Origin of the sequence: Polynucleobacter sp. Nonnen-W13, from assembly GCF_018881735.1 — a bacterium.
GTDB lineage: Bacteria > Pseudomonadota > Gammaproteobacteria > Burkholderiales > Burkholderiaceae > Polynucleobacter.
The window spans coordinates 57,672-112,988 of the sequence record NZ_JACVPU010000001.1; the positions used below are offsets into that span (position 1 = coordinate 57,672).

Genomic DNA, 55,317 nt, shown 5'->3' on the forward strand with positions numbered 1-55,317 from the left:
ACAGTCGGCTGTACTCAGCAGACTTTAGGGCGGCTGAAAGATTATTTGCGCAGCTAGTACAGGTGGCAGGGCGAGCAGGAAGGTCGGGTACAAAAGGTGAGGCTGGGGGTGATATTTATATCGAGACACAATACCCAGAGTCACCGGTATTTCAGTATTTGTTAAGACACGATGTCGATGGATTTTTAGCATTTACGGCTAAAGAACGAGAAGAGGCAAAATTACCACCCTACTCATATCAGGCGCTTATTCATGCTGAAGGCAAAAGTTTGGATCAGGCGATTTGGTTTTTGAATGAACTAAAGACGCGTATAAAAATTAAAGGCCTGATTGGAAAAGAACTCAAGATATACGATCCAGTTCCTAAGCCAGTTATGCGGGTAGCGGGTGCAGAGCGCGCCCAATTATTAATTGAGTCAAGCAATCGCAAGGTGTTACAAGAAACGCTTGAAATAATAGATCAAGAATTACGCCAAGATTCCACGGGAAGAATTAGTAAAGCATCACGTATTCGATGGTTGGTAGAGCGCGATCCGATTGCTATCTAAGCGCCTACTTTAGACTCGTATTGTGTGAGTGACATCAAGTTGTTTAGATTGGTGCTCAGCATCTCTGCTGATATTGGTTTAATTTTAAATAACCAAATTGCATACGGCCGAGTATTTATAGCCTCAGGGCTGGAGTCTATTTCTTCATTGAGCGCAATAATCTCACCGCTAATGGGAGCATGAATATCGCTTGCTGCTTTAACTGACTCTATTGCAGCAACGGTTTCACCCTGCTCCACTTGTTGGCCAATTTTTGGCGCTTGGAAAAACATCACATCGCCTAAAGCTTCTTGTGCATGATTACTAATACCCACCCATACTAGTCCATCATCTTCGATGCTAGCCCACTCATGTGTTTCTGCGAATTTAAATGTATCTTGAGTTTTCATTATGTATCCTGTGGGCGGTAATTAGCTTTATTGCCACACATAGGTGACCGAGCCATTTACACACTTTTTTATTTATCTCGACTAAATTAGAAAATATTCTAACTACTCTATTCGATTAGGTGAGACCATTTGCGAGCCCGCAAATTGATGAGGAGTTTTGCTTAGATCAATTACCTGAACAAACTAGGCATTTTGGATTTGGTCATGCAAAAGCGTTTGTCTCAAGGCGCCAATTGGAGGCTTAGGTTTTTGCTGAGCCGGTACGGTGTGTGCGGTTGTATAAACAGCTTGCACAAATCCAGCGCTGCTTGCGATTGCTAGTCGGAATCCAAGTGCCACCTTCCAGACGCTTTTCGCGACTGCATGAGGAGCAAAACTTAAGGCTCTGTGAGGTTTCTTGGGTAGCAGCTGGAGTCGAGGTAGTCATGGGCAATCCGGGTAATCCAAATCTTGTACAGAGGCTCTATTTTACCCGTTTTGTCCCGCTGGGGCTGGGCTTAGGACGACTCTGACGGAATCAGCCGTTTTATTGCCATCAAAATCAAGCCAAGCCTTGTTTTCAAAGTCATAAAGCTTGCACTTGCGAGCGGTATCAAAATACCAGGCCCAAGAGAACTTTTGGACAAAAATACGCTCAGGAAGGATGGTTTCCAGGGTATTTTGAGCCTCTTGGAGGCGATATAGCGGGACGCTCATATCCACGTGGTGGGCGGTATGCTCCATGATATGGTGCATTAAAGAGCCCCAAATCCAATTAAAGGTCAAATGTACCGTGGTGGATACAAAAGGCTGGGCGCGCAACCACTCAGATTTCTTGTCATACCAAGAGACTGAAGTGTGGGTATGGTGTACGTAGACTACAAACCCAATCATTCCATTCCAGAAGAGGAAGGGAACGGCAAAACCAGTGATGAGGCCAAGCCAAACAGATTGGCCAGTGGCAAGGGCACCAGCAATAAGACAAGCAATCCAGATAATGGCAAAACCAGTTACCAATAAATTATCTTTTAAGAAAATTGGACGATCGCCAGGTTTATTTTTGGCATTCGGGAAGTACTCACGTCTCCACCAGATCTCAATCAGATAGTAGAAAACAGGGCCCCAACCGCTACGGTAGAGACGCTCTAAGGCCTTACGCCATGCTGGAAGGGCATCAAACTCGGCTTTTGATAATGGGGCCCAGACAAAGTCAAAACCCTTGAGGTTGGTCTGACCATGGTGAACTACATTGTGGCCCACATCCCATAAGCTATATGGGGTTAGAGACGGCAAGAACGCAATGCGACCCAATACTTTATTCAGTTCACGGTGGGGTGTGTAGCTTTGGTGGCAGGCATCATGACCCAAGATGAAGATGCGACCAGTAACAAAACCTGCAACTAGGCCCAAGATGATTTTGATCAGCACGCTTTCAAAAAAAATAGTGCCAGCGATACAAGCAAGCCATAAAACTGCGTCCAGAGCTAGCAAGGCAATTGCTTTTGCTGTTTCTCCTTGAGCCATAGGGATCAGCCAGCTGCGAATAACTTTTCGGTGTGGCAACGGAAGATCTGGGGCCAAGGGATTGGCCATGGATGGTTCGGATAATGCAGAATTTAGATGATTTGACATGATAAGAATCAATAAGTTAGGGAGAAATGATAGCCTTTTTCACGAATTTACGCATGATGTAGGTCAAAAACCCCTCTGTTTTGGTGCGCCCGGCAGGAATCGAACCTGCGACCCTTGGCTTCGGAGGCCAATACTCTATCCACTGAGCTACGGGCGCCTGTAGGAAATTCGCTAACTCCAGTATTGTAAGTGCCTATATCCCATACAGTCTCGTTATAATTAGTTCAAATTCAACCTTACAACCCGTCTAACGATAAAAGTCCTATGAGCGAAGCACACGGCAGTCTAATTAAGTCACCCAAACAATTGATCATCATGGTCTTTGCTAGCTTTTTTGTACCACTCATCATTATTCTTTTATTGATGGTGTTCGTAAACAATGGCAAGCGAGCAGATTCGGAAGCATCTGCTGAGCAGCTCATTAAGCCTGTGGCGCAATTGAATTTTAAAGACGCCAGCCCATCCGCAGAACCCAAGGATGCGACTTCCGCTGCTAAATAATTTTTTGGCGCCTACAAAAAGCTGGCATCTAGCCAGCTTTTTTATTGCTTGCCATTTTGATCTTTGGCATCCAAGGCTACCTGGTAAGCCTCTTTTTTGCTGAGCCCAAGTACTTGGGCAAGAACGGCGGCAATTTCTTTGCTACCTAAGTAAGGGCTTAAGGCATTGGCCCATAGTAAGAGCTCCGAATGTTCGGGAGCCTCGTCTGTATTGGCTTGGCGGCCAGCAACTAAGACAATGAACTCGCCCCTGAGACTTTCTGCTTTCTCAAGCCACTCCGGAATATTTGCGGCAGTGAGTGTGACCAGCTGCTCAAATTTTTTGGTGAGTTCCCTGCCTATGAGCACCTGCCGCTCAGGATCCAGTTCTTTGCTTAGAGTTGTCAGGGTGTCGCATATTTGATGGGGCGATTCAAAAAAGATGCTTGTTTTTAAATTGTTACGAATATCTTGAATGAGTGTGCCACGCTCTTTGGCTTTATTTGGCCAAAAGCCAAGAAACTGAAAGCGCCCTTCCGATGGCAGCATGACTGAGCCACTAGCAGAAATGGCGGACGACACTGCACTAGCTCCGGGAATGGGAATAATTCGAAAGCCTGCTTTCTGAACTGCGTTTACTAATCTTGCGCCTGGATCAGAAACACCCGGAGTGCCCGCATCCGAGATGTAGGCCCAGCGTTCATTTTGAGCTAGGCGCTCAATAATGGTTTGCGCGCCAGTCATTTCATTGTGCTCATGTAAGGCGACACATTTCTTATAAATGCCAAAGTGTTGTAGCAGGGGCGCGCTATGCCTGGTGTCTTCACAGGCAATGCCATCCACTGAATTCAGCACATGCAATGCGCGCAAAGTGATATCCCCCATATTGCCAATCGGAGTAGCAACCATATATAAGGACCCGGCTGGCAGATCCTGCTGTTTTAAAAAATCAAAGGAGCTTAATTCCATGGGGCAATCTTTTGCTAATGAGATTTCAATAGGTAAGAGAATACGTCCCTTTTGATTTCAGGGGCAGTGCAGGCATATTGCCTCTAGTTTGGCGCATAATAATGCGATGGATAAAGATACCCTCGAACGTTTGCGCGCTCGCGCATCCCAACATTTTTTAGATAGCATTGCTGTAAAGCAAGCGGCTGAAAAAATACTTCCTGAGCAGGTTGCTCGCGGCATAGTCGCCATGACAGACTGTTTGCGTGCTGGCGGAAAAATAATGGCTTGCGGTAATGGCGGATCTGCTGCCGATGCCCAGCATTTCGCTGCCGAGCTAATTGGTCGCTTTGAGAGAGAGCGACAAGAGTTGGCTGCGATTGCATTGACGACCGATACTTCAATCTTGACTGCAGTAGGAAACGACTATAGCTATGACGAGATCTTTGTTAAGCAAGTGCGCGGCCTTGGAAAAAAAGGCGATATCTTAATTGGTATTTCTACTTCAGGAAATTCAAAAAATATAGTGAAGGCAATCGAGGCTGCAAAAAAGATGGGTATAAAAATTATTGCCCTGACTGGTAATGGCGGCGGAAAAATTGCAAGTCTATTGGATGCAGATGATATTCACCTCTGTGCACCCTCTACTCGTACCGCACGTATTCAAGAAACACATTTAGTTTTGCTCCACGCTCTGTGTGATGGCGTAGATCATTTATTGCTCGATTAATAGCATCACTAATCAGAAAGTTCGTATATGAGAAATACACTCACCATCAAATTACTTGCAGCGATTTTGATTTCCACATTCTTATCGGGTTGCGGAGTCCTAGCCGTGGGTGGTGTTGTTGCGGGTGCAAGTGTTTTAGCAGATCGCCGTTCGCCTGCTGTACAGGCAATCGATAAAGGTATTGAGTTGGAAGCCGGCAATGCTTTAGCCAAACGTTATGGTGATGATGCGCATATCAACGTGACATCATTCAATCAAAAGGTATTGTTGACTGGTGAGGTGAAAGATGCCGATATTAAGAATCAAGCTGCCGCCTTTGTAAAGGCAATGAAAAACGCCCGCTCTGTTTTTAATGAATTGGCTATAGGGCCAAACAGCACCTTTACAGCTCGTGCCAATGATTCTTACCTTGAATCAAAAATTAAAACTCAAATGATTTTCACGGACAAACTCCCATCGAATTCAATGGCGATTGTTGCTGAAGGTAGCAGTGTTTATTTGCTGGGCATTCTGACGCAAAATGAGGCGGCGATTGCCAAAAAAGTCACTAGCAATATTGATGGTGTTAAAGATGTATACGTCTACTTCGATATTATTTCTGAGGCAGAAAAGACGCGCTTAGAAAAACAAGGCAAGGCAGATGAAGCGCAGCCAAACTCCATGCCAAAACAGTAGGGTGCTTTGATGGAGGGTGAGCAATGAATTTATCCATGCAACATCTGAAATCTTTTTTACTCACCACACTCTTCTTGCTATGCTCGCTAAACGCGAAGGCATCTAATGACGACACTAAAGCGGCTGTACTTGCAAAGCAAAATGCTTGCTTGGGATGTCATGCAGTTGATAAAAAAATTGTGGGCCCTAGCTTTCAATCCGTTGCAAAAAAATATGCAACCGATTCTGGCTCAACAGAATTTCTGAAAAATAAAATTCGCAAGGGCGGTTCCGGCTCTTGGGGTGTTGTACCGATGCCGGCAAATGCGAAATTAAGCGATGCGGATGTATCTATATTGACGAGTTGGATTTTGCGCGGAGCACCTAGCGCAAATTAAGTTGGGCGCGCGACTGGTTTTCCAAGAAGCCAAGACCAGGCATCGTTTGAGTGCTTCAAGTTTTCTTTAAGTGCGTAGTCAAAGTCAGCCCATTGCTCATTGGCTGCCTCTTCAACAATCGTGCCTGAATTTGCAGGCGGTAATTTCAGGTAAGCATCCGCATCACCATAGGCATACTCAACGAGCATCCCCGCCTTTTGTGCCAAATGCATCATCGCCCGGTTATTTGCCAGGCAATGTACGAATAAGATTTCAATACGAGTATTGCGTGAGTGCACTGAAGCGCGCGCTAATAAAGCTGTACCTATGCCCTGCCCCCTGCCATTAGGCAGCACTGATACGCCAAACTCGGCAGCTAGTGGCTGGCCTGCAGTTTTAGGTAAATATGCCAAATGAGCCATGCCAATCAGGTTAAGCTGGGAGTCAAAGCTACCAAACATCGTATCTCTATTGAAATTAAGGTTTTCTACATAGCGATGAATCACCTCATCAGGAGTTTGTGTGCCGAAGCGAAGATGACGATCCTCCTCATTCAGCAGCAAAAGATGCTGAAGAATGCGCTCTCTATGGCCAGCATGTAATTCGCGAACTGGCACGACTAAGCCTGCCGCATAGGGCTTGCTGGGTAAGTGACTATTTGCTAATTTATTGTGCATAGCAATATATTAGCAGAAATGAGAGCTAATTACAGGGTTTTCCCTAATCATCGCAAATGTAGATAAGGAAAGGCAATTAATAAAGTAAAAAGCTGAACAATTGCCCAGAATTTGCTACCCTATCCATAAAAACCCGTATATTTTTAAAAAAATTGAAAATATTTTCTATCTCCATCCCCTTGTTTTTAATGGGTTTATTTTAAAAGTAGGAAAAAACATCGCTATTTGATAGAAAAAGACTACGAAAGGTGTTGACTGACCCTGAAAAAGGGTATAAAGTCTCATCTCTCTGCTGCAACGTTTTATGGAATACAAAAAACGCGCAGCCCTCTTTAAAAATTAGTCAACCGATAATTGTGGGTACTAAGTGAAAGCATCAAGTCCTTCGGGACAGATGTAAATAAATAGTACTCATAGACAGTAAAAAGATTTGGTTTTATTACCAAGTCAATTTCTTGAATGAGTGCGACGATCCGCAAGGATCACAGGAATTAAACTGAAGAGTTTGATCCTGGCTCAGATTGAACGCTGGCGGCATGCCTTACACATGCAAGTCGAACGGCAGCACGGGTACTTGTACCTGGTGGCGAGTGGCGAACGGGTGAGTAATACATCGGAACGTACCTTATCGTGGGGGATAACGCAGCGAAAGCTGTGCTAATACCGCATACGCCCTGAGGGGGAAAGCGGGGGATCGAAAGACCTCGCGCGATTAGAGCGGCCGATGCCTGATTAGCTTGTTGGTGGGGTAAAAGCCCACCAAGGCGACGATCAGTAGCTGGTCTGAGAGGACGATCAGCCACACTGGGACTGAGACACGGCCCAGACTCCTACGGGAGGCAGCAGTGGGGAATTTTGGACAATGGGGGAAACCCTGATCCAGCAATGCCGCGTGAGTGAAGAAGGCCTTCGGGTTGTAAAGCTCTTTTGTCAGGGAAGAAACACCGGCTCTAACACAGTCCGGGAATGACGGTACCTGAAGAATAAGCACCGGCTAACTACGTGCCAGCAGCCGCGGTAATACGTAGGGTGCAAGCGTTAATCGGAATTACTGGGCGTAAAGCGTGCGCAGGCGGTTATACAAGACAGGCGTGAAATCCCCGGGCTTAACCTGGGAATGGCGCCTGTGACTGTATAGCTAGAGTGTGTCAGAGGGGGGTAGAATTCCACGTGTAGCAGTGAAATGCGTAGATATGTGGAGGAATACCAATGGCGAAGGCAGCCCCCTGGGATAACACTGACGCTCATGCACGAAAGCGTGGGGAGCAAACAGGATTAGATACCCTGGTAGTCCACGCCCTAAACGATGCTGACTAGTTGTTCGGGATTTACATCCTGAGTAACGTAGCTAACGCGTGAAGTCAGCCGCCTGGGGAGTACGGTCGCAAGATTAAAACTCAAAGGAATTGACGGGGACCCGCACAAGCGGTGGATGATGTGGATTAATTCGATGCAACGCGAAAAACCTTACCTACCCTTGACATGTCACTAACGAAGTAGAGATACATTAGGTGCCCGTAAGGGAAAGTGAACACAGGTGCTGCATGGCTGTCGTCAGCTCGTGTCGTGAGATGTTGGGTTAAGTCCCGCAACGAGCGCAACCCTTGTCTTTAGTTGCTACGCAAGAGCACTCTAAAGAGACTGCCGGTGACAAACCGGAGGAAGGTGGGGATGACGTCAAGTCCTCATGGCCCTTATGGGTAGGGCTTCACACGTCATACAATGGTGCATACAGAGGGTTGCCAACCCGCGAGGGGGAGCTAATCTCAGAAAATGCATCGTAGTCCGGATCGTAGTCTGCAACTCGACTACGTGAAGCTGGAATCGCTAGTAATCGCGGATCAGAATGTCGCGGTGAATACGTTCCCGGGTCTTGTACACACCGCCCGTCATACCATGGGAGTGGGTTTTGCCAGAAGCCGTTAGCCTAACCGCAAGGAGGGCGACTGCCACGGCAGGGTTCATGACTGGGGTAAAGTCGTAACAAGGTAGCCGTATCGGAAGGTGCGGCTGGATCACCTCCTTTCTAGAGAAAGATGCTGGAGCTCTAGTGCCCACACTTATCGGTTGACAATAAAAGCCACGGGTCTGTAGCTCAGCTGGTTAGAGCACTGTGTTGATAACGCAGGGGTCGTAGGTTCAAGTCCTACCAGACCCACCACCAGCCAGAAACAAGATTTAGTGGGACGTTGGGGGATTAGCTCAGCTGGGAGAGCACCTGCTTTGCAAGCAGGGGGTCGTCGGTTCGATCCCGTCATCCTCCACCATCATCTAAATGTCAAAACTAAGCGAATATTTAATCGTTTAGTTTTGCCATTTATGGCTGTTCTTTAAAAATTTGAGTAAGCAAAGTGTCAAATGTTTCTTTGAGAGGACATTTGACAATGTAATAAGGGTAAAGATTGAATCATCAATCAGTAATACAAACGAGTTTTACCAAGTTCTTTAACAAGTACTTACAGTTTGGATTACGGCAAACATGTCAGAAGTAGAAGTAAACCTGTAACAGGTACTAGCAATGGTGCTCGTTATAGGATCAAGTGAATAAGTGCACATGATGGATGCCTTGGCGATTACAGGCGACGAAAGACGTTATAACCTGCGATAAGCCCCGGGGAGCTGGTAAATAAGCTTTGATCCGGGGATTTCTGAATGGGGAAACCCACCACTTTTGTGGTATCCATACCTGAATACATAGGGTATGAGAAGCGAACCTTGTGAACTGAAACATCTAAGTAGCAAGAGGAAAAGACATCAACCGAGATTCCCAGAGTAGTGGCGAGCGAAATGGGAACAGCCTTCTAGTGATAGCTCAGTAATTAACAGAACGGAATGGAAAGTCCGACAATAAAGGGTGATAGTCCCGTATGTGAAAATTATTGGGTGGTACTAGGCTAGAGACAAGTAGGGCGGGACACGTGAAATCCTGTCTGAATATGGGGGGACCATCCTCCAAGGCTAAATACTCGTAATCGACCGATAGTGAACAAGTACCGTGAGGGAAAGGCGAAAAGAACCCCGGGAGGGGAGTGAAATAGATCCTGAAATTGTGTGCATACAAACAGTAGGAGCCTCGTAAGGGGTGACTGCGTACCTTTTGTATAATGGGTCAGCGACTTACATTCAGTAGCAAGCTTAACCGAATAGGGAAGGCGTAGCGAAAGCGAGTCCGAATAGGGCGCTAGTTGCTGGGTGTAGACCCGAAACCAGTTGATCTATCCATGGCCAGGTTGAAGGTGCGGTAACACGTACTGGAGGACCGAACCCACTAACGTTGAAAAGTTAGGGGATGAGCTGTGGATAGGGGTGAAAGGCTAAACAAAACTGGAAATAGCTGGTTCTCTCCGAAAACTATTTAGGTAGTGCCTCGTGTATCACTGTAGGGGGTAGAGCACTGTCATGGTAGTGGGGTCCATTGCGGATTACTGCGCCATAGCAAACTCCGAATACCTACAAGTGCAAGCACGGGAGACAGACATCGGGTGCTAACGTCCGGTGTCAAGAGGGAAACAACCCAGACCGCCAGCTAAGGTCCCTAATATATGCTAAGTGGGAAACGAAGTGGGAAGGCTAAAACAGTCAGGAGGTTGGCTTAGAAGCAGCCATCCTTTAAAGAAAGCGTAATAGCTCACTGATCGAGTCGTCCTGCGCGGAAGATGTAACGGGGCTAAGCATATAACCGAAGCTGCGGATCACAGTAATGTGATGGTAGGAGAGCGTTCTGTAAGCCTGTGAAGGTGTCTTGTAAAGGATGCTGGAGGTATCAGAAGTGCGAATGCTGACATGAGTAGCGATAAAGGGGGTGAAAAGCCCCCTCGCCGTAAGCCCAAGGTTTCCTGTTCAACGTTCATCGGAACAGGGTGAGTCGGCCCCTAAGGCGAGGCAGAGATGCGTAGCTGATGGGAACAAGGTTAATATTCCTTGACCATTGTTAGATGCGATGGGGGGACGGATCGCGGAAAGTTGTCCGGGTGTTGGAAGTCCCGGTTCTTGCGTTGGAGATGGCTATTAGGTAAATCCGGTAGCGTAATTCAAGGGCGTGAGACGAGCGAATTTATTCGCGAAGCAATTGGAAGTGGTTCCAAGAAAAGCCTCTAAGCTTCAGTCTAACAAGACCGTACCGCAAACCGACACAGGTGGGCGAGATGAGTATTCTAAGGCGCTTGAGAGAACTCAGGAGAAGGAACTCGGCAAATTTGCACCGTAACTTCGGGATAAGGTGCGCCCTGGTAGTTTGACCCTGTACAAGGGGAGGACGAAAGGGTTGCAATAAAAAGGTGGCTGCGACTGTTTAATAAAAACACAGCACTCTGCAAACACGAAAGTGGACGTATAGGGTGTGACGCCTGCCCGGTGCTGGAAGATTAAATGATGGGGTGCAAGCTCTTGATTGAAGTCCCAGTAAACGGCGGCCGTAACTATAACGGTCCTAAGGTAGCGAAATTCCTTGTCGGGTAAGTTCCGACCTGCACGAATGGCGTAACGATGGCCACACTGTCTCCTCCTGAGACTCAGCGAAGTTGAAATGTTTGTGATGATGCAATCTACCCGTGGCTAGACGGAAAGACCCCATGAACCTTTACTGTAGCTTTGCATTGGACTTTGAACCGGTCTGTGTAGGATAGGTGGGAGGCGTTGAAAGCGGGATGCTAGTTCCGCTGGAGCCAACCTTGAAATACCACCCTGGTTTGTTTGAGGTTCTAACCTTGGCCCATTATCTGGGTCGGGAACAGTGCATGGTAGGCAGTTTGACTGGGGCGGTCTCCTCCCAAAGTGTAACGGAGGAGTACGAAGGTACGCTTGGTACGGTCGGACATCGTACCTAAAGTGCAATGGCAAAAGCGTGCTTAACTGCGAGACCGACAAGTCGAGCAGGTGCGAAAGCAGGTCATAGTGATCCGGTGGTTCTGTATGGAAGGGCCATCGCTCAACGGATAAAAGGTACTCTGGGGATAACAGGCTGATACCGCCCAAGAGTTCATATCGACGGCGGTGTTTGGCACCTCGATGTCGGCTCATCTCATCCTGGGGCTGTAGCCGGTCCCAAGGGTATGGCTGTTCGCCATTTAAAGAGGTACGTGAGCTGGGTTTAAAACGTCGTGAGACAGTTTGGTCCCTATCTGCCATGGGCGTTGGAGATTTGACGGGGGCTGCTCCTAGTACGAGAGGACCGGAGTGGACGTACCGCTGGTGTACCTGTTGTTTCGCCAGAAGCATCGCAGGGTAGCTATGTACGGAAGAGATAACCGCTGAAAGCATCTAAGCGGGAAACTTGCCTGAAGATGAGATCTCCCGTAGGTTTAACCTACATAAAGGGTCGTTGAAGACCACAACGTTGATAGGTCAGGTGTGGAAGCGCAGTAATGCGTTAAGCTAACTGATACTAATTGCCCGTTAGGCTTGATCCTATAACCAGCACTATTGTGTTGGATGTTTGCCAGATTTAATCTGCATCCTTAATTACATGCTTACTCAAATAGAGTTGTTGATGATTTATCAGCAACTCGACCCTCTACGCCCGGTGACCATAGCAAGTTGGAACCACTCCTTCCCATCCCGAACAGGACAGTGAAACGACTTTACGCCGATGATAGTGCGGATTACCCGTGTGAAAGTAGGTAACTGCCGGGCACCAATGCGACGCCCAGACCCTCTTAGGTCTGGGCGTTTTTACTTGTGCAAAGCGTTTTGAGGTTTAAGAGATTGACAATAACTCCATTTGGAGTCAAAATATTGGGTTCGCGGAGGGGTGTCCGAGCGGCTAAAGGAGGCAGACTGTAAATCTGTTGGCTATGCCTACGTAGGTTCGAATCCTACCCCCTCCACCAGAGATGTGCGGGATTAGTTTAATGGTAAAACAGCAGATTTCCAATCTTCGGTCAAGAGTTCGATTCTCTTATCCCGCTCCAGTTTTAGCAGTATTTGTATTTGCCCATGTGGCTCAGTGGTAGAGCACTCCCTTGGTAAGGGAGAGGTCGGCAGTTCGATCCTGCCCATGGGCACCATGGCTTTAGCAGTAAATATTTTAATTTCGTGTGTTGGTTTAAGAGTTAACTAAAGGCAGACAAAAAAATGGCAAAAGAAAAGTTTGAGCGGACAAAACCGCACGTAAACGTTGGCACCATTGGTCACGTTGACCACGGTAAAACCACATTGACAGCAGCGATCGCAACTGTGCTTTCTAAGGCATTCGGTGGCGAAGCAAAAGCATACGATCAGATCGATGCTGCTCCAGAAGAAAAAGCACGCGGTATTACGATTAATACAGCACACGTTGAGTACGAGACAGCCAATCGTCACTACGCACACGTGGATTGCCCAGGACATGCTGACTACGTTAAGAACATGATTACTGGTGCTGCTCAGATGGACGGCGCTATTTTGGTTTGCTCTGCAGCTGACGGCCCAATGCCACAAACTCGTGAGCACATCCTCTTGGCACGCCAAGTGGGTGTTCCCTACATCATCGTATTTTTGAACAAGTGCGATATGGTGGATGACGCTGAATTGTTAGAGTTAGTTGAAATGGAAGTTCGTGAGCTTTTATCTAAGTACGACTTCCCAGGTGATGACACACCAATCGTTCAAGGTTCTGCTAAGTTAGCACTTGAAGGCGACGAAGGCCCATTGGGTAAAGAAGCCATCATGAAATTGGCTGAAGCATTAGATACCTACATCCCAACTCCAGAGCGTGCTGTTGACGGTGCGTTCTTGATGCCAGTAGAGGACGTGTTCTCTATCTCCGGTCGCGGTACTGTTGTTACAGGTCGTATCGAGCGCGGTATCGTGAAGGTTGGTGAAGAGATTGAAATTATCGGCATCAAGCCAACACTCAAGACAACTTGTACTGGTGTTGAAATGTTCCGCAAATTGCTCGACCAAGGTCAAGCAGGCGATAACGTGGGTATCTTGTTACGCGGTACAAAACGTGAAGAAGTTGAGCGCGGCCAAGTATTGGCTAAGCCAGGTTCAATCACCCCACATACTCACTTTACAGCCGAGGTGTACATCTTGGGTAAAGACGAAGGTGGCCGTCATACACCATTCTTTAACAACTATCGTCCACAGTTTTACTTCCGTACTACGGACGTAACGGGTTCAATCGAGTTGCCAAAAGACAAAGAAATGGTGATGCCTGGTGATAACGTCACAATTACCGTCAAACTCATCGCACCAATCGCGATGGAAGAAGGTTTACGTTTTGCGATCCGTGAAGGTGGCCGTACTGTTGGCGCCGGCGTGGTTGCGAAGATTTTGGCTTAATAGATTTAATAAAGGGGTGTAGCTCAATTGGCAGAGCGTTGGTCTCCAAAACCAAAGGTTGGGGGTTCGATGCCCTCCGCCCCTGCCACGATTTAAACTGAAAGTTATATGTCTCAACAAACAGCAAGTCACTCTGAAGAAAAGAGCAGCTGGGTCTCCGGACTCGCTGCTTTAATCGTCGTTGCAGCGTTAGTTCTTTACTACACGTTGGCAGACCAATCTTTACTGATTCGTTTGGCTGTTTTGTTTGGCGGTATAGCAACTGCAGTTTTGATTGTGGCCCTGTCAGCAGATGGCCGTCGTTTTATCGCCTATGCTAAGGATTCTTGGTATGAAGTAAAAAAGGTTGTTTGGCCGACCCGCAAAGAGACGACCCAAATGACTCTAGTCGTATTTGGCTTTGTCGTGATCATGTCCTTATTTTTGTGGCTTGCGGACAAATTAATTGAATGGCTAGTTTTTTCAGTCTTTTTGGGCTGGAAGTGAGTAAAAAATGATTGATGCTGAATTGGTCTCAAATCCACAAGCTACTGGCAATATGCGCTGGTATGTAATTCATGCTTATTCAGGTATGGAAAAAAGCGTTAAAAGAGGCTTAGAAGAGCGTATTGCTCGTTCTGGTATGCCAGAAAAATTTGGCCGTATCTTGGTTCCATCCGAAGAGGTTGTAGAAATCAAGTCAGGCGCAAAATCTGTATCTGAGCGACGTTTCTTTCCAGGATATGTCTTGATTGAGATGGAAATGACGGACGAAAGCTGGCATTTGGTGAAAAACACGCCAAAAGTAACTGGTTTCGTTGGCGGTGTTCGTAATCGCCCAAGCCCGATTTCAACGGCAGAAGTATCCAAAATCATGGATCAAATGCAGGCTGGGGTAGATAAGCCTAAGCCCAAGACCTTATTTGAGGTCGGCGAGATCGTGCGAGTTAAAGAAGGTCCATTTGTTGACTTCAACGGCAATATTGAAGAAGTGAACTATGAGAAGTCAAGATTGCGCGTTTCTGTTACAATTTTTGGCCGCGGTACCCCAGTTGAGCTGGAGTTCGGACAAGTAGAAAAGATGTAAAAAATACCCAATTTAAGGGTGTTTTGTATCAAAAAGTAGTGGCATTAAGTGGTTAGTAATAACCGAGGAGCGGATCTAGAAAGCCAAAAACTAGTGAAGCGTTTACTCAACAGCGGTCTTACCTAATGAGGTTAGGCGCGCTTTTAGGAGCAATCAATGGCAAAGAAGATCATTGGCTTTATCAAACTGCAGATCCCTGCAGGTAAAGCAAATCCATCACCTCCCGTAGGTCCAGCATTGGGTCAACGCGGCCTCAATATTATGGAGTTTTGTAAGGCGTTTAATGCTCAAACTCAGAGCATGGAACCTGGCCTGCCAATTCCAGTCGTGATTACAGCGTTTGCTGACAAGAGCTTCACTTTCATCATGAAGACTCCTCCAGCAACCATCATGATTAAGAAGGCTGCAAAGATCGAAAAAGGATCACCACGTCCGCATACTGATAAGGTAGGAAAAATTACACGTGCTCAAGCAGAAGAAATTGCTAAAGCAAAAATGCCAGATTTGACAGCTGCCGATATGGACGCTGCTGTACGAACAATCGCTGGTAGCGCCCGCTCAATGGGCATCACAGTGGAAGGTCTCTAATCATGACTAAGTTATCTAAGCGTTTAAAAGCAATCGAATCTAAAGTTGATCGCAATAAGTTTTATGCATTAGAAGATGCATTAAACCTCGTTAAAGAGTGTGCAACTGCTAAGTTCGATGAGTCTATCGACGTTGCAGTTCAGTTGGGTATTGATGCCAAGAAATCTGACCAAGTTGTGCGAGGCGCAGTTGTACTCCCAGCCGGTACAGGTAAGCATGTTCGTGTAGCGGTATTTGCACAAGGCGAAAAAGCTGAACAAGCTAAAGCCGCTGGTGCTGAGATCGTTGGCATGGAAGACCTCGCTGATCAAATCAAAGGCGGAAAAATTGACTTTGATATTTTGATTGCATCCCCAGACACAATGAAGATTGTTGGTACTTTAGGTCAAGTATTGGGCCCACGTGGTTTGATGCCGAATCCAAAAGTCGGAACGGTTACTCCTGACGTTGCTACTGCAGTTAAGAATGCAAAAGCAGGCCAAGTGCAATTCCGTGTGGACAAAGCCGGTATCGTGCACGCAAGCATTGGCCGCCGTTCATTCGAGCCAGCTGCATTGAAATCAAACTTGCTCGCATTGCTTGAGGCTTTGAACAAGGCTAAGCCACCTGCATCTAAGGGTATTTATTTAAAGAAGGTTGCCGTAAGCAGCACCATGGGTGCAGGCGTACGTGTAGACCAAGCATCGATACAGGCGGCGCAGTAATCCGTTTGTAGCAAAAAGAACTTTGGGTCGACTCCTGCTCTTTGAGTGAGAGTCGAACATCAAAGACCGTTGGTGAATTATTTGCTTACTCAGAAGTAATTCTTAATCGTTACGAAAGTAATAGCCAGCGCAGATGGCGACCCTGAAAAGATTTCACAAGATTCACTTGTGATAAATGATCAGACGCTGGTGTGTAACCCCAACTGGAAACAGTTGGTTTTTTAGGAGTTAAACCGTGCCTTTGAATGTACAAGACAAAAAAGCGATTGTTGCTGATGTCGGCGCTCAATTGGCTGGAGCTCAAACAGTCGTGCTCGCTGAATACCGTGGTATTCCAGTAGAGCAGTTGACAAAGCTACGTGCTAGCGCACGTGACCAGGGTGTATATCTTCGCGTTTTGAAGAACACATTGGCACGCCGTGCTGCACAAGGCACACAGTTTGAGCCTCTTGCTGATTCGATGGTTGGCCCCTTGATCTATGGCATTTCTGCTGATCCGATTGCTTCGGCAAAAGTACTGCAGAACTTTGCTAAGACTCAAGACAAGCTAGTCATTACTGCTGGCTTATATAACGGCAAGTTGTTGGACGTAGCGGGCGTTAAATCCCTCGCGTCTATTCCAAGCCGCGACGAGTTGTTATCTCAGTTGTTGGGCGTGATGTTGGCCCCAGTATCTGCAATGGCTCGCGTATTGGGCGCAGTAGCAGCGCAAAAATCAGCCGGAGCACCTGCTCCAGTTGCAGCACCTGCAGTTGAAGCAGCAGCCCCAGCAGAAGTAGTTGCTGAAGCCGCCGCTCCAGAGGCAGCTGCTGAGCCTGCAGCCGCAGCCCCAGAAGCTGGAACAGAAACACCGCAAACCCCTGCCGCTGAATAAGCGCAGATTAACTATTAAGTATTAGGAGCTAAAAATGGCGATTACCAAAGAAGAAATCATTGATGCAGTAGGTAGCATGTCCGTAATGGATTTGAACGACTTGGTTAAGGCGTTCGAAGAGAAGTTTGGCGTTTCAGCTGCAGCGATGGCTGTTGCTGGTCCTGCTGGTGCTGCTGGTGGCGCTGCTGCTGAAGAGCAAACAGAATTTACTGTTAATTTGCTCGAAGCTGGCGCAAACAAAGTTTCAGTAATTAAGGCTGTTCGCGAAATCACTGGCCTTGGCTTGAAAGAAGCTAAAGACTTAGTTGATGGTGCTCCAAAGCCAATCAAAGAAGCTGTTGATAAGAAGACAGCTGAAGAAGCTAAGAAGAAGCTTGAAGAAGCTGGCGCTAAAGCAGAACTCAAGTAATACAAACTCAGTTAGTGCCCCTCAAAAAGGGGTGCTAGCCCTGTTGGGTTTGACCATTAGTGGTCAAACCCGATTTCATTTCTGATTGAAATCGGGTTTGCCTTCTGATACGACTGCAGAATGCAAGTTTGGTCGGACACTGGATCTAAGCGATTTAGTGTTGTCCGCCAGTGATTGGTAGTGGCCAATCGCCAAATCTTTGTACAGTCGCTGAATTCGGAGATGAAATGAACTACAGCTTCACCGAACGCAAGCGAGTCCGTAAAAGCTTTGCTAAGCGAGTAAATAATCATCAGGTTCCATACCTGATCGCAACGCAGCTGGAATCCTACGCTAAATTTTTACAGGCTGAAAAGCCAGCAATGTCTCGTCTTACAGAGGGACTTCAGGCTGCCTTTACATCAGCATTCCCAATTGTGTCTAACAATGGCTATGCACGTATGGAATACGTGTCATACCAGTTGTCACAGCCACCGTTTGACGTTAAAGAATGTCAACAACGTGGTTACACGTACCATTCAGCCTTACGTGCAAAAGTTCGCTTGATTATTTATGATCGCGAAGCGCCTACTAAGGTTAAAGAGGTAAAAGAGAGCGAAGTCTACATGGGTGAAATTCCACTCATGACAGATAACGGCTCTTTTGTGATCAACGGCACTGAGCGCGTCATCGTTTCTCAGTTGCACCGTTCCCCAGGCGTGTTCTTCGAACACGATAAGGGCAAGACACATAGCTCAGGAAAGTTGCTATTCTCCGCGCGTATTATTCCTTACCGTGGTTCATGGCTCGATTTTGAGTTTGATCCAAAAGATATTTTGTATTTCCGCGTCGACCGTCGCCGTAAGATGCCTGTCACCATTTTGCTTAAAGCAATTGGTTTAAACAACGAACAGATTCTTGCAAACTTCTTTAACTTTGATCATTTTGCATTGAGCGCAAACGGCGCATCAATGGAATTTGTACCAGAGCGTTTGCGTGGCCAAATGGCTAACTTTGATGTGCTCGATAAGAATGGCGTAGTTGTCATTCAAAAAGACAAGCGTATCAATGCAAAGCATATTCGTGAACTCGAAGCCGCTAAGACTAAAAACATCGTAGTTCCAGATGACTACTTAGTTGGTCGCGTAGTTGCACGTAACATCATTGATCCAGACTCCGGTGAAATCTTGGCTTATGCTAATGATGAAATTACTGAGGAGTTGTTGGCTACATTGCGCGATGCAGGCATTAAGCAATTGGAAACCATCTACACCAATGATTTGGATTCTGGTGCGTATATTTCACAGACATTACGTACTGACGAAACTGCAGATCAAATGGCTGCTCGTATTGCCATCTATCGCATGATGCGTCCTGGCGAGCCTCCAACAGAAGATGCTGTTGAAGCCTTATTCCAGCGCTTGTTCTACAACGAAGACAGTTACGATTTATCACGCGTTGGTCGTATGAAAGTAAACAGCCGTCTCGGTCGTTCTGAGATGGAAGGCAAAATGGTTTTGTCGGATGAAGATATCCTCGATACCATTAAGTCTTTAGTTGACTTGCGTAACGGCAAAGGCGAAGTCGATGACATCGATCACTTAGGTAATCGTCGCGTACGTTGCGTAGGTGAGTTGGCGGAGAATCAATTCCGTGCAGGTTTGTCACGTGTTGAGCGTGCGGTTAAAGAACGTCTCGGTCAAGCCGAAACAGAAAATCTCATGCCGCATGATTTGATTAACAGTAAGCCAATCTCTTCAGCGATTCGTGAGTTCTTCGGTTCTTCCCAGTTGTCCCAGTTTATGGACCAAACAAACCCATTGTCAGAGATCACGCACAAGCGTCGTATTTCTGCATTGGGACCTGGTGGTTTGACACGCGAGCGCGCAGGTTTCGAAGTGCGCGATGTGCATCCTACCCACTATGGACGTGTTTGCCCAATTGAAACTCCAGAAGGACCAAACATTGGTCTGATCAACTCACTTGCGTTGTTTGCGCGTTTGAATGAGCATGGTTTCTTGGAAACACCATATCGTAAAGTTGCTAATAGCAAGGTAAGCGATGAAGTAATGTATCTCTCCGCTATTGAAGAGGCGAAATACGTTATTGCTCAGGCAAATGCAACGATCGACAAAAACGGTAAGTTAGCCGATGAATTGGTTTCAGCGCGTCAAGCTGGTGAAACTATGATGGTTGGCCCAGAGCGCATTGATTTCATTGACGTTGCTCCTAGCCAGATCGTTTCTGCCGCTGCTTCACTGGTTCCATTCTTGGAGCACGATGATGCGAACCGTGCGTTGATGGGTGCGAATATGCAACGTCAAGCGGTTCCTTGCTTGCGCCCAGATAAGCCATTGGTTGGTACCGGCTTAGAGCGCATTGTTGCGGTTGACTCAGGCACTGTTATTTTGGCTTCCCGCGGCGGTATCGTTGACTATGTTGACGCAAACCGTGTCGTGATTCGTGTAAACGATGACGAGACAGCGGCGGGTGAAGTTGGTGTGGATATCTACAACCTCATCAAGTACACCCGTTCAAACCAAAATACCAACATCAACCAACGTCCAATCGTTCAGGCTGGTGATCGTGTAGCTCGTGGCGACGTAGTTGCTGATGGCGCATCTACCGACTTAGGTGAATTGGCTTTGGGTCAAAACATGACTGTGGCATTTATGCCCTGGAACGGTTACAACTTCGAAGACTCAATCTTGATTTCTGAAAAAGTTGTAGCTGACGATCGTTACACTTCGATTCACATTGAAGAGTTGTCGGTTGTTGCTCGCGACACAAAGCTTGGTTCAGAAGAAATTACACGCGATATCTCCAACTTGGCTGAGTCACAACTCTCCCGTTTGGACGAGAGCGGTATTGTTTACATCGGTGCTGAAGTTGAAGCTGGTGACGTATTGGTTGGTAAGGTTACTCCAAAGGGTGAGACAACTCTCACTCCGGAAGAGAAGTTACTGCGTGCGATCTTCGGTGAAAAAGCATCTGACGTTAAAGATACTTCTTTGCGCGTTCCATCTGGAATGATCGGTACTGTTATTGATGTTCAAGTCTTCACCCGTGAAGGTATTGAGCGCGATGCACGTGCACAGTCAATCATTCAAGAAGAATTACAACGCTATCGTTTGGACTTAAACGACCAGTTGCGTATTGTTGAAGGTGATGCCTTCATGCGTTTAGAGAAGTTGTTGATTGGCAAAGTTGCCAACGGCGGCCCTAAGAAATTAGCTAAAGGCACCAAGATCGACAAGGAATACCTTGCCGATTTAGACAAGTACCATTGGTTTGATGTTCGTCCAGCGGATGATGAAGTTGCTTCACAAGTTGAAGCAATCAAATCTTCTATTGAAGCTAAGCGTAAGCAGTTTGATGAGGCTTTCGAAGAGAAGCGCACCAAGCTTACCCAGGGCGATGATTTGCAGCCTGGCGTAACCAAGATGGTTAAGGTGTACCTGGCAGTGAAGCGTCGCTTACAGCCTGGTGACAAGATGGCCGGTCGTCACGGTAACAAAGGTGTAGTTTCTAAAATTGCCCCAGCAGAAGACATGCCATTTATGGCTGACGGACGCCCTGTTGACATCGTCTTGAACCCATTAGGAGTTCCTTCCCGTATGAACGTAGGTCAGATCTTGGAAACCCACTTAGGTTGGGCAGCTCAAGGTATTGGTAAGCGTATTGATGAGATGGTTCGTCAACAGGCTAAACAAGCTGAACTACGTAAGTTCATGAAGCAGCTTTACAACGAAACCGGTCGTATCGAAGATATCGATAACTTCACTGATGAGCAGATTAACGTTTTGGCTGAGAATTTACGCCAAGGCTTGCCATTCGCAACCCCAGTGTTTGATGGTGCAACTGAAGCTGAAATCGGACGCATGCTCGAGTTGGCCTATCCAGAAGAAGTAGCTACTTCTTTGAAGATGACGCCTTCACGTCAGCAGATGATTTTGTGCGACGGCCGTACTGGCGATCAGTTTGAGCGTCCAGTTACTGTTGGTGTAATGCATGTCTTGAAGCTCCACCATTTGGTCGATGACAAGATGCACGCACGTTCAACCGGACCTTACTCCTTAGTGACGCAACAGCCACTGGGCGGTAAAGCTCAGTTTGGTGGTCAGCGCTTTGGTGAGATGGAAGTTTGGGCCCTCGAAGCATACGGTGCTTCATATGTCTTGCAGGAAATGCTGACAGTGAAGTCCGATGACGTCGCAGGCCGTACCAAGGTTTACGAAAACATCGTCAAGGGCGAGCACACAATTGATGCTGGCATGCCCGAATCCTTCAACGTGTTGGTAAAAGAAATCCGCTCGTTGGGTATTGACATTGACATGGAGCGCAACTGATATGAAAGCATTGCTCGATTTATTTAAGCAAACGCAGGGTGATGAGCAGTTTGATGTCATCAAGATTGGTCTTGCATCCCCTGAGAAAATTCGCTCATGGTCTTTTGGTGAAGTACGCAAACCAGAAACCATCAACTACCGGACTTTTAAGCCCGAGCGTGATGGTTTGTTTTGCGCCAAGATTTTTGGACCAACTAAAGACTACGAGTGCTTATGTGGTAAGTACAAGCGTTTAAAGTTCCGTGGCGTTATCTGCGAGAAATGTGGCGTTGAAGTTACGCTCGCTAAGGTACGTCGTGAGCGCATGGGCCACATTGAGTTAGCGGCTCCTGTAGCGCACATTTGGTTCTTGAAGTCATTGCCGTCCCGTTTAGGCATGGTTCTCGATATGACATTGCGTGATATCGAGCGCGTTCTTTACTTTGAAGCATATGTAATCGTTGATCCTGGCATGACTCCTGAAGGCGCAATGAAGCGCGGTCAGATCATGTCTGAGGACGAGTACATTGCCAAGACTGAAGAGTATGGTGACGGTGCCTTTACCGCCATCATGGGCGCAGAAGGTATTCGTGATCTCTTGCGTTCGATTGATATCGATCGTGAAGTTGAGACCATTCGTGCTGATTTAAAAGCCACTGGTAGCGATGCCAAGATCAAGAAATACGCTAAGCGCTTAAAAGTGCTCGAGGCGTTCCAGACTTCAGGTATTAAGCCTGACTGGATGATCATGGAAGTATTGCCAGTATTGCCACCAGAATTGCGCCCATTGGTGCCATTGGATGGCGGCCGCTTTGCTACCTCTGATTTGAACGACCTTTATCGTCGTGTGATTAACCGTAACAACCGTTTAAAGCGTTTGTTAGAGTTGCGCGCACCAGAGATCATTGTTCGTAACGAAAAACGTATGTTGCAAGAAGCGGTTGACTCATTGCTCGACAACGGTCGTCGCGGTAAGGCTATGACTGGCGCTAACAAGCGTCCTCTCAAGTCTTTGGCTGAGATGATTAAAGGTAAGAGCGGTCGTTTCCGTCAAAACTTGTTGGGTAAACGTGTTGACTACTCAGGTCGTTCAGTCATCGTGGTTGGCCCGACATTGAAATTGCATCAGTGCGGTTTACCAAAATTAATGGCCTTGGAATTGTTCAAGCCATTTATTTTCAACAAGCTCGAGACTTTGGGAATTGCAACCACGATTAAGGCTGCGAAGAAAGAAGTTGAAAGCCAGACTCCAATCGTATGGGATATTCTCGAAGAAGTGATTCGTGAACATCCAATCATGTTGAACCGTGCGCCTACATTGCACCGTCTTGGTATTCAGGCTTTCGAGCCAATGCTAATTGAAGGTAAGGCAATCCAATTGCACCCATTAGTCTGCGCAGCATTTAACGCTGACTTTGACGGTGACCAAATGGCTGTTCACGTTCCTTTGTCGCTCGAAGCACAAATGGAAGCACGTACATTGATGTTGGCTTCGAACAACGTATTGTTCCCAGCTAACGGCGAACCATCCATCGTTCCGTCTCAGGACGTGGTCTTGGGTCTGTACTACGCTACTCGTGACAAGATCAATGGTAAAGGCGAGGGCATGGTCTTCGCTAATATCACTGAAGTCATTCGTGCATACGAAGCTGGCCAGGTTGAATTGGCCTCACGCGTTGCGGTGCGTATTACTGAGTTTGAGATTGTGGACAAGAAGGCAGAGGGCGATGCCCGTTTTGCTGAAAAGACCAAGATCTATCAAACCTCAGTTGGCCGCGCAATCTTGTCAGAAATTTTGCCTAAGGGCATGTCTTTCGAGGAAATTAATAAGCCTCTGAAGAAAAAAGAAATCTCACGTTTGATCAACACTTCATTCCGTAAGTGCGGTCTTCGTGAAACAGTTATTTTTGCCGACCGCCTCTTGCAGTCTGGTTTCCGCTTGGCGACTAACGCCGGTATCTCGGTTGCGATCGACGATATGCTGATTCCAAGCTCTAAAGAACGCATCATCACAGAAGCTTCTACCAAGGTTAAGGAATATGACAAGCAGTTCATGTCGGGTCTCGTAACCAATCAAGAACGTTATAACAACGTCGTTGATATTTGGGGTGCTGCTGGTGACCAAGTTGGTAAGGCGATGATGGATGAGTTGTCACACGTTGACGTACTCGACCGTAACGGCAAAACTGTGCGTCAAGAATCATTTAACTCTATCTACATGATGGCGGATTCTGGTGCGCGTGGATCTGCAGCGCAGATTCGTCAGTTGGCTGGTATGCGTGGTTTGATGGCGAAGCCAGATGGCTCCATTATTGAAACCCCAATTACTGCGAACTTCCGTGAAGGTTTGAACGTGTTGCAGTACTTCATTTCAACCCACGGCGCACGTAAAGGTTTGGCTGATACTGCCTTAAAGACAGCGAACTCAGGTTACTTGACACGTCGTTTGTGCGACGTAACTCAAGACCTCGTTGTTATTGAAGATGATTGCGGAGCAACTTCTGGCGTAACAATGAAGGCGCTTGTTGAGGGCGGCGAAATTATCGAGGCATTACGTGACCGTATTTTGGGTCGTGTATGTATCGATGACGTCATTCATCCTGATACACAAGAAGTCATCGTCCCACATGACACCTTACTCGACGAAGATCACGTTGATCAAATTGTTGCTTTGGGTATTGACGAAGTTAAAGTTCGGACAGTGTTGTCATGCTTAACTCGCTTTGGCTTGTGCGCGAAGTGCTACGGACGTGATTTAGGTCGTGGTGGTTTGGTAAACGTTGGTGAGGCGGTTGGTGTTATCGCTGCTCAGTCTATCGGTGAGCCAGGCACTCAGTTGACTATGCGTACCTTCCACATTGGTGGCGCAGCTTCACGTGCATTGGTTGCAAGCAATATTGAAGCGAAGTCTAACGGAGCCTTGAAGTTCTCTGGCACGATGCGTGTTGTGAAGAACGCCAAGGGCGAGCAGATCGTGATTTCACGTTCTGGCGAAGCAGTCATCATTGACGATAACGGTCGTGAGCGTGAGCGTCATAAAGTGCCTTACGGCGCAACGCTCTTGTTTAAAGAAGATGCAGCAGTGAAGGCTGGCGCAAGCTTGGCAACATGGGATCCGTTAACACGTCCAATTATTTCTGAGTACGCTGGTATTGCTCGCTTTGACAACGTTGAAGAGGGTGTTACTGTAGCCAAGCAGGTTGACGAAGTAACCGGCCTCTCCACTTTGGTGGTGATTGACGGTAAGCGTCGTAGTGCTGCTAGCAAAGGCGTTCGTCCAATGATCAACTTAGTTGATGCTAAAGGCGGCGAAGTGATGATTGCGGGTACAGATCACCCAGTAAACATCGGTTTGCAAGTTGGCGCTTTGATCACTGTTAAAGATGGTCAAAAAGTTGAAGTTGGTGAAGTATTGGCGCGTATTCCAATCGAATCACAGAAGACTCGCGACATTACTGGTGGTTTGCCACGCGTTGCTGAATTATTCGAAGCGCGTTCACCAAAAGATGCCGCTGTATTGGCTAAAGTCACTGGAACTGTTTCCTTCGGTAAAGAAACCAAAGGTAAGCAACGTTTAGTGATTACTGATATGGATGGCGAAGCTAATGAATTCTTGATTCCTAAAGAGAAGCAAGTTCTCGTTCATGACGGTCAAGTTGTGAACAAGGGCGAGATGATTGTGGAAGGCCCAGCCGATCCACACGATATCTTGACACTCAGAGGTATTGAAGAGTTGGCAATCTACATCGTTGATGAAGTGCAAGACGTTTACCGTTTGCAAGGCGTGAAGATTAATGACAAGCACATTGAAGTGATCGTGCGTCAAATGTTGCGTCGTGTGCAAATCACTGATGGTGGCGATACTGCCTACATCACTGGTGAGCAAGTTGAGCGCTCCAAGCTGTATGACGCAAACGATGCTGTGATTGCGCAAGGTAAGCGCCCAGCTCAGTTCGAGAATGTGTTGCTCGGTATTACTAAGGCTTCCTTGTCGACCGACAGCTTCATTTCAGCGGCTTCTTTCCAAGAAACCACCCGTGTATTGACCGAAGCCGCGATTATGGGCAAGACCGATACACTCCGTGGCCTCAAGGAAAACGTCATTATTGGTCGCCTGATCCCTGCTGGTACCGGCTTATCTTACCGCCGTGCACGCAAGGTCAGAGAGCAATTCGAGCGTGATCGCGCTCAAATGATTGCCGCTGAAGAGGAAGCAATGGCTGATATGCCTGTAGAAATAGAGGCTGAAGTGATTGCTCCTGCTGGGGAGGCTGATCCGAGCTAATTTGGTAATTCTGGCCAGAAATGGCCAGTTTTTTCCCCATTTGGTTGACGGAAAAGGCTGGCCAAGCTAGAATGCTGAGTTCTACTGATTCAGAAGAGGGTCTTTTTGGCCTAGAATTTATCTAAGTCATTGATTTTCTTGAAGAAAGCAACAAAGAAGTACTAACCGAGCTATTTTATGCCAACAATTAATCAATTATTACGTAAGCCAAGAACGCGGCTGACCGTTAAAAGCAAGAGCCCTGCGCTGCAAAACAGCCCGCAGCGCCGTGGTGTATGTACACGTGTGTACACAACCACTCCTAAGAAGCCTAACTCTGCGCTACGTAAGGTAGCTAAAGTTCGCCTAACCAATGGTTTTGAAGTCATTTCATACATTGGTGGTGAAGGTCATAACCTCCAGGAACACTCAGTCGTGTTGATCCGCGGTGGTCGTGTTAAGGATTTGCCAGGTGTTCGTTACCACATCGTTCGTGGCTCACTTGACTTGCAAGGTGTAAAAGACCGTAAGCAATCACGTTCCAAGTACGGTGCCAAGCGCGCTAAGAAAGCTGCTTAATAGCAAAAAAGTATTTGTAGTAAGTCTTCGTTTGTCAGACTTTAAAGACAAGTAAGTGGCCGTTCCGTCTAGAGACTAATTTATTTCAGTTGCTAGATAGTAGGACGGCCGAAGTGGGTGATCCATATAGGCCACCCCTAACTGAACTGAAGGAGTAGTTATGCCACGTCGTCGTGAAGTTCCCAAACGGGAAATCTTGCCTGATCCAAAATTCGGCAATGTAGAGGTAGCAAAATTCATGAACGTCCTGATGTTGGACGGCAAGAAATCGGTTGCAGAGCGTATCGTTTACGGTGCCTTTGATCACATCGAGAAAAAAGCAAACAAAGAACCACTCGAAGTTTTCTCAACAGCTATGGGCAACGTTAAGCCAATGGTTGAGGTGAAAAGTCGTCGTGTTGGTGGCGCTAACTACCAGGTTCCTGTTGAAGTTCGCCCATCACGCCGTTCAGCTTTGGCAATGCGCTGGGTGCGCGAAGCCGCTAAAAAGCGCGGTGAAAAATCCATGGCTCAACGTTTGGCCAATGAATTATTAGAAGCTGCAGAAGGTCGCGGCGGAGCAATGAAGAAGCGCGAAGAAGTTCACCGTATGGCAGAAGCTAACAAAGCTTTCTCACATTTCCGCTTCTAATCGCACAGCAAAGAAAAGGTACCAACAGTGGCACGTAAAACCCCTATCGACAGATACCGCAATATCGGTATCTCTGCGCATATTGACGCAGGTAAGACAACAACAACAGAACGCGTTTTGTTCTACACCGGTGTTAATCACAAGATCGGTGAAGTACATGATGGCGCTGCAACTATGGACTGGATGGAGCAAGAGCAAGAGCGTGGTATCACGATTACTTCTGCTGCTACTACAACGTTCTGGAAGGGCATGGCTGGTAATTTTCCAGAGCACCGCATCAATATTATTGATACCCCAGGACACGTAGACTTCACGATTGAAGTTGAGCGTTCAATGCGCGTTTTGGATGGCGCTTGCATGGTTTACTGTGCGGTAGGTGGTGTACAGCCACAATCTGAAACTGTTTGGCGTCAAGCTAATAAGTATCAAGTTCCACGTTTGGCATTCGTTAACAAGATGGACCGCACGGGCGCGAATTTCTTCAAGGTCTATGACCAGATGAAATTGCGTCTTAAAGCAAATCCTATCTTGATCCAAATTCCTATCGGCGCTGAAGAAAACTTCAAGGGTGTTGTGGACTTGGTAAAGATGAAGGCTATCTATTGGGATGAGGAATCACAAGGTACTAAATTTACCTACGAAGAAATTCCTGCTGAGTTACAAGCCTCCGCTGAAGAGTGGCGCGAGAAGTTGCTTGAAGCTGCTGCTGAAAGCTCAGAAGAGCTGATGGAAAAATACCTTGGTGGCGAAGCGTTGACCGAGGAAGAAATTAAAACAGCATTGCGTCAACGTACTATTGCTAATGAAATCATTCCGATGATGTGTGGAACAGCTTTCAAAAATAAAGGTGTTCAGGCGATGTTGGACGCAGTGGTTGAATTGCTGCCTTCACCATTAGATGTTCCGCCAGTTCCTTGTGAATTGGAAGACGGTACACCTACAACACGCAGAGCTGCTGATGATGAGAAATTCTCGGCATTGGCATTTAAGATCATGACTGACCCATTTGTTGGTCAGCTCATCTTCTTCCGTGTTTACTCAGGTGTAATGAAATCTGGCGACACGATCTACAACCCAATCAAGGGTAAGAAAGAACGTGTTGGTCGTTTGTTGCAGATGCATGCAAACGAGCGTGAAGAAATTAAAGAAGTATTTGCTGGCGATATCGCAGCTGCAGTTGGTTTAAAAGACGCAACAACAGGCGAAACATTGTGTGATCCAGATAGTATCGTTATTTTGGAGCGCATGGTATTCCCAGAGCCAGTGATCTCTCAGGCAGTTGAGCCAAAGACAAAGGCTGACCAAGAAAAAATGGGTCTAGCCTTAAATCGTTTGGCACAAGAAGATCCTTCTTTCCGTGTCAAGACCGACGAAGAGTCAGGCCAAACTATTATTTCCGGCATGGGCGAGCTCCACTTGGAAATTTTAGTTGACCGTATGAAGCGTGAATTCGGTGTTGAGGCAACTGTTGGTAAGCCACAAGTTGCGTACCGCGAAACAATTCGTAAGGTTTGCGAAGAAATCGAAGGCAAATTCGTTAAGCAGTCTGGTGGTCGCGGTCAATACGGTCACGTGGTATTGAAGTTAGAGCCACAAGCCCCGGGTAAAGGTTTTGAATTCGTTGACGCAATTAAGGGCGGTGTAGTTCCACGTGAATACATTCCTGCAGTTGAAAAAGGCATCATCGAAACATTGAACTCCGGTATTTTGGCTGGTTACCCAGTTGTAGATATCAAAGCAACATTGTTCTTCGGTTCATACCATGACGTTGACTCCAACGAAAACGCATTTAAGATGGCGGGCTCAATGGCATTCAAAGACGGTATGCGCAAAGCATCACCAGTATTGCTTGAACCAATGATGGCTGTTGAAGTTGAAACACCAGAAGATTTCATGGGTAACGTAATGGGTGACCTCTCATCACGTCGCGGTATTTTGCAAGGTATGGATGACATTCCAGGGGGCGGAAAGATCGTTCGCGCTGAAGTGCCATTGGCAGAGATGTTTGGTTACTCAACTGGCTTGCGCTCGTTGACCCAAGGTCGCGCTACCTACACCATGGAATTTAAGCATTATTCCGAAGCACCTAAGAACGTTGCTGAAGCAGTGATGGCTGCTAAAGCGAAGTAATTTATCCACATTATTTTGAATATTGACTAGCTAAGAAAGCAGACAAAAAAATGGCAAAAGAAAAGTTTGAGCGGACAAAACCGCACGTAAACGTTGGCACCATTGGTCACGTTGACCACGGTAAAACCACATTGACAGCAGCGATCGCAACTGTGCTTTCTAAGGCATTCGGTGGCGAAGCAAAAGCATACGATCAGATCGATGCTGCTCCAGAAGAAAAAGCACGCGGTATTACGATTAATACAGCACACGTTGAGTACGAGACAGCTAATCGTCACTACGCACACGTGGATTGCCCAGGACATGCTGACTACGTTAAGAACATGATTACTGGTGCCGCTCAGATGGACGGCGCTATTTTGGTTTGCTCTGCAGCTGACGGCCCAATGCCACAAACTCGTGAGCACATCCTCTTGGCACGCCAAGTGGGTGTTCCCTACATCATCGTATTTTTGAACAAGTGCGATATGGTGGATGACGCTGAATTGTTAGAGTTAGTTGAAATGGAAGTTCGTGAGCTTTTATCTAAGTACGACTTCCCAGGTGATGACACACCAATCGTTCAAGGTTCTGCTAAGTTAGCACTTGAAGGCGACGAAGGCCCATTGGGTAAAGAAGCCATCATGAAATTGGCTGAAGCATTAGATACCTACATCCCAACTCCAGAGCGTGCTGTTGACGGTGCGTTCTTGATGCCAGTAGAGGACGTGTTCTCTATCTCCGGTCGCGGTACTGTTGTTACAGGTCGTATCGAGCGCGGTATCGTGAAGGTTGGTGAAGAGATTGAAATTATCGGCATCAAGCCAACACTCAAGACAACTTGTACTGGTGTTGAAATGTTCCGCAAATTGCTCGACCAAGGTCAAGCAGGCGATAACGTGGGTATCTTGTTACGCGGTACAAAACGTGAAGAAGTTGAGCGCGGCCAAGTATTGGCTAAGCCAGGTTCAATCACCCCACATACTCACTTTACAGCCGAGGTTTATATCTTGGGTAAAGACGAAGGTGGCCGTCATACACCATTCTTTAACAACTATCGTCCCCAGTTTTACTTCCGTACTACGGACGTAACGGGTTCAATCGAGTTGCCAAAAGACAAAGAAATGGTGATGCCTGGTGATAACGTCACGATTACCGTCAAACTCATCGCACCAATCGCGATGGAAGAAGGTTTACGTTTTGCGATCCGTGAAGGTGGCCGTACTGTTGGCGCCGGCGTGGTTGCGAAGATTTTGGCTTAATAGATTTAGGTATTAATCAGTAATCAATATTTAGCGGTTTGCTAACCGGTGACATCAGTGCTGCTGATGTCACCGAGCTCTTTAGAAATATAACGTGGCAGCACCACAACGCTCTTTGGAATTAATATGCAAAACCAAAAAATTCGTATTCGTCTTAAAGCATTTGATTACCGTTTGATCGACCAGTCCGCAGCTGAAATCGTTGATACAGCTAAGCGCACTGGGGCAGTTGTTAAGGGTCCAGTACCTTTGCCAACACGTATCGAGCGCTTTGATATTCTGCGTTCACCACACGTAAACAAGACATCACGTGACCAGTTAGAGATTCGTACCCATCTGCGTTTGATGGATATTGTTGATCCTACAGAGAAAACAGTGGATGCTTTGATGAAATTAGACCTCCCTGCAGGTGTGGACGTCGAAATTAAGTTGCAGTAATTCAGTATTTCCAGTCTTAGCGCTTGCCAAGACTGACCTTTCGGGATAGAATCTAAGGCTTCGCTCAATTATTTGGGCGAATTCTGAAGTTCTATCAGCATTAAAAACGTTGTAACTTATTGATTTAGAAGTACTTTTACTTGTAAATCACTTAAATTAATTTTGCCGACCAATCGAAGTCGGCGTGGAGCATGAATATGAGCTTAGGCTTAATCGGTCGCAAGATCGGCATGACCCGTCTATTTACGGACGAAGGGGAAGCAATTCCTGTCACCGTAATTGACGTGAGCGACAACAGAATCGCTCAAATCAAGACCCAGGCAACTGATGGCTATGATGCTATCCAGTTGGCACATGGCACACGTAGAGCTACTCGCGTTACCAAAGCAATGGCTGGTCACTTCGCTAAAGCGGGTGTGATGGCTGGTAACGGTCTCAACGAATTCCAATTAGATGCAGCAAAAATCGCAGAAATGACTCCAGGCCAAGTAATTCCTGCTGACACTGCATTTGCTGCTGGCCAAAAAGTGGACGTACAAGGTGTAACGATTGGTAAAGGCTACGCCGGTACTATCAAACGCCATCACTTCGCTTCAGGTCGCGCGTCACACGGTAACTCACGTTCACATAACGTGCCAGGTTCCATCGGTATGGCGCAAGATCCAGGTCGTGTTTTCCCAGGTAAGCGCATGACTGGCCACCTTGGTGATGAAACACGCACTGTACAAAATTTAGTCATCGCACGCATTGATGCAGAACGTAATCTCATCATGGTTAAAGGCGCTATTCCAGGCGCCCCAGGCGGTAAAGTAATTGTTACTCCAGCGGTGAAAACACCGTTGAAGAAGAAATAAGGAGAGCGAATATGGAACTTAAGCTTCTCCAAGACAACGGAACTTTGGGCGCAGGCGTTCAAGCCTCGCCAGAAGTATTCGAGCGCGAATATAACGAAGCATTGGTACACCAAGTAGTTGTGGCTTACCAAGCAAATGCACGTAGCGGTAACCGTGCACAAAAAGACCGTGAGCAAGTTAAGCACACAACCAAAAAACCTTGGCGTCAAAAAGGTACTGGTCGTGCACGTGCTGGTATGAGCTCTTCCCCGCTGTGGCGTGGAGGTGGTCGTATATTCCCGAATTCACCTGAAGAAAATTTCAGCCAAAAAGTAAACAAGAAAATGTACCGCGCTGGTATGAGATCAATTTTGTCTCAGTTAGCTCGCGAAGGTCGTTTGAATGTTGTTGACCAATTTAATCTTGATGCTCCAAAGACTAAAGTTTTAGCTGACAAAGTTAAAGCAATGGGCTTGGATTCAGTCTTGATCATCGTTGATCAGGTTAGCGAGAATTTGTACTTGGCATCACGCAACTTGCATAAGGTTGCTGTATGTGAGCCACAGCACGCTGATCCATTAGCTTTAGTTCAATACAAAAAAGTATTGGTAAGCAAAGCAGCGATCGCAAAAATTGAGGAGTTGCTGAAATGAGCCAAGTCCGTAAAAACGATCACAGCTTGATGAAGGTTCTGCTTGGACCGGTTATCTCTGAAAAAGCAACTATGGTTGCAGAGAAAAACGAACAAGTGGTATTCCAAGTTACACGCGACGCTAACAAGAGCGATGTGAAACAAGCGGTTGAATTGCTCTTTAAAGTGCAAGTTGACTCTGTTCAAATCGTGAATCAAAAAGGTAAGCCAAAGCGCTATGGCCGTTTTGAAGGTCGTCGTGACCACACTAAGAAGGCCTACGTAAGCTTGAAGCCAGGTCAAGAAATTAACTTTGAAGCGGAGGCGAATTAATCATGCCTTTGATGAAGACAAAACCGACCTCACCAGGTCGTCGCTCAATGGTCAAGGTGGTAAATCCTGACCTGCATAAAGGTAAACCTTTTGCAGCGTTGGTAGAGCCACAGTTCCAAAAAGCAGGTCGTAATAATAATGGTCACATCACTACCCGTCATAAAGGTGGTGGTCATAAGCATCACTATCGTGTTGTTGATTTCAAACGCAACGACAAAGATGGTATTCCAGCAAAAGTTGAACGCTTAGAATACGATCCAAACCGCAGTGCAAATATTGCATTAATCGTGTTTGCTGATGGTGAGCGTCGCTATATTCTTGCTGCAAAAGGCATGACTGTTGGTCAGGCATTGATGAGTGGCTCAGAAGCCCCGATCAAGTCTGGTAACAACTTGCCAATTCGCAACATTCCAGTTGGTAGCACGATTCACTGTGTAGAGATGTTGCCAGGCAAGGGCGCTCAAATCGCCCGTTCCGCTGGTGGTTCTGCAGTGTTATTGGCTCGTGAAGGTGTATACGCTCAGGTGCGCTTGCGCTCTGGTGAAGTACGTCGTATTTTGATCGATTGCCGTGCCACTATTGGTGAAGTTGGTAATGAAGAGCACAGCTTGCGCGTTATCGGTAAAGCTGGTGCAAATCGCTGGCGTGGTATTCGCCCAACCGTTCGCGGTGTGGCAATGAACCCAGTAGATCACCCACACGGTGGTGGTGAAGGTAGAACTGGCGAAGGCCGTGTACCTGTATCCCCATGGGGCACACCAACCAAAGGTTATCGTACACGTCGCAATAAGCGTACAACTTCGATGATCGTTCAACGTCGTCAAAAACGTTAAGCGATAAGGATAAATAGATATGACACGTTCAGCTAAAAAAGGCCCATTTTGCGAAGCCAGCTTAGTAAATAAAGTTGAAGTCGCACAAGCCAACAAAGACAAAAAGCCGATCAAAACTTGGTCACGCCGTTCAACAATCCTCCCAGACTTTATTGGTCTGACGATTGCTGTACACAACGGTCGTCAACACGTTCCGGTATATGTATCAGAAAACATGGTGGGTCATAAGTTAGGCGAATTTGCCTTGACCCGTACTTTCAAAGGTCACGCTGCTGACAAGAAAGTAACGAAGAAGTAAGGGGATGATGATGGAAGTTAAAGCTATTCACAAAGGCGCCCGCATTTCTGCGCAAAAGACACGTTTGGTTGCTGACCAAATCCGTGGTTTGCCAATTGCACGCGCATTGAACATTTTGAATTTCAGCCCCAAGAAAGCTGCCTTCATTGTGAAGAAAGTTGTTGAGTCCGCAATGGCCAACGCTGAACATAATAAGGGTGCTGATATTGATGAGCTCAAGGTTTCAACAATTATTGTTGATAAGGGTACTTCCTTGAAGCGCTTCACAGCACGCGCTAAGGGTCGTGGCAATCAAATCGAAAAACAAACATGTCACATCACCGTGACCTTGAGTAACTAAGGGAAGATATGGGACAAAAGATAAACCCAACCGGATTCCGACTCTCGGTAACGAAGAACTGGACATCAAAGTGGTATGCAAACAATACTGATTTCGCAAAGATGCTCAAAGAGGACGTTGATGTCCGCATCTATCTCAAGAAGAAGTTAAAGAATGCATCCGTAAGTAAAGTCATTATCGAGCGTCCTGCAAAGAACGCACGCATCACAATTTACAGCTCACGCCCAGGTGTTGTGATCGGTAAAAAAGGTGAAGATATTGAAGTTCTCCGTCGTGAACTCCAGAAGCGTATGGGCGTTCCAGTCCATGTGAACATCGAAGAAATTCGTAAGCCTGAAGTTGATGCTCAATTGATCGCTGACTCTATTACTCAGCAGTTAGAAAAGCGCATCATGTTCCGTCGTGCAATGAAGCGTGCAATGCAAAATGCAATGCGCCTTGGTGCACAAGGAATCAAGATCATGTCTTCTGGTCGTTTGAACGGTGCCGAAATCGCACGTCGCGAATGGTACCGTGAAGGCCGTGTACCACTTCATACATTGAAGGCTGATATTGATTACGCTACATCAGAGGCGGAAACAACATACGGCATCATCGGTGTAAAAGTTTGGGTATACAAAGGCGATACATTAGGTCGCGGTGCTGATGCTCCAGCTGTAACAGCAGAGCCAGTAGCTGATGAGAAGAAGCCACGTCGCGCACCAGCCAAAACAACCGCACGCAAACCAGCAGCTGACAGCAAGCCTTTGGTTGCTGCTAAGCCAACAGTGAAGCGTGTACCGAAAGCCGTTGAAGCCGCAAGTGCTGAAGCGCAGAAGTCAGGAGAGTAAGCATGCTACAACCAAAGCGTCGTAAGTATCGCAAGGAGCAAAAGGGACGTAACACTGGCGTGGCAACACGCGGTAGTTCAGTAGCCTTTGGTGACTTTGGATTGAAAGCTATTGGCCGTGGTCGTTTGACTGCACGTCAGATTGAATCTGCACGTCGCGCAATGACCCGTCATATTAAGCGTGGTGGTCGTATCTGGATTCGTATTTTCCCAGATAAGCCAATTTCACAAAAGCCAGCTGAAGTCCGTATGGGTAACGGTAAAGGTAATCCAGAGTACTACGTAGCAGAAATTCAACCAGGCAAGATTTTGTACGAGATGGATGGAGTGGATGAAACATTGGCGCGCGAAGCTTTCAAGCTTGCAGCTGCTAAGTTGCCATTACAAACCACTTTCGTGATTCGCCACTTAGGTTGATCGGGATAGAAATTATGAAAAAGACAGAATTAGCATCCAAAGACCTGGTTGCCTTGAACGCAGAATTAACAGAGCTCTTGAAGACAAGTTTCAAACTCCGTATGCAAAAAGGTACTCAGCAACTCACAAATACCAGCCAATTGGGTAAGACTAAACGTGAAATTGCTCGCGTTAAGACTTTTATTACCCAAAAAACTGCACAGAAATAAGGAAAAAGGGATATGACAGAATTATCTAAACCCTTACGCCGCACCCTAGTGGGCCGTGTCGTTAGCGATAAAATGCAAAAAACTGTGACTGTGCTAGTTGAGCGCCAAGTAAAACATGCGCTTTATGGCAAATATGTTGGACAGTCCAAAAAATACCATGCGCATGACGAAGCCGGTCAATACAAGATGGGTGATACCGTTGAAATTGCTGAATCCAAGCCAATTTCACGTACAAAATCTTGGGTTGTAACCCGCTTGGTTCAGGAATCAAAGGGTATTTAAAGAAATATTGGGGATTTTGGCGAAATATATTGCCAAATCCCTGTTTTACGTAGTATGATAGTCGGCTTCTCTGGTTTTATTGAGAGAAGCAGTGTTTTTTCATTAATTCCGGGTTTTAGCTTTCGTTAAAGCCCATAGACGGAACCAAGACTGTTTGCCTTTGGCTAACAAGTTGGGGATTAAAAAATGATTCAGACCGAAAGTAGATTACAGGTCGCCGATAACACAGGCGCCAGTGAAGTTTTGTGCATCAAGGTATTGGGCGGCTCTAAGCGTCGTTATGCCAGTATCGGTGATGTCATTAAAGTGACTGTAAAGTCCGCTGCTCCACGTGGCCGTGTAAAAAAAGGTGATATTTACAACGCCGTAGTAGTGAGAACTGCTAAGGGTGTTCGCCGTCCAGATGGATCATTGATTAAGTTCGATGGCAACGCTGCGGTATTGCTCAACGCTAAGTTAGAGCCAATTGGCACACGTATCTTTGGACCAGTAACGCGTGAGTTGCGTACTGAGAAGTTCATGAAGATCGTTTCTCTCGCCCCCGAAGTTATTTAAGAGGCTGATATGAAAAAGATTCGTAAAGGTGATTCAGTAGTTCTGTTGACTGGCCGCGATAAGGGCAAGCAAGGAACTGTTACTGCCGTTCTCGAGAACAAATTAGTGATCGAAGGCGTAAATATTTACAAAAAGAGCGTTAAGCCAAATCCAGCAGCCGGTGTTACTGGCGGCATGATTGACAAAACGATGCCTGTTCACATTTCTAATGTGGCTGTGGTTGACGGTAACGGCAAACCATCACGTGTTGGTATCAAACTCGTTGATGGTAAAAAGCAGCGTTTCCTCAAAACCACTGGCGCAACTTTAAGCGCATAAGGGGCACGGAGAAATTATGAGCACACGTTTTCAAGAACACTATCAAGCTAAAGTTGTTGCTGATTTGATCGCCAAGTTTGGCTATAAGTCGGTAATGGAAGTTCCACGTATCACTAAGGTAACCCTGAACATGGGTCTTGGCGATGCAGTGAATGACAAGAAAATTATCGAAAATGCAGTTGGTGATTTGACTAAAGTTGCAGGTCAAAAACCAGTTGTGACAAAAGCGAAAAAAGCGATTGCTGGTTTCAAAATTCGTCAAGGCTACCCAATCGGTGCCATGGTGACATTGCGTGGCGCACGCATGTACGAATTTTTAGATCGTTTCGTGACTGTTGCTTTGCCACGCGTACGTGACTTCCGCGGAATTTCCGGTAAAGCATTTGACGGCCGTGGTAACTACAACATCGGCGTTAAAGAGCAAATCATTTTCCCAGAAATCGAATACGACAAAATTGATGCTCTCCGTGGCCTCAATATCAGTATTACGACGACCGCTAAGACTGACGAAGAAGCAAAAGCTTTGTTAGCAGCGTTCAAATTCCCTTTCCGCAATTAAGAGGCTAACGTGGCAAAACTATCCCTAATTGAGCGCGAGAATAAGCGCGCAAAAACTGTAGAGAAGTACGCTGTGAAGCGTGCTGAACTCAAGGCAATCATTGCTGATCAATCACGCAGCGATGAAGAGCGCTATGAGGCTCGTTTGAAGCTACAGGCACTTCCACGTAACGCAAGCCCGATTCGTCAAAGAAATCGTTGTTCATTAACCGGTCGTCCGCGCGGTGTATTCAGCAAGTTTGGTTTAGCGCGCAGCAAAATTCGTGAAATCGCCTTCCGTGGCGAAATCCCCGGTTTAACCAAGGCCAGCTGGTAAGCGGCGAAAGAATTAGGAGAACTCATGAGTATCAGCGATCCAATCGCCGACATGTTGACAAGGATCCGCAATGCGCAAGCAGTGCAGAAACCCGTAGTCTTGATGCCGTCGTCAAAAGTTAAAGTAGCTATTGCAAAAGTCTTGCAGGATGAAGGTTATATCGATAGTTTTGAAATCAAAGGTGAAGCAGCTAAGCCAGTGCTACACATTGAACTCAAATACTACGCAGGCCGCCCTGTTATTGAGCGTATCGACCGTGTTTCGACACCAAGTCTGCGCATCTACAAAGGCCGCCACGACATTCCTGAAGTAATGAATGGCTTAGGTATTGCAATTATTTCAACCCCACAAGGCGTAATGACAGACCGCAAAGCACGTGCAAACGGCGTTGGCGGTGAAGTTATTTGCTACGTCGCGTAAGGAGAGAAATATGTCCCGCGTTGGTAAATCACCTATTCCAGTCCCAAAGGGCGCTGAAATCAGCATCAATGGTGCAAATATTACTGTTAAAGGCCCATTAGGCACTTTGACGCACAACTTGCATCCTTCTGTTGGTCTGAAACAAGAAGATGGCGTATTGACAGTTGTTTTAAATAACAACACACCAGAAGCTGGTGCACAGTCAGGTACGGCTCGCGCATTAGTAAACAACATGGTTGTTGGCGTAACTACTGGCTTTGAGCGCAAGCTCAGCTTGGTGGGCGTTGGTTACCGTGCTGCAGCTCAGGGCGAATCATTGAAGTTGCAGTTAGGTTTCTCACACGACATTATTTACAACCTTCCAAAGGGTGTAAAAGCTGAGACTCCAACTCAAACTGAAATCATTATCAAAGGCTCCAACAAGCAGCAAGTTGGCCAGGTTGCTGCTGAAGTTCGCGCATACCGTTCACCAGAGCCATACAAAGGCAAAGGTGTTCGCTACGTGGATGAGGTTGTGCACCTGAAAGAAACTAAGAAGAAGTAAGCGAGATTAGAAAATGAATAAAGACGAATCCAGACAAAGACGTGCTAGGCAGACTCGTATTCGCATTGCCGAAGCATTGGCAAATCGCTTAACAGTTATCCGTAGCAACACACATATTTCTGCGCAGGTTTATAGCCCATGTGGAACCAAGGTTGTAGCAGCTGCTTCAACAATGGAAAAAGATTTGCGCCAAGCGATCAAAAACGGCGGCAACGCTGAAGCGGCTAAACAAATCGGCAAGTTAGTTGCTGAGCGTGCTGTTAAGGCAGGCATTGTTGATGTTGCTTTTGATCGTTCCGGTCATCGTTACCACGGCCGTATTAAGGCCTTAGCTGAAGCTGCGCGTGAAGCCGGCCTGAAGTTCTAAAAAGGTTTAGGAAAAAGACATGGCAAAAATGCAAACCAAGATGCAAAACGAAGAGCGTGATGATGGTCTTCGCGAGAAGATGATTGCTGTTAATCGTGTAACTAAAGTGGTTAAGGGTGGTCGTATTCTCGGCTTCGCTGCACTTACGGTAGTTGGCGATGGCGATGGTCGTATCGGCATGGGCAAAGGTAAATCAAAAGAAGTGCCAGTTGCTGTTCAAAAGGCAATGGACGAAGCACGTCGCAAGATGATCAAGGTTTCCTTGCGTAAAGGTACTTTGCAGCATACTGTGATTGGTAAACATGGCGCATCACGCGTGATGATTTCTCCAGCTAAAGACGGTACTGGTGTTATTGCCGGTGGCCCAATGCGCGCCATTTTCGATGTAATGGGTGTAACTAATGTTGTTGCTAAGTCACTTGGCTCAACAAACCCTTACAACATGGTTCGTGCAACGATTGATGGCTTGAGCAAGATGAGTACTCCTTCTGAAATTGCTGCTAAGCGCGGTAAGTCAGTTGAAGAGATTCTCGGCTAAGACCAAATATTAGGAATCTATAAATGACAACAACTAACTCCAAAGTCAAACTGCAATTAGTACGCAGCTTGATCGGCACACGCGAAAGCCACCGTGCAACCGTTCGCGGCTTAGGCCTGCGTCGTATCAATTCTGTTTCAGAATTGGAAGACACACCAGCTGTTCGCGGAATGATTAATAAAGTTTCTTATCTAGTTAAAGTCGTTGGCTAATAACTAGCAAGTAAATAGGCGAAGAATATGCAACTCAATACACTCAAACCCGCACCGGGCTCAAATAAAAATCGTCGTCGCGTAGGTCGCGGTATCGGTTCTGGTCTTGGAAAAACAGCTGGTCGTGGTCACAAAGGTCAGAAGTCACGTTCCGGCGGATTCCACAAAGTTGGATTCGAGGGCGGCCAGATGCCAATGTATCGTCGTTTACCTAAACGTGGTTTCGTGTCCTTGACACGTCGTCACGTTGGTCAAATTACTTTGAATGACTTAGCAAAAATCAACTTGCCAGAAGTGGATTTATTAGTTTTGAGAGCCCACGGTTTTGCTGGTGAGCAGATTAATTCAGTTAAAGTTATTAAGACAGGTGAACTGTCTATTGCTGTAACCCTCAAAGGTATTACTGCAACTGCAGGTGCAAAAGCAGCTATCGAAGCAGCTGGCGGCAAATTGGTTGACTTAGTTTAATTAGCTTTAAGTAAACGATGGCACTCGCACCTACCAACGCAGCAAATATTGCTCAATCAGGAAGCAAGTTTGGCGAATTACGCCAACGCTTGGTATTCCTGGTTTTAGCATTGCTCGTGTTCCGTTTGGGTGCGCATATCCCTGTGCCTGGTATTGATCCAGACCAATTAGCACAATTGTTCTCCGGTCAAAAAGATGGCATCTTAGGAATGTTCAACCTGTTCTCGGGTGGTGCCTTATCTCGCTTCACAGTATTTGCCTTAGGAATCATGCCGTACATTTCTGCATCGATCATTATGCAGTTGATGACTATTGTCATCCCTTCACTAGAATCTCTGAAAAAAGAAGGTCAAGCAGGACAGCGCAAGATTACTCAGTACACCCGTTACGGCACTGTGCTCCTAGCGACATTCCAGGCTTTAGGCATCTCCGTTGCTTTGCAAGCCCAACCAGGTTTGGTTATTAACCCTGGCCTGATGTTTGAACTCAACACAGTGGTGACTTTGGTTACTGGCACTATGTTCCTCATGTGGCTTGGCGAGCAAATTACTGAGCGTGGTCTTGGTAATGGTATCTCCATCATTATTTTTGGCGGCATTGTTTCTGGCTTGCCAACTGCAATCGGTAGCTTGCTTGAATTAGTTCGCACCGGTTCCATGAATATCCTCTCTGCATTGCTTATCGTAGTGATCTGTATTGCAGTAACTTATTTTGTAGTGTTTGTAGAGCGTGGTCAGCGCCGTATCTTGGTGAACTACGCTAAGCGTCAAGTTGGCAATAAGGTGTACGGCGGTCAGTCTTCATACTTCCCATTGAAGTTGAACATGGCTGGTGTTATCCCTCCAATTTTTGCTTCATCTATTATTTTGTTCCCTGCAACGATTGCTGGCTGGTTTACATCAGGTGAGCCAAGCAATATGTTTAGCAAGGTGATCAAAGACTTGGCAGCAACATTAGCCCCAGGTCAGCCTGTCTACACAATCTTGTATGCGGCAGCGATTATTTTCTTCTGCTTTTTCTACACAGCTTTGGTTTTCAATAGCCGTGATACAGCGGAGAATCTAAAGAAGAGCGGTGCCTTTGTTCCAGGTATTCGTCCTGGCGATCAAACAGGTCGTTATATCGACAAGATCTTAGTACGTTTGACATTGGCCGGTGCAATTTATATGGTTTTGGTTTGTTTGTTGCCAGAATTCTTAGTGTTGAAGTACAACGTGCCATTCTATTTTGGCGGTACTTCATTGTTGATTATTGTCGTTGTTGCAATGGACTTCATGGCTCAAGTTCAGTCATTCGTAATGCAACAACAATATGGTTCTTTAATGAAAAAAGCTAACTTTAAGATGGGCGCTTAACTGAATGTCTAAAGACGATGTAATTCAGATGGCGGGAGAAATTATTGAGAATTTGCCGAACGCAATGTTTCGCGTGAAGCTAGAGAACGGACATGTGGTTCTAGGGCACATTTCTGGAAAGATGAGGATGCATTACATCCGCATATTGCCAGGAGATAAGGTGACGGTGGAGATGACTCCTTACGACCTGACGCGCGCCAGAATCATTTTCCGAGCAAAGTAAAGATTAAGAAGTACATATTTTTTTAGAGGTGAGTTATGAAAGTTTTAGCATCCGTTAAGTGTATTTGCAGAAATTGCAAGATCATTAAGCGCAAACGCGTTGTTCGCGTGATCTGTTCTTCAGACGCACGTCATAAACAGCGTCAAGGCTGATCTGGTTAATTAAGAGGAAATCTCATGGCACGTATCGCTGGGGTAAATATCCCAAATCATCAACATACTGTTATTGGTTTAACAGCAATTTTTGGCATTGGCACAACACGTGCTCGCAAAATTTGTGAAACCACAGGTGTTGCTATCGACAAAAAAGTTAAAGATCTTACTGACGCTGACTTGGAAAAGTTACGTGATGAAGTAGGTAAGTTCATCACTGAAGGTGACCTTCGTCGTGAAGTAACGATGAGCATCAAACGTTTGATGGACTTAGGCTGCTATCGTGGCGTTCGTCATCGTAAGGGCTTGCCTGTTCGTGGTCAACGTACTAAGACTAATGCGCGTACCCGCAAGGGCCCACGTAAGTCTGGCGTGCAACTCAAGAAATAATCAAGAAAGTTTATTGACATGGCAAAACAACAATCCGCTTCTGCAGCTTCACAGCGCGCACGCAAGAAGGTTAAAAAGAACGTAGCTGATGGTATTGCGCACGTTCACGCTTCTTTTAACAACACCATTATTACGATCACTGATCGCCAAGGAAATGCGCTTTCATGGGCAACATCTGGTGGACAGGGCTTTAAGGGCTCACGTAAATCAACTCCTTTTGCAGCTCAGGTAGCAGCAGAGGTAGCAGGTAAAGCTGCTGTTGAGTGCGGAATCAAGAATTTAGAAGTTCAGATCAAGGGCCCAGGTCCAGGTCGTGAATCAGCAGTTCGTGCATTGAACTCTTTGGGTATCAAGATCACTGAGATTCAAGACGTAACTCCAGTTCCACATAATGGTTGCCGCCCTCCAAAGCGTCGTCGTATCTAAGCTTGGATGTTGGCAGTACAACAGTTTTAGTAGTTTTTATTAAAGCCCACTGTTCATCTGAATTAAAGGGTGAACTCACCGTGAGTCGTAAGACTGCGGCAAAGAAAGGAAAGCATCGTGGCACGTTACTTAGGGCCTAAGGCCAAATTAGCACGTCGGGAAGGTACCGACTTATTTTTAAAGAGCGCACGTCGCGCCCTGTCAGACAAGTGCAAGTTAGATACTAAGCCTGGTCAACATGGCCGTACATCTGGCTCAAGAACATCCGATTACGGTAATCAATTGCGTGAAAAGCAAAAGGTAAAGCGTATGTACGGAATTCTAGAGCGTCAGTTCCGTCGTTATTTCGCTGAAGCTGAGCGTCGTAAGGGCAATACTGGCTCAACATTACTTCAGTTGTTGGAATCACGTCTTGATAACGTTGTTTATCGTATGGGCTTTGGTTCTACTCGTGCTGAAGCGCGTCAATTGGTTTCCCACTGTGCAATTTTGCTCAATGGTAGCCCAGTAAATATTCCATCTATTCAGGTCAAGCCTGGTGATGTAGTTGCTATTCGTGAAAAAGCGAAGAAGCAAGCTCGTATTACAGAATCACTCAATTTGGTTCAGCAGATGGCAGCAGTTGGCTGGGTATCAGTCGATGCGGCCAAGCTGGAGGGAACATTTAAGCAAGTGCCTGACCGTGAAGACATTAGCGGCGAAATTAATGAAAGTTTGATCGTCGAATTGTACTCACGCTAATTAGGCACTCTCAAGGAAAAAATATGCAAACAAATTTGCTCAAGCCAAAAATTATTTCTGTTGAAGCGCTTACCGCCAACCAAGCTAAGGTTGTTATGGAGCCGTTCGAGCGTGGTTATGGCCACACACTCGGCAATGCATTACGTCGTGTTTTGTTGTCCTCGATGGTTGGTTATGCGCCAACTGAAGTAGCAATTGCAGGTGTTGTTCATGAATACTCCACATTAGATGGCGTTCAAGAGGATGTAGTTAACCTTTTGTTGAACCTCAAAGGTATCGTATTTAAGTTGCAGTCACGTGATGAAGTTACTATCAATTTGCGTAAAGAAGGTCCAGGCGTAGTTACTGCAAAAGATATCGACTTGCCACATGATGTAGAAATCATTAATCCTGATCACGTTATCGCTCACTTGTCAGCTGGTGGCAAGTTGGATATGCAGATCAAGGTTGAAAAAGGTCGTGGCTACGTGCCAGGCAATATGCGTCAATACCATGACGAAGCTACCAAGATCATTGGTCGTATCGTGCTGGATGCCTCATTTAGCCCAGTAAGCCGTGTTAGCTATGCTGTTGAATCTGCTCGTGTTGAGCAACGTACCGACCTAGATCGTCTAGTTATGACAATCGAAACAAATGGTGTGTTGTCTCCTGAAGAAGCAATTCGTCAAGCCGCTACTATTTTGGTTGATCAATTGGTTGTATTCGCAGCCCTTGAAAGTAGCGAAGTTTCTGGTGATCTCGCGCCAAGCCGCTCTTCAATGGTTGATCCAATGTTGATGCGTCCGGTTGATGATCTCGAACTCACAGTGCGCTCTGCGAACTGCTTGAAGGCTGAGAACATTTACTACATCGGTGACTTAATTCAACGTACTGAGAATGAATTGTTGAAGACGCCTAATTTAGGTCGTAAGTCTTTGAATGAAATCAAAGATGTATTGGCGGCTCGTGGCTTAAGTCTTGGCATGAAACTCGAAAGCTGGCCTCCAGCTAACCTCGAGAAATAATTAGAAAGGAAGCATCATGCGTCACGGAAACGGCTTACGCAAACTAAATAGAACATCATCACATCGCTTAGCGATGCTGCGCAACATGTCCAATTCTCTTTTGGAGCACGAAGTGATTAAAACCACTTTGCCAAAAGCAAAAGAATTGCGCATGGTTGTTGAGCCTTTGATTACCTTGGGTAAAAAAGATAACTTAGCAAACCGTCGCTTAGCATTCAATCGCACACGTGATCGCGATATCGTTACCAAACTCTTCACAGAGTTAGGCCCACGTTATGCAACTCGTCCAGGTGGTTATCTTCGTATTTTGAAGTTCGGCTTCCGTCATGGTGACAATGCACCTATGGCTTTGGTTGAGTTGGTAGATCGCCCAGAAGTTGAAGAAACAGCAGTAGCTGAAGCAGCTTAAGTGCTTTAGTAAGATTAAAAGCCAGGCTTCGGTCTGGCTTTTTTCATTGATACGGTTATAAATATGAAATGACCCCTGATAAATCTACTGAGTTACTGATTGTTGTCACCACTTTTGCATCGCTAGAGGACGCAAAGAAAATGGCGCATCAACTGATTGAGGGCCAATTAGCGGCCTGCGTACAAATTCAAGAGGGTGTTCATTCCATCTATCGGTGGGATGGCAAGATTTGCGAAGAAAAGGAAGTTTTATTATCAGCAAAAACAATTGCAGATAAATGGATTGATATTTCTAGCTTCATCAAAATTCATCATCCCTATGATCTAACAGAGTTGATTGCCTATGCCCCAGAAAAATACGAGGCGCATTATGGTAAATGGGTAGAGTCCGAGGTAAAGTAGTTCAATGAAATTCCTTAGTAAATTTATTCCCCTAGCATATACATTGCTTGTAGTAATTAGCAATGTATATGCGGCGCCGGAATTCCTCCCTCCTGAGAAAGCATTTCAGGCTGAAGCAACATGGGTGACCAATACAAATGATGTCGAGATAGAAATTTTCCCGGCTAAGGCTTACTACATCTATCAGGAATCTCTCCATCTCAAGATAGGCTTTCAGCCGAATAAATTAGATCTTGTGAAGACATCGTTCCCAGCTGGCATCGAAAAGTTTGATGAGACTTTTCAAAAGAAAATGCAGGTTTATAAACAGGCATTTCTTATTACACTAGATAAAAAAGCTGAAATAGGAAAGCCACTCTACGTGGAATTGGAATTGCAGGGTTGTGCCGAAGCAGGAATTTGTTATCCACCAATGACGCTGAAATTTTTACTTTCGGGTCCCGGAGTAAAGGCGCGGCCGATACCAGAAGTATTGGATGGAGTTGATTCAAACAAGAATTCAAAAAAAGTATTTAGCTTGATGGATGTCTGGCGTGAGCGCGATGATGTGAATGCCATAAGTCGCTTTTTAGAGAGCACTCCCACAGCATATTTATTCTTGGCCTTCTTCATTCTGGGTTTGGCTTTAGCTTTTACACCTTGCGTACTTCCCATGTTGCCTATTTTATCGAGCATCGTGTTTGGAGCGCAGGGCAAGCAATCCATTGCTAAGGGACGTGCGAGCCTCTTGGCCGCGGCCTATGTGCTTGGGATGGCCTGCGTCTACGCCTTGGCAGGGGTCTTGATGGCTGCGCTAGGGAGTAGCGTTCAAAGAGCCCTACAAAGCCCTGCAGCGCTGATTGGGTTTGCATTGCTGCTATTGGCCCTATCGGGGAGTTTATTTGGTCTATACGAGCTCAGAATGCCACACTCATGGCAGCAAAAGGTGGACCAATTGGCGGGGCGTCACAAGGGCGGTAGCTTTGCGGGCGCCTTTGCTTTAGGTGGAATTTCAACATTAGTTGCCAGTCCTTGTATTACCGCTCCCTTAGCTGGAGTGCTCGCCTTTATTGCTCAAACAGGTTCAATGAGTTTGGGGGCAGGACTCCTTTTTGTAATGGCTTTAGGCATGGGATTGCCGCTTTTCTTTATTGCCATTGAGGCTCGCATCTTAATTCCATCCACTGGCATTTGGATGGTTTGGTTACAAAGAACATTGGGTGTTTTATTGGTTGCTACTGCGGCATGGATTGCTTCACCGCTAATACAAAGTAGCAGCGGAGAAGCGGGAAGCAAGACGGTAGTCAATGGTCAGCGACAACATCAGATTGGAGCAGCTAGTTTTGTCGTGATTGACTCTAGTGCGCAATTAGACCAATTTTTATCCAAAGCAAAAGAGCAAAAGAAGTTAGTACTCTTAGATTTTTATGCAGACTGGTGCATCTCTTGCAAGGAGATGGAGGTCAACACGTTTGCCAATCCCGCAGTGAATGAGGAGCTACAGAAATTTGTTTTACTGCAGGCGGATGTAACAAAGAATAGTGTCGAGAATCAGGCTTTATTGAAACGCTTTGGATTATTTGGCCCGCCTGGAATTCTGATTTTTGATCTCAACTCAGAAGAATTAAAAGATCAACGGGTAATTGGCTACATGCCACCACAACGCTTTGTTGAGCGCTTGAAAAAGGTGCTGGGAAATTAATGGATCTTAAATATGAATGTGCATAGAACCCATTCATACCTAAATAATTATTTATTTGCTTTGATTAGGCGCGCTGCTTCGATTGCGAAGTAGGTCAAGATGCCATCAGCGCCAGCACGCTTAAAGGCGAGCAAGGATTCCATCATCACAGCATCATGATCAAGCCAACCATTTTGCGCGGCAGCTTTGAGCATGGCGTATTCACCGCTCACTTGATAGGCATAAGTGGGGTAGTTAAATTCATCGCGTACTCTACGAACGATGTCTAGGTAAGGCATGCCAGGTTTAACCATTACCATGTCAGCACCTTCACTGATATCTAGAGCAACCTCCCGCAAAGCCTCATCAGTATTAGCGCAATCCATCTGGTAGGTTTTCTTATCAGCTTTACCTAAATTTTTTGCTGAACCAACTGCATCACGAAATGGGCCATAAAAAGCAGACGCATATTTGGCGGAATAAGCCATGATGCGGGTATGTATCAGATTCTTTTGCTCTAAGGCTGCGCGAATTTTTCCGATACGACCATCCATCATGTCCGATGGTGCAACGATATCAACGCCAGCTTGTGCTTGAGCAACAGCTTGTTGAACCAAGATTGCCGTAGTCTCATCATTCAGGATGCGACCTTGATCATCTAGTACGCCATCTTGACCATGGCTTGTGTAAGGGTCAAGCGCTACATCGGTCATGATGCCTAAATTAGGAAAGCGTTTCTTGAGTTCATGCACTGCATTTGGAACTAAGCCATTCGGATTGAAGGCTTCATTTCCGTCAGGTGTTTTTAGAGAGGCATCAATCACTGGAAAGAGTGCTAGAACGGGGATGCCTAAAGAGACGCATTCTTCGGCAACGCTAAAAAGTAAATCGAGTGATACGCGATTAACCCCAGGCATGGAGGCAACGCCTTGAGATTGATTTGTGCCCTCGAGTAAAAAAACTGGATAGATTAGGTCACTTGTACTGAGATGATTTTCTTGCATCAGGCGACGTGACCAATCATCGCGTCGCATACGACGAGGGCGATGAGCCGGAAAGCTCAATACAGAGTTAGCCTGTGATTTCATCTTCTTGAGTCTCCGCTGCAAATAACCATTTAATAACAATATTGTCGGCCTCTTCGAGACCAATGCGCTTGGTGCTTGAGAATAATTGTGCCGTAAGTTTCTTGGAATCACCATTGCCATCAGGCAAGGCTGGATCATATTGTTGTAATTGTTTGCGCACCGCCTCTAAGGCGTGCTTAGATTCACTTTTATTGAGCTTGTCGCACTTACTGAGCAAAATATGGATGGGTTTGCCGGTTGGGACGAACCATTCAATCATTTGCTCGTCCAGCTCGGTAATGCCGCGCCTGGAGTCCACAATCAGTACCATGCCTACCAGTTGCTCCCGCTCTTGCAGATAATCGCTGAGAAGGGCATTCCAATGGTATTTGGTCTCATGATTGACGGCGGCATAGCCATATCCAGGCAAATCCACCAGATAGGCCAAAAGATCATCTTTTGCAAAAAGGCCAAAATAGTTAATGTGCTGGGTACGCCCAGGTGTTTTACTGGCAAAAGCAAGGCGTTTTTGGTTACAAAGCACATTAATTGCGCTGGATTTACCCGCATTTGAGCGCCCAGCAAAGGCTACCTCTCGGAGTGGAGTGGCAGGTAGACAATGGGTGTCATTGACTGTGGTCGCAAATCGGGCTTGAAAGAGTTTAGACATGTCCAGAAGCTATTGTAAAATCACGCAAAATCATGAAATATCTCATGGTGTTGGGTAAAAGGTTATAAAAGTAGGGCCCAAACACTTTTAGGAATTTTTGCCAAGGTAAACATAATGCGTCAAACCCCTCAAATCTCCAAATTAACTAGCTTACGTGCTGGCTTTGCAGTTCTATCTATTTTCGCTCTAAGCGGTCTTGCGCCACAAGCTTTTGCTGCCGATCCGGCACCCATGGCTCCCGCCGCAGAGACAAAGGCCGCGGTTCCAGCTAAGCCAAAGGTTGATGCGGCTGCTGGTGAATCACTCTATAACTCTGGAGATGCAAGTCGCGGAGTTGTAGCCTGTATTACATGCCATGGCCCTAAGGGTCAGAGCGCTGTAGCTACTTGGCCCAAGTTGTCTGCTCAGCATGCTGCATACACAGCGAAACAGTTAAAGAATTTTAAAGAAGGCACTAGAGTGAATGCCATCATGATGGGCATGTCTATGCCCTTAAATGAGCAAGATATGATCAATATTGGCACTTTCCTTTCTCAGCAGGCTCCATCCCAAGGTGTTGCCCAAAGTAAAGATGCTCTTGCATTGGGTAAGAGTATTTATGGTGGCGGTATTGCATCAAAGGGTGTTCCAGCCTGCGCTGGCTGCCATAGTCCTAACGGTGCAGGTATTCCTGCGCAATATCCACGCCAAGGCGGACAGTGGGCTGAATATTCCTACAATCAGCTAGTCAATTTCCGTGAAGGTACTCGTAAAAATAGTACTCAGATGACAACGATTGCCACGAAACTTTCTGATCAAGAGATGAAAGCGGTTTCTGATTACATGGCAGGCTTGCATTAATCATTACTTAAGTAAAAGAACAAAACCCCGCTGATGTAGCGGGGTTTTTTATTGCTTGGAATTTACCAAGAGAAATGAATTAAATTGAATCTGGCAAGGTGGCTTCACTAGCAAAGAGATCAGCAATGTTTTCACGTGCACGAATAACATAGGCATTCTTACCGTCAACCATGATCTCTGCGGGTTTTGGTCTGGTGTTGTAATTGGAAGCCATCACAAAGCCATAGGCACCAGCAGATAAAATAGCGAGCAGATCACCTTCTTCAACCGCAAGCTGACGATCTCTTCCAAGCCAGTCACCAGATTCACATACGGGTCCAACGACGTCATAAGTGGAGCTTGTAACTTGCTTAGTTTGCGCTGGAACGATTCCGTGATATGCCTCGTAGAGCGCTGGGCGCATTAACTCTGTCATTGCTGCATCCACAATGCAAAAGTTTTTCTCAGCACCAGGCTTGAGATATTCCACTTGCGTCAAGAGCAGGCCAGCATTACCCACTAAGGATCTACCAGGCTCTAAGACTATATCAAGATGCCCAAAGCCACGTTCAGCAACGCGATTGAGTAAGGTGTTAGTGAACTCAGTAATGTCTGGCGGGTTATCGTCGCCATAAGAAATACCAAGACCTCCACCTAAATCAAGATGGTGTATCTCAATACCCTCTTTTTTCAATTGAGTCACTAGCTCAAGCACTTTATCAAGCGCGTCAAGATAGGGTGAAGTATTTGTGATTTGCGAACCAATATGACAGTCAATACCAACCACATCAATTTGTGACAGTAGGGCAGCTTCACGATATGTTTTTAAAACCTCGTGATAAGCGATACCAAATTTATTGCCTTTTAATCCGGTAGAAATGTAAGGATGCGTTTGCGCATCTACATCAGGATTCACGCGAAGGGAGATTGGGGCACGGCAGTTGAGCTTAGTGGCAACCCGATTAATTTGGTGTAGCTCTGCAATTGACTCTACATTGATACATTTAACGCCGGCTTGCAAGGCTTGCGCAATTTCATGAGCAGATTTACCAACACCTGCAAACACTAAACTTTTTGGATCTGCGCCAACAGCTAGGGCGCGAGCTAATTCACCGCCGCTGACTAAGTCAAAGCCGGAACCTAATTTTTTAAAGCAATCAATCACCGCTAAATTGCTATTTGCCTTCATCGCATAGTGAACGCGAGCTCGTCTTTTGCCAGAGGAATCTACACAAGCTTTGTCGTAGGCCTGATAAGCCTCAGTTAATGCTTTTTTGCTATAGACATACAGGGGCGTGCCAAATTCTTTTGCCAAATCAGATAACGGAATTTCCTCTGCATACCAAGTGCCATTTCGTTCTGTAAATCCAGCTAAGTCGGGGAGTGGAATCGCTTTACTTGTCATTGCTTGGTCGATGTGGAGTTATTAGCAGTAGGGCTTTGGGGTGGATAAAGCTTGCCTTTGGGCTCTGGCTCAGCAGGAGGACTAGGTGCTGGCGGCACATTTGGCAAATACAGGGGACCTCTAACCCCACATCCAACTAGGGATATTAGCAGGCCAATGCCGAGAGTTCTTTTAAGAATCGCTATCATGAATGTCTCTAAAACGAATGATTGAATATAGCATGCAGGACTCGAATATGAAGCCAGCCAATTTAACTGTAGAAACCATTGACGATAAGCAATTTCATCAGTTGGGTAGTAATTTATTGGAGTCCATCGAAGTGGCCCTAGAAGCTGCAGACGATGCGCTAGACCTCGATTTGGATGTGGAGCGCCAGGGTGGAAACGTGATTAATATTCGGTTCAGAGATCGCAGCGTGATAGTGGTCAATACCCAGCCCCCTTTGCACGAGATTTGGGTGGCGGCTAAATCTGGCGGTTATCACTACCGTTGGGCGGGCACTTTAGGCTCCCCGCTATGGTTAGATACTAAAACTGGGCGCGAACTACTGGGCGACTTATCCGAATTTGCCAGTGCTCAATCTGGTCAGGTGATCACTATTAGCCTGCTTCAGAGATAAGTAGGCCAGGAAATCAAACTGCTCCAGTCGCTGTTAGAGTTTCAATAACCCGATCATCGGGAACACTTTTAATTTGAGCTTTGCCAATCTTCTCTAAAACGACGTAGCGAATTTGTCCGCCCTCAGTCTTTTTATCCACTTGCATTAATTCCATATAACGCTGTGCGCCAAACTTGGGTGGTGTTATTGGCAAATTCATGGATTGAATGATTTGAGTTAGGCGGTTGGCCTCATCTTGAGTAATGAAGTTCAGGCGTCTTGAGAGATCTGCACCCATGACCATACCGCAGCCAACAGCTTCACCATGTAACCACTCGCCATAGCCCATACCTGCTTCGATTGCATGGCCAAAGGTATGCCCGAAATTCAATGTGGCACGAATACCACCTTCTCTTTCATCGGCTGACACTACGGCCGATTTGATTTCGCAAGAGCGTAAGACTGCATGTGCCATTGCAGTGGTGTCGCAGGCCAGCAAAGCTTTTGCATTTACTTCAATCCAATTTAAGAACTCAGCATCTGCAATCGCACCATGCTTGATTACTTCAGCTAGGCCTGCAGACAGTTCGCGTGCAGGCAATGTCTTCAAGGTATTGAGATCAGCAATCACTGCTACTGGCTGATGAAAAGCCCCGATCATATTTTTCCCAAGTGGATGGTTAATGCCCGTCTTTCCACCAACTGAGGAGTCCACCTGAGCCAGTAAGGTTGTTGGGACTTGAATGAAGCGAATGCCGCGCATAAAGCTTGCAGCGGCAAAGCCGGTCATGTCTCCAATAACGCCACCACCTAAAGCCACCAACATAGTTTGACGATCAGCACCAAACTTGAGGAGGTCATCAAAAATCAACTGAAGATTTTTCCAGTCCTTATAAGACTCTCCGTCAGGCAAGACAATTGTTCTGACGGTCTTGCCTAGTTTCTCTAAGGTCTTGGTAAGGCGTTCTGCATACAAAGGGGCAACAGTCGTATTAGTGACAATATAAATCGATGTTGCTTTTTCACAGGCGCTAAATAATTCTGCTTGATCTATTAAATCTGTACCAATATGAATGGGGTAGCTGCGATTGCCTAGATCAACTTCTAGTGTTTTCATGGATAAATTTATGCGGAGAGTTCGAGTTGCATGATTAAAGTGTTGACTAGCTGATTGACACTGGGTTTTCCAGTCTCAATAATATAGTCAGCGATTTCGCGATACAAAGGATCACGAATAGCGTAGAGGTTTTCTAGAATCTTTTTTGCATCACCATTCTTAAGTAGTGGCCTACCTTCACCGCCTTTAGTGCGATGCCACAGCTCCATGGGATTAGCGTGGAGATAAATTACTGTCCCTCTCTCGCCGAGGAGCTGACGATTCTCAGGCAGGAGTACAGCGCCGCCGCCGGTTGCCAAAATGAGATCATGTTCGGCTGTGATGTCACTGATGGCCTGAGCCTCACGTTTACGAAATCCATCTTCACCTTCCATTTCGAAGATGACGGGAATCTTGACTCCACAACGATCTTCAATCACATGGTCGGCATCTAAAAAGCGGCGCCCTAATTTTTTGGCCAGCAACTTACCGACGGTCGACTTTCCAGCGCCCATCAGGCCAATGAGAAAGATATTGTTGGATGAAGATTTCACCCTTTGATTTTATTAGTGTTTGTCCAGTACAGTGGGAGTTAAGAAGACTAATAGTTCAGTTTTATCTGCTAATTTAGATTTATGGCGAAATAAATGCCCTATCAATGGAATATCGCCTAGGAGCGGAACTTTGATTTCGTCATCGCGTTCTGTGGTTTGAAAGATGCCCCCAATAATGGCCGTACCCCCATTTTCAACGGTGACCTCAGAGCTGAGATTTTTGGTGTCAATTGCATAGCCCTGTTCAGTTTTCATGCCAATGGTGTCTTTATTGATCCCCACTAACATGGAGATCTTTCCATCTGGATGGATCTTGGGCAACACCTCTAGGCGTAAATTGGCTTTGCGAAACTGCAATTTACTCCCGCTTTGAGAGCTGACTTGGTAGGGTAGTTCGGTTCCCTGCTCAATCGTGGCTTTAACCTGATCGCCAGTCATGATGCGGGGGTTCGAGAGAATCTTGCCCTGGCCATCGGACTCGAGTGCTGAGAGCTCCATTTGCAAGAGTCGGGCCGCATTCTTAGAAACCAGGGTGGCAGCCAAGGTGGCTGGGTTGAATCCAGCCAAGCCAGTGCCTGAGAGATCAAGGTTTGCGCTTGCGTTTTGGTCTGGGCGATTGCCAATGCCATTGGCTTGGTACCCCAACTTGATACCCAGTTCTCGGGCAAAGCGCTGATCAGCTTCGACAATGCGAGCCTCTATGAGGATCTGGCGTGGGCTATTAATATGATCGCCCCCAAAAGGTAGGGCAGCATCCTCCCGACGAAATTTTTGAAAGCTTTGAATTTCTGCATGAGGGCCTATCCAGTAAATATCGTCATTGCGGACAAGGCGCAATCCTCTGCTAGCAAGAATGGAATGTAGAGCAGTTTGCCAAGGTGTGTCCTTGAGGTCGACCGAGATTTTGCCCTGAATAGATTCGCTTAGGAGAAAGTTGGTATTACCCATTTTGGCTAAAACCTGCAAAAGTTCAGTTACTTCAATTTGGCTAAATTGAAGACTAATGCGACCCTCTTTAAGAGTGTTTGGAGCGCTCGCTTCAGGGAAGTGGCCTTGAGCCGAATTGAGTAAAAAAACTAGTGTCAGGGGGAGTAAAGTGCCGCGCGGTTTCTGTAAGATCTTCAATGGAGTCACTCTGATTTGGTGGATTTAAAGGTGATGGATTTGCCTTTGAGATGAGTCAAGATAGCCAGCTCTTTTTCGGCTTGAGTTAGGCGCCATTCCCCTAATGCCAGGTTCCCCTTGCCCACCATCTTCGTAGACTTGCCGGTGTGAAAAAAAGCCTGCTCTGCAGTCCCCATACGAGTGATACCTAAATACCTCCAGCGACCAAGCTCTGCTTCATACGGGATAGTGGCAGGCTTGCTTTGAGCGACTTGTATTGGCGGTTTTATCTCAATTGAGTGAATACTCACTTCTATTTCATCTATTACTTCATATAGATCGTCTCGCTCAGCACGCCATGCGTTTTGAGAGGATTCCAATTCTTCTTTAAGAGCTAAAAATTGACTTTGAAGGGCGTGTATTTGCTGTTCAGCCCCAGACTGATTGGATTCAAAGAAAAAAAAGAGGCTAATTCCACAGACTAATAAGGCTCCACCAAAGATCCAAATAGGACTGAAATTAAGCCCCTTTACTTGGAGTGGCTTGGTAGAAAAAGAGGGCTTTGTAGTCTTAGTTTGGGGCGATGCATCCATCCCGAGTGGAGGGGCGGTTTTACGAATTCCATGGGGATCTGGAATGGCGGGGTCATCTCCCAGTTCACTCAGAATGTCATCAAAAGACTGGGGAGAAATATGGCGTGGTGGCATGCCATATTGTTCTTTCTGTGGGTGTGAAAAACGATCAGGCAAGGCAGAATTGACTGTAAGAAAAGTGCTAAGCGGGTATTTCAAGGGGAAGTTTTGGCCTTAGAAAGGGAATTACGTAAGCACCCTATAATTTGAGGCTATGGCTCTACCCCCAAAAGACAAGCCGCCCTTAAACGGGAGGTTTAACCGACAGCCTGATAGACGTCCCGGTCAGCAAAGAGCGGAGCGTTTCTCGTCCAAAAAATCGGGAAGCAATCCCCTGATTAAGGCGATGTTGGTTATCGGCGTGTTCTTTGCAGTGATATTCACACTGTTGCTGGGCTATGCT

General features: G+C 46.3%; 64 protein-coding genes, 7 tRNA genes, 3 rRNA genes and 1 pseudogene (2 of these 75 running past the window's edge). 61 read left to right on the forward strand and 14 right to left on the reverse strand.

Going from position 1 to position 55,317, the window contains the following annotated elements:
- Positions 1-548: the end of a primosomal protein N' gene (gene priA / locus ICN27_RS00260; RefSeq protein ID WP_370624459.1), read on the forward strand. It extends 1,564 nt beyond the left edge of the window; 548 of the gene's 2,112 nt are visible here — the last part of the coding sequence; its start codon lies beyond the left edge, outside the window; it ends in the stop codon at positions 546-548.
- Here priA and gcvH read toward each other — a convergent pair.
- The 4 genes from gcvH to ICN27_RS00280 all read right to left on the reverse strand — a co-directional run bounded on the left by gcvH (position 545) and on the right by ICN27_RS00280 (position 2,705).
- Positions 545-940, reverse strand: coding sequence for a glycine cleavage system protein GcvH (gcvH, locus tag ICN27_RS00265; protein ID WP_370624477.1), 396 nt, complete (start codon positions 938-940; stop codon positions 545-547). The genes priA and gcvH overlap by 4 nt on opposite strands.
- A 238-nt stretch (positions 941-1,178) precedes the next feature.
- Entirely contained in the window at positions 1,179-1,364 is a 186-nt protein-coding gene (locus ICN27_RS00270; RefSeq protein WP_041396810.1) for a hypothetical protein, read from the reverse strand.
- Between the two features lie 41 nt (positions 1,365-1,405).
- Complete coding sequence (locus ICN27_RS00275) at positions 1,406-2,440, reverse strand: fatty acid desaturase (RefSeq protein ID WP_215310256.1); 1,035 nt, start codon at positions 2,438-2,440, stop codon at positions 1,406-1,408.
- A gap of 189 nt (positions 2,441-2,629) precedes the next feature.
- Positions 2,630-2,705 (reverse strand) — tRNA-Arg (locus tag ICN27_RS00280).
- A 107-nt stretch (positions 2,706-2,812) separates the two neighbouring features.
- Here ICN27_RS00280 and ICN27_RS00285 point away from each other — a divergent pair.
- Entirely contained in the window at positions 2,813-3,049 is a 237-nt protein-coding gene (locus ICN27_RS00285; RefSeq protein WP_255534910.1) for a hypothetical protein, read from the forward strand.
- A 41-nt stretch (positions 3,050-3,090) separates the two neighbouring features.
- Here the strand turns inward: ICN27_RS00285 and rsmI are convergent, their stop codons facing one another.
- On the reverse strand, positions 3,091-3,996 hold the full coding sequence (rsmI, locus tag ICN27_RS00290; RefSeq protein ID WP_216268561.1) for a 16S rRNA (cytidine(1402)-2'-O)-methyltransferase: 906 nt from the start codon (positions 3,994-3,996) through the stop codon (positions 3,091-3,093).
- A gap of 106 nt (positions 3,997-4,102) precedes the next feature.
- Here rsmI and ICN27_RS00295 point away from each other — a divergent pair, with 106 nt between their 5' ends.
- Genes ICN27_RS00295 through ICN27_RS00305 form a run of 3 tightly spaced genes read left to right on the forward strand, consistent with a single transcriptional unit; the run spans position 4,103 to position 5,757 of the window.
- A complete protein-coding gene (locus ICN27_RS00295; protein WP_215308677.1) occupies positions 4,103-4,705 on the forward strand; it encodes a phosphoheptose isomerase in 603 nt (200 codons plus the stop codon).
- A gap of 27 nt (positions 4,706-4,732) precedes the next feature.
- Positions 4,733-5,380: a BON domain-containing protein gene (locus ICN27_RS00300; RefSeq protein ID WP_215308678.1), complete on the forward strand. Its 648-nt coding sequence runs from the start codon at positions 4,733-4,735 to the stop codon at positions 5,378-5,380.
- A 23-nt stretch (positions 5,381-5,403) separates the two neighbouring features.
- Positions 5,404-5,757 (forward strand): c-type cytochrome, encoded by a 354-nt coding sequence (locus ICN27_RS00305; protein WP_255534911.1) that lies wholly within the window; start codon positions 5,404-5,406, stop codon positions 5,755-5,757.
- Here the strand turns inward: ICN27_RS00305 and ICN27_RS00310 are convergent.
- Positions 5,754-6,413 (reverse strand): GNAT family N-acetyltransferase, encoded by a 660-nt coding sequence (locus ICN27_RS00310; RefSeq protein ID WP_216268562.1) that lies wholly within the window; start codon positions 6,411-6,413, stop codon positions 5,754-5,756. The genes ICN27_RS00305 and ICN27_RS00310 overlap by 4 nt on opposite strands.
- A gap of 493 nt (positions 6,414-6,906) precedes the next feature.
- Between ICN27_RS00310 and ICN27_RS00315 the strand changes: the two genes are divergently transcribed.
- The 53 genes and pseudogenes from ICN27_RS00315 (at position 6,907) to dsbD (ending at position 46,990) form a co-directional block, all read left to right on the forward strand.
- Positions 6,907-8,439: ribosomal RNA gene (locus ICN27_RS00315) — 16S ribosomal RNA — on the forward strand.
- A gap of 58 nt (positions 8,440-8,497) precedes the next feature.
- A tRNA-Ile gene (locus tag ICN27_RS00320) sits at positions 8,498-8,574 on the forward strand.
- A 30-nt stretch (positions 8,575-8,604) separates the two neighbouring features.
- A tRNA-Ala gene (locus ICN27_RS00325) sits at positions 8,605-8,680 on the forward strand.
- Positions 8,681-8,947: 267 nt separating this feature from the next.
- A 23S ribosomal RNA gene (locus ICN27_RS00330) occupies positions 8,948-11,821 on the forward strand.
- Positions 11,822-11,930: 109 nt separating this feature from the next.
- Positions 11,931-12,044 (forward strand): 5S ribosomal RNA (gene rrf, locus ICN27_RS00335).
- Together the 16S, 23S and 5S rRNA genes with 5 tRNA genes alongside form the textbook arrangement of a ribosomal RNA operon.
- 112 nt (positions 12,045-12,156) lie before the next feature.
- A tRNA-Tyr gene (locus tag ICN27_RS00340) sits at positions 12,157-12,241 on the forward strand.
- Between the two features lie 7 nt (positions 12,242-12,248).
- Positions 12,249-12,322, forward strand: a tRNA-Gly gene (locus ICN27_RS00345).
- A gap of 21 nt (positions 12,323-12,343) precedes the next feature.
- Positions 12,344-12,418: transfer RNA gene (locus ICN27_RS00350), tRNA-Thr, on the forward strand.
- Between the two features lie 67 nt (positions 12,419-12,485).
- Positions 12,486-13,676, forward strand: coding sequence for an elongation factor Tu (gene tuf, locus ICN27_RS00355; RefSeq protein WP_215308680.1), 1,191 nt, complete (start codon positions 12,486-12,488; stop codon positions 13,674-13,676).
- A 12-nt stretch (positions 13,677-13,688) separates the two neighbouring features.
- A tRNA-Trp gene (locus ICN27_RS00360) sits at positions 13,689-13,764 on the forward strand.
- A 20-nt stretch (positions 13,765-13,784) separates the two neighbouring features.
- Entirely contained in the window at positions 13,785-14,162 is a 378-nt protein-coding gene (secE, locus tag ICN27_RS00365) for a preprotein translocase subunit SecE (protein ID WP_215308681.1), read from the forward strand.
- A 7-nt stretch (positions 14,163-14,169) separates the two neighbouring features.
- Positions 14,170-14,742: a transcription termination/antitermination protein NusG gene (gene nusG, locus ICN27_RS00370; RefSeq protein WP_215308682.1), complete on the forward strand. Its 573-nt coding sequence runs from the start codon at positions 14,170-14,172 to the stop codon at positions 14,740-14,742.
- Positions 14,743-14,898: 156 nt separating this feature from the next.
- Complete coding sequence (gene rplK / locus ICN27_RS00375; RefSeq protein WP_011901890.1) at positions 14,899-15,330, forward strand: 50S ribosomal protein L11; 432 nt, start codon at positions 14,899-14,901, stop codon at positions 15,328-15,330.
- 2 nt (positions 15,331-15,332) lie between these two features.
- Positions 15,333-16,034 (forward strand): 50S ribosomal protein L1, encoded by a 702-nt coding sequence (gene rplA / locus ICN27_RS00380; RefSeq protein ID WP_046329371.1) that lies wholly within the window; start codon positions 15,333-15,335, stop codon positions 16,032-16,034.
- 235 nt (positions 16,035-16,269) lie between these two features.
- Positions 16,270-16,785 (forward strand): annotated as a pseudogene (gene rplJ / locus ICN27_RS00385) (50S ribosomal protein L10); the annotation flags it as partial.
- A 157-nt stretch (positions 16,786-16,942) separates the two neighbouring features.
- Positions 16,943-17,317, forward strand: coding sequence for a 50S ribosomal protein L7/L12 (rplL, locus tag ICN27_RS00390; RefSeq protein ID WP_011901893.1), 375 nt, complete (start codon positions 16,943-16,945; stop codon positions 17,315-17,317).
- A gap of 227 nt (positions 17,318-17,544) precedes the next feature.
- Positions 17,545-21,645, forward strand: a complete 4,101-nt coding sequence (gene rpoB, locus ICN27_RS00395; protein WP_216268563.1) for a DNA-directed RNA polymerase subunit beta — start codon at positions 17,545-17,547, stop codon at positions 21,643-21,645.
- 1 nt (position 21,646) lies between these two features.
- A complete protein-coding gene (gene rpoC / locus ICN27_RS00400) occupies positions 21,647-25,909 on the forward strand; it encodes a DNA-directed RNA polymerase subunit beta' (protein WP_216268564.1) in 4,263 nt (1,420 codons plus the stop codon).
- Between the two features lie 177 nt (positions 25,910-26,086).
- On the forward strand, positions 26,087-26,467 hold the full coding sequence (gene rpsL / locus ICN27_RS00405) for a 30S ribosomal protein S12 (RefSeq protein ID WP_041484791.1): 381 nt from the start codon (positions 26,087-26,089) through the stop codon (positions 26,465-26,467).
- Between the two features lie 160 nt (positions 26,468-26,627).
- On the forward strand, positions 26,628-27,098 hold the full coding sequence (rpsG, locus tag ICN27_RS00410; RefSeq protein ID WP_015420229.1) for a 30S ribosomal protein S7: 471 nt from the start codon (positions 26,628-26,630) through the stop codon (positions 27,096-27,098).
- A gap of 27 nt (positions 27,099-27,125) precedes the next feature.
- A complete protein-coding gene (gene fusA / locus ICN27_RS00415) occupies positions 27,126-29,228 on the forward strand; it encodes an elongation factor G (protein ID WP_215308686.1) in 2,103 nt (700 codons plus the stop codon).
- 50 nt (positions 29,229-29,278) lie between these two features.
- A complete protein-coding gene (gene tuf / locus ICN27_RS00420; protein WP_215308680.1) occupies positions 29,279-30,469 on the forward strand; it encodes an elongation factor Tu in 1,191 nt (396 codons plus the stop codon).
- A gap of 126 nt (positions 30,470-30,595) precedes the next feature.
- Positions 30,596-30,907, forward strand: coding sequence for a 30S ribosomal protein S10 (gene rpsJ / locus ICN27_RS00425; RefSeq protein ID WP_011901899.1), 312 nt, complete (start codon positions 30,596-30,598; stop codon positions 30,905-30,907).
- A 197-nt stretch (positions 30,908-31,104) separates the two neighbouring features.
- Positions 31,105-31,761: a 50S ribosomal protein L3 gene (rplC, locus tag ICN27_RS00430; protein WP_015420232.1), complete on the forward strand. Its 657-nt coding sequence runs from the start codon at positions 31,105-31,107 to the stop codon at positions 31,759-31,761.
- 11 nt (positions 31,762-31,772) lie between these two features.
- The gene (gene rplD / locus ICN27_RS00435) at positions 31,773-32,393 is read left to right on the forward strand and encodes a 50S ribosomal protein L4 (RefSeq protein ID WP_015420233.1); all 621 of its coding nucleotides are present in this window, start codon (positions 31,773-31,775) and stop codon (positions 32,391-32,393) included.
- Entirely contained in the window at positions 32,390-32,704 is a 315-nt protein-coding gene (rplW, locus tag ICN27_RS00440) for a 50S ribosomal protein L23 (protein ID WP_076024545.1), read from the forward strand. The genes rplD and rplW overlap by 4 nt, the downstream gene beginning before the upstream one ends.
- A gap of 2 nt (positions 32,705-32,706) precedes the next feature.
- Complete coding sequence (gene rplB / locus ICN27_RS00445; protein ID WP_015420235.1) at positions 32,707-33,537, forward strand: 50S ribosomal protein L2; 831 nt, start codon at positions 32,707-32,709, stop codon at positions 33,535-33,537.
- Positions 33,538-33,556: 19 nt separating this feature from the next.
- A complete protein-coding gene (rpsS, locus tag ICN27_RS00450; protein WP_046329379.1) occupies positions 33,557-33,835 on the forward strand; it encodes a 30S ribosomal protein S19 in 279 nt (92 codons plus the stop codon).
- 7 nt (positions 33,836-33,842) lie between these two features.
- Positions 33,843-34,175, forward strand: coding sequence for a 50S ribosomal protein L22 (gene rplV, locus ICN27_RS00455; protein ID WP_205621309.1), 333 nt, complete (start codon positions 33,843-33,845; stop codon positions 34,173-34,175).
- 8 nt (positions 34,176-34,183) lie between these two features.
- A complete protein-coding gene (rpsC, locus tag ICN27_RS00460; protein ID WP_215308688.1) occupies positions 34,184-35,005 on the forward strand; it encodes a 30S ribosomal protein S3 in 822 nt (273 codons plus the stop codon).
- A gap of 2 nt (positions 35,006-35,007) precedes the next feature.
- A complete protein-coding gene (rplP, locus tag ICN27_RS00465) occupies positions 35,008-35,421 on the forward strand; it encodes a 50S ribosomal protein L16 (protein ID WP_088526677.1) in 414 nt (137 codons plus the stop codon).
- 14 nt (positions 35,422-35,435) lie between these two features.
- Entirely contained in the window at positions 35,436-35,630 is a 195-nt protein-coding gene (gene rpmC, locus ICN27_RS00470; RefSeq protein ID WP_015420239.1) for a 50S ribosomal protein L29, read from the forward strand.
- 12 nt (positions 35,631-35,642) lie between these two features.
- Entirely contained in the window at positions 35,643-35,912 is a 270-nt protein-coding gene (rpsQ, locus tag ICN27_RS00475) for a 30S ribosomal protein S17 (RefSeq protein ID WP_076024550.1), read from the forward strand.
- 186 nt (positions 35,913-36,098) lie between these two features.
- Entirely contained in the window at positions 36,099-36,467 is a 369-nt protein-coding gene (gene rplN, locus ICN27_RS00480) for a 50S ribosomal protein L14 (RefSeq protein ID WP_015420241.1), read from the forward strand.
- 9 nt (positions 36,468-36,476) lie between these two features.
- Complete coding sequence (gene rplX, locus ICN27_RS00485) at positions 36,477-36,785, forward strand: 50S ribosomal protein L24 (RefSeq protein ID WP_011901911.1); 309 nt, start codon at positions 36,477-36,479, stop codon at positions 36,783-36,785.
- A gap of 16 nt (positions 36,786-36,801) precedes the next feature.
- Entirely contained in the window at positions 36,802-37,344 is a 543-nt protein-coding gene (rplE, locus tag ICN27_RS00490) for a 50S ribosomal protein L5 (RefSeq protein ID WP_046329383.1), read from the forward strand.
- A 9-nt stretch (positions 37,345-37,353) separates the two neighbouring features.
- Positions 37,354-37,659 carry a 30S ribosomal protein S14 gene (gene rpsN, locus ICN27_RS00495; protein ID WP_015420244.1) on the forward strand — a complete coding sequence of 102 codons (306 nt, stop codon included), beginning with the start codon at positions 37,354-37,356 and terminating at the stop codon, positions 37,657-37,659.
- Positions 37,660-37,683: 24 nt separating this feature from the next.
- A complete protein-coding gene (gene rpsH / locus ICN27_RS00500) occupies positions 37,684-38,079 on the forward strand; it encodes a 30S ribosomal protein S8 (protein WP_015420245.1) in 396 nt (131 codons plus the stop codon).
- Between the two features lie 10 nt (positions 38,080-38,089).
- A complete protein-coding gene (gene rplF / locus ICN27_RS00505) occupies positions 38,090-38,623 on the forward strand; it encodes a 50S ribosomal protein L6 (RefSeq protein WP_215308692.1) in 534 nt (177 codons plus the stop codon).
- A gap of 13 nt (positions 38,624-38,636) precedes the next feature.
- The gene (gene rplR, locus ICN27_RS00510; RefSeq protein WP_046329386.1) at positions 38,637-38,990 is read left to right on the forward strand and encodes a 50S ribosomal protein L18; all 354 of its coding nucleotides are present in this window, start codon (positions 38,637-38,639) and stop codon (positions 38,988-38,990) included.
- Positions 38,991-39,009: 19 nt separating this feature from the next.
- On the forward strand, positions 39,010-39,528 hold the full coding sequence (gene rpsE, locus ICN27_RS00515) for a 30S ribosomal protein S5 (protein WP_015420248.1): 519 nt from the start codon (positions 39,010-39,012) through the stop codon (positions 39,526-39,528).
- Between the two features lie 23 nt (positions 39,529-39,551).
- Positions 39,552-39,740: a 50S ribosomal protein L30 gene (gene rpmD, locus ICN27_RS00520; RefSeq protein ID WP_046329387.1), complete on the forward strand. Its 189-nt coding sequence runs from the start codon at positions 39,552-39,554 to the stop codon at positions 39,738-39,740.
- 27 nt (positions 39,741-39,767) lie between these two features.
- Positions 39,768-40,208, forward strand: coding sequence for a 50S ribosomal protein L15 (gene rplO / locus ICN27_RS00525; RefSeq protein WP_215308693.1), 441 nt, complete (start codon positions 39,768-39,770; stop codon positions 40,206-40,208).
- Between the two features lie 17 nt (positions 40,209-40,225).
- Entirely contained in the window at positions 40,226-41,563 is a 1,338-nt protein-coding gene (gene secY, locus ICN27_RS00530; RefSeq protein ID WP_215308695.1) for a preprotein translocase subunit SecY, read from the forward strand.
- Between the two features lie 4 nt (positions 41,564-41,567).
- Positions 41,568-41,786 carry a translation initiation factor IF-1 gene (gene infA, locus ICN27_RS00535; protein WP_015420252.1) on the forward strand — a complete coding sequence of 73 codons (219 nt, stop codon included), beginning with the start codon at positions 41,568-41,570 and terminating at the stop codon, positions 41,784-41,786.
- A gap of 35 nt (positions 41,787-41,821) precedes the next feature.
- Complete coding sequence (gene rpmJ / locus ICN27_RS00540) at positions 41,822-41,938, forward strand: 50S ribosomal protein L36 (RefSeq protein WP_012357167.1); 117 nt, start codon at positions 41,822-41,824, stop codon at positions 41,936-41,938.
- Positions 41,939-41,962: 24 nt separating this feature from the next.
- Positions 41,963-42,328 carry a 30S ribosomal protein S13 gene (gene rpsM / locus ICN27_RS00545; protein ID WP_215308697.1) on the forward strand — a complete coding sequence of 122 codons (366 nt, stop codon included), beginning with the start codon at positions 41,963-41,965 and terminating at the stop codon, positions 42,326-42,328.
- Between the two features lie 18 nt (positions 42,329-42,346).
- Positions 42,347-42,754 (forward strand): 30S ribosomal protein S11, encoded by a 408-nt coding sequence (gene rpsK / locus ICN27_RS00550; RefSeq protein ID WP_011901923.1) that lies wholly within the window; start codon positions 42,347-42,349, stop codon positions 42,752-42,754.
- A 117-nt stretch (positions 42,755-42,871) separates the two neighbouring features.
- The gene (rpsD, locus tag ICN27_RS00555; protein WP_215308699.1) at positions 42,872-43,495 is read left to right on the forward strand and encodes a 30S ribosomal protein S4; all 624 of its coding nucleotides are present in this window, start codon (positions 42,872-42,874) and stop codon (positions 43,493-43,495) included.
- A 23-nt stretch (positions 43,496-43,518) separates the two neighbouring features.
- Positions 43,519-44,499, forward strand: a complete 981-nt coding sequence (rpoA, locus tag ICN27_RS00560; RefSeq protein ID WP_015420255.1) for a DNA-directed RNA polymerase subunit alpha — start codon at positions 43,519-43,521, stop codon at positions 44,497-44,499.
- 16 nt (positions 44,500-44,515) lie between these two features.
- Positions 44,516-44,908 carry a 50S ribosomal protein L17 gene (gene rplQ / locus ICN27_RS00565; protein ID WP_215308700.1) on the forward strand — a complete coding sequence of 131 codons (393 nt, stop codon included), beginning with the start codon at positions 44,516-44,518 and terminating at the stop codon, positions 44,906-44,908.
- A gap of 68 nt (positions 44,909-44,976) precedes the next feature.
- Positions 44,977-45,309 (forward strand): divalent-cation tolerance protein CutA, encoded by a 333-nt coding sequence (gene cutA, locus ICN27_RS00570; RefSeq protein ID WP_216268565.1) that lies wholly within the window; start codon positions 44,977-44,979, stop codon positions 45,307-45,309.
- 4 nt (positions 45,310-45,313) lie between these two features.
- Positions 45,314-46,990 (forward strand): protein-disulfide reductase DsbD, encoded by a 1,677-nt coding sequence (gene dsbD / locus ICN27_RS00575; protein ID WP_216268566.1) that lies wholly within the window; start codon positions 45,314-45,316, stop codon positions 46,988-46,990.
- A 47-nt stretch (positions 46,991-47,037) separates the two neighbouring features.
- Here dsbD and hemB read toward each other — a convergent pair whose 3' ends face one another.
- Both hemB and yihA read right to left on the reverse strand, forming a co-directional pair.
- Positions 47,038-48,057 (reverse strand): porphobilinogen synthase, encoded by a 1,020-nt coding sequence (hemB, locus tag ICN27_RS00580; protein WP_216268567.1) that lies wholly within the window; start codon positions 48,055-48,057, stop codon positions 47,038-47,040.
- Positions 48,041-48,706: a ribosome biogenesis GTP-binding protein YihA/YsxC gene (yihA, locus tag ICN27_RS00585; protein WP_216268568.1), complete on the reverse strand. Its 666-nt coding sequence runs from the start codon at positions 48,704-48,706 to the stop codon at positions 48,041-48,043. The genes hemB and yihA overlap by 17 nt, the downstream gene beginning before the upstream one ends.
- Before the next feature lie 114 nt (positions 48,707-48,820).
- Here yihA and ICN27_RS00590 point away from each other — a divergent pair, with 114 nt between their 5' ends.
- Complete coding sequence (locus ICN27_RS00590) at positions 48,821-49,546, forward strand: cytochrome c (RefSeq protein WP_216268569.1); 726 nt, start codon at positions 48,821-48,823, stop codon at positions 49,544-49,546.
- A gap of 79 nt (positions 49,547-49,625) precedes the next feature.
- Here ICN27_RS00590 and lysA read toward each other — a convergent pair whose 3' ends face one another.
- Entirely contained in the window at positions 49,626-50,930 is a 1,305-nt protein-coding gene (gene lysA, locus ICN27_RS00595; protein WP_216268570.1) for a diaminopimelate decarboxylase, read from the reverse strand.
- Positions 50,927-51,118 carry a lipoprotein gene (locus tag ICN27_RS10375; protein WP_223146582.1) on the reverse strand — a complete coding sequence of 64 codons (192 nt, stop codon included), beginning with the start codon at positions 51,116-51,118 and terminating at the stop codon, positions 50,927-50,929. The genes lysA and ICN27_RS10375 overlap by 4 nt, the downstream gene beginning before the upstream one ends.
- 47 nt (positions 51,119-51,165) lie before the next feature.
- Here ICN27_RS10375 and cyaY point away from each other — a divergent pair, with 47 nt between their 5' ends.
- The gene (gene cyaY / locus ICN27_RS00600) at positions 51,166-51,549 is read left to right on the forward strand and encodes an iron donor protein CyaY (RefSeq protein ID WP_216268571.1); all 384 of its coding nucleotides are present in this window, start codon (positions 51,166-51,168) and stop codon (positions 51,547-51,549) included.
- Positions 51,550-51,562: 13 nt separating this feature from the next.
- On the opposite strand, the gene aroB is transcribed toward cyaY, so the two are convergent.
- From aroB to ICN27_RS00620, 4 genes are read right to left on the reverse strand one after another with little or no spacing between them, the layout of a single operon-like run.
- Complete coding sequence (gene aroB, locus ICN27_RS00605; protein WP_216268572.1) at positions 51,563-52,645, reverse strand: 3-dehydroquinate synthase; 1,083 nt, start codon at positions 52,643-52,645, stop codon at positions 51,563-51,565.
- Positions 52,646-52,653: 8 nt separating this feature from the next.
- The gene (locus tag ICN27_RS00610; RefSeq protein ID WP_215310259.1) at positions 52,654-53,139 is read right to left on the reverse strand and encodes a shikimate kinase; all 486 of its coding nucleotides are present in this window, start codon (positions 53,137-53,139) and stop codon (positions 52,654-52,656) included.
- 51 nt (positions 53,140-53,190) lie between these two features.
- Entirely contained in the window at positions 53,191-54,303 is a 1,113-nt protein-coding gene (locus ICN27_RS00615) for a secretin and TonB N-terminal domain-containing protein (protein ID WP_255534912.1), read from the reverse strand.
- Between the two features lie 5 nt (positions 54,304-54,308).
- Positions 54,309-55,073, reverse strand: coding sequence for a hypothetical protein (locus ICN27_RS00620; protein ID WP_216268573.1), 765 nt, complete (start codon positions 55,071-55,073; stop codon positions 54,309-54,311).
- A gap of 55 nt (positions 55,074-55,128) precedes the next feature.
- Between ICN27_RS00620 and ICN27_RS00625 the strand changes: the two genes are divergently transcribed.
- Positions 55,129-55,317: the 5' portion of a penicillin-binding protein 1A gene (locus ICN27_RS00625; protein ID WP_216268574.1), read on the forward strand. The gene runs 2,148 nt beyond the window's last position; 189 of the gene's 2,337 nt are visible here — the first part of the coding sequence; the start codon lies at positions 55,129-55,131; its stop codon lies off the right edge, out of view.

Excerpts from the sequence above, each read along its gene's own strand:
- ICN27_RS00270 (WP_041396810.1), bottom strand. The coding sequence starts at position 1,364 with ATGACTACCTCGACTCCAGCTGCTACCCAAGAAACCTCACAGAGCCTT.
- ICN27_RS00275 (WP_215310256.1), bottom strand. The coding sequence starts at position 2,440 with ATGGCTCAAGGAGAAACAGCAAAAGCAATTGCCTTGCTAGCTCTGGAC.
- ICN27_RS00285 (WP_255534910.1), top strand. The coding sequence starts at position 2,813 with ATGAGCGAAGCACACGGCAGTCTAATTAAGTCACCCAAACAATTGATC.
- rsmI (WP_216268561.1), bottom strand. The coding sequence starts at position 3,996 with ATGGAATTAAGCTCCTTTGATTTTTTAAAACAGCAGGATCTGCCAGCC.
- ICN27_RS00295 (WP_215308677.1), top strand. The coding sequence starts at position 4,103 with ATGGATAAAGATACCCTCGAACGTTTGCGCGCTCGCGCATCCCAACAT.
- ICN27_RS00300 (WP_215308678.1), top strand. The coding sequence starts at position 4,733 with ATGAGAAATACACTCACCATCAAATTACTTGCAGCGATTTTGATTTCC.
- ICN27_RS00305 (WP_255534911.1), top strand. The coding sequence starts at position 5,404 with ATGAATTTATCCATGCAACATCTGAAATCTTTTTTACTCACCACACTC.
- ICN27_RS00310 (WP_216268562.1), bottom strand. The coding sequence starts at position 6,413 with ATGCACAATAAATTAGCAAATAGTCACTTACCCAGCAAGCCCTATGCG.
- tuf (WP_215308680.1), top strand. The coding sequence starts at position 12,486 with ATGGCAAAAGAAAAGTTTGAGCGGACAAAACCGCACGTAAACGTTGGC.
- secE (WP_215308681.1), top strand. The coding sequence starts at position 13,785 with ATGTCTCAACAAACAGCAAGTCACTCTGAAGAAAAGAGCAGCTGGGTC.
- nusG (WP_215308682.1), top strand. The coding sequence starts at position 14,170 with ATGATTGATGCTGAATTGGTCTCAAATCCACAAGCTACTGGCAATATG.
- rplK (WP_011901890.1), top strand. The coding sequence starts at position 14,899 with ATGGCAAAGAAGATCATTGGCTTTATCAAACTGCAGATCCCTGCAGGT.
- rplA (WP_046329371.1), top strand. The coding sequence starts at position 15,333 with ATGACTAAGTTATCTAAGCGTTTAAAAGCAATCGAATCTAAAGTTGAT.
- rplL (WP_011901893.1), top strand. The coding sequence starts at position 16,943 with ATGGCGATTACCAAAGAAGAAATCATTGATGCAGTAGGTAGCATGTCC.
- rpoB (WP_216268563.1), top strand. The coding sequence starts at position 17,545 with ATGAACTACAGCTTCACCGAACGCAAGCGAGTCCGTAAAAGCTTTGCT.
- rpoC (WP_216268564.1), top strand. The coding sequence starts at position 21,647 with ATGAAAGCATTGCTCGATTTATTTAAGCAAACGCAGGGTGATGAGCAG.
- rpsL (WP_041484791.1), top strand. The coding sequence starts at position 26,087 with ATGCCAACAATTAATCAATTATTACGTAAGCCAAGAACGCGGCTGACC.
- rpsG (WP_015420229.1), top strand. The coding sequence starts at position 26,628 with ATGCCACGTCGTCGTGAAGTTCCCAAACGGGAAATCTTGCCTGATCCA.
- tuf (WP_215308680.1), top strand. The coding sequence starts at position 29,279 with ATGGCAAAAGAAAAGTTTGAGCGGACAAAACCGCACGTAAACGTTGGC.
- rpsJ (WP_011901899.1), top strand. The coding sequence starts at position 30,596 with ATGCAAAACCAAAAAATTCGTATTCGTCTTAAAGCATTTGATTACCGT.
- rplC (WP_015420232.1), top strand. The coding sequence starts at position 31,105 with ATGAGCTTAGGCTTAATCGGTCGCAAGATCGGCATGACCCGTCTATTT.
- rplD (WP_015420233.1), top strand. The coding sequence starts at position 31,773 with ATGGAACTTAAGCTTCTCCAAGACAACGGAACTTTGGGCGCAGGCGTT.
- rplW (WP_076024545.1), top strand. The coding sequence starts at position 32,390 with ATGAGCCAAGTCCGTAAAAACGATCACAGCTTGATGAAGGTTCTGCTT.
- rplB (WP_015420235.1), top strand. The coding sequence starts at position 32,707 with ATGCCTTTGATGAAGACAAAACCGACCTCACCAGGTCGTCGCTCAATG.
- rpsS (WP_046329379.1), top strand. The coding sequence starts at position 33,557 with ATGACACGTTCAGCTAAAAAAGGCCCATTTTGCGAAGCCAGCTTAGTA.
- rplV (WP_205621309.1), top strand. The coding sequence starts at position 33,843 with ATGATGGAAGTTAAAGCTATTCACAAAGGCGCCCGCATTTCTGCGCAA.
- rpsC (WP_215308688.1), top strand. The coding sequence starts at position 34,184 with ATGGGACAAAAGATAAACCCAACCGGATTCCGACTCTCGGTAACGAAG.
- rplP (WP_088526677.1), top strand. The coding sequence starts at position 35,008 with ATGCTACAACCAAAGCGTCGTAAGTATCGCAAGGAGCAAAAGGGACGT.
- rpmC (WP_015420239.1), top strand. The coding sequence starts at position 35,436 with ATGAAAAAGACAGAATTAGCATCCAAAGACCTGGTTGCCTTGAACGCA.
- rpsQ (WP_076024550.1), top strand. The coding sequence starts at position 35,643 with ATGACAGAATTATCTAAACCCTTACGCCGCACCCTAGTGGGCCGTGTC.
- rplN (WP_015420241.1), top strand. The coding sequence starts at position 36,099 with ATGATTCAGACCGAAAGTAGATTACAGGTCGCCGATAACACAGGCGCC.
- rplX (WP_011901911.1), top strand. The coding sequence starts at position 36,477 with ATGAAAAAGATTCGTAAAGGTGATTCAGTAGTTCTGTTGACTGGCCGC.
- rplE (WP_046329383.1), top strand. The coding sequence starts at position 36,802 with ATGAGCACACGTTTTCAAGAACACTATCAAGCTAAAGTTGTTGCTGAT.
- rpsH (WP_015420245.1), top strand. The coding sequence starts at position 37,684 with ATGAGTATCAGCGATCCAATCGCCGACATGTTGACAAGGATCCGCAAT.
- rplF (WP_215308692.1), top strand. The coding sequence starts at position 38,090 with ATGTCCCGCGTTGGTAAATCACCTATTCCAGTCCCAAAGGGCGCTGAA.
- rplR (WP_046329386.1), top strand. The coding sequence starts at position 38,637 with ATGAATAAAGACGAATCCAGACAAAGACGTGCTAGGCAGACTCGTATT.
- rpsE (WP_015420248.1), top strand. The coding sequence starts at position 39,010 with ATGGCAAAAATGCAAACCAAGATGCAAAACGAAGAGCGTGATGATGGT.
- rpmD (WP_046329387.1), top strand. The coding sequence starts at position 39,552 with ATGACAACAACTAACTCCAAAGTCAAACTGCAATTAGTACGCAGCTTG.
- rplO (WP_215308693.1), top strand. The coding sequence starts at position 39,768 with ATGCAACTCAATACACTCAAACCCGCACCGGGCTCAAATAAAAATCGT.
- secY (WP_215308695.1), top strand. The coding sequence starts at position 40,226 with ATGGCACTCGCACCTACCAACGCAGCAAATATTGCTCAATCAGGAAGC.
- infA (WP_015420252.1), top strand. The coding sequence starts at position 41,568 with ATGTCTAAAGACGATGTAATTCAGATGGCGGGAGAAATTATTGAGAAT.
- rpmJ (WP_012357167.1), top strand. The coding sequence starts at position 41,822 with ATGAAAGTTTTAGCATCCGTTAAGTGTATTTGCAGAAATTGCAAGATC.
- rpsM (WP_215308697.1), top strand. The coding sequence starts at position 41,963 with ATGGCACGTATCGCTGGGGTAAATATCCCAAATCATCAACATACTGTT.
- rpsK (WP_011901923.1), top strand. The coding sequence starts at position 42,347 with ATGGCAAAACAACAATCCGCTTCTGCAGCTTCACAGCGCGCACGCAAG.
- rpoA (WP_015420255.1), top strand. The coding sequence starts at position 43,519 with ATGCAAACAAATTTGCTCAAGCCAAAAATTATTTCTGTTGAAGCGCTT.
- rplQ (WP_215308700.1), top strand. The coding sequence starts at position 44,516 with ATGCGTCACGGAAACGGCTTACGCAAACTAAATAGAACATCATCACAT.
- cutA (WP_216268565.1), top strand. The coding sequence starts at position 44,977 with ATGACCCCTGATAAATCTACTGAGTTACTGATTGTTGTCACCACTTTT.
- dsbD (WP_216268566.1), top strand. The coding sequence starts at position 45,314 with ATGAAATTCCTTAGTAAATTTATTCCCCTAGCATATACATTGCTTGTA.
- hemB (WP_216268567.1), bottom strand. The coding sequence starts at position 48,057 with ATGAAATCACAGGCTAACTCTGTATTGAGCTTTCCGGCTCATCGCCCT.
- yihA (WP_216268568.1), bottom strand. The coding sequence starts at position 48,706 with ATGTCTAAACTCTTTCAAGCCCGATTTGCGACCACAGTCAATGACACC.
- ICN27_RS00590 (WP_216268569.1), top strand. The coding sequence starts at position 48,821 with ATGCGTCAAACCCCTCAAATCTCCAAATTAACTAGCTTACGTGCTGGC.
- lysA (WP_216268570.1), bottom strand. The coding sequence starts at position 50,930 with ATGACAAGTAAAGCGATTCCACTCCCCGACTTAGCTGGATTTACAGAA.
- ICN27_RS10375 (WP_223146582.1), bottom strand. The coding sequence starts at position 51,118 with ATGATAGCGATTCTTAAAAGAACTCTCGGCATTGGCCTGCTAATATCC.
- cyaY (WP_216268571.1), top strand. The coding sequence starts at position 51,166 with ATGAAGCCAGCCAATTTAACTGTAGAAACCATTGACGATAAGCAATTT.
- aroB (WP_216268572.1), bottom strand. The coding sequence starts at position 52,645 with ATGAAAACACTAGAAGTTGATCTAGGCAATCGCAGCTACCCCATTCAT.
- ICN27_RS00610 (WP_215310259.1), bottom strand. The coding sequence starts at position 53,139 with ATGGGCGCTGGAAAGTCGACCGTCGGTAAGTTGCTGGCCAAAAAATTA.